The sequence below is a fragment of the Methylophaga sp. UBA3192 genome (assembly GCA_002363955.1).
Lineage (GTDB): Bacteria > Pseudomonadota > Gammaproteobacteria > Nitrosococcales > Methylophagaceae > Methylophaga.
The window spans coordinates 709,061-763,496 of record DEXE01000006.1 but is presented as its reverse complement, the minus strand read 5'-3'; the positions used below and the strand labels follow the sequence as shown (position 1 = coordinate 763,496).

The window sequence follows — 54,436 nt, the reverse complement described above, 5'->3', positions numbered from 1 at the left end:
CCGAAGCCGAAGCCGAAGCCGAAAGTCACTACCAAAGCGAGGAAGAGCGATTGGCTGGCATAATGTCGGCACAACCAATTGATGCAATAGCTGCCGATGAAAATATCGTCAAGGAAGCATCCAAAACGAATGAGCCTGTTAATGAGATTGAGAAGTTACGGGCTAAATTACGTGAACGAACACAACGGCTGAAAGCAGCAAGGAAACAACATCTTGCTGGAGATCATGCAATCGCCACACAACCACCCATTGAAAAAGCTGTTGATAGTGAGCCATCTAGGGAAATGCTTATTGAAGAAGCGGAAGAAAGCCACACTGTAAGCAGCGAAGCTCCCGGTCTTTCTCCAGATTTTCTGGATAAAGAAAGCAGCCTGGAGGAGTCTTTTGAGAATAAAGAAGAAAGCTATCACATTGAAGCAGCACAGTCTGACAATACTTTAAAGACTGAGTTTGATAAAGCTGATGACACCTCCCCGCAGCCAGATGCTAAACAACAAAAATCCCCATCGTCATATCGCTCTGACAGGGATGCAGAAGTGGATTTTGTTTCAACAGCAAAGTCAACTGAGAAAACTTTGGTGTCTCCTGCATCAGATAAGCAACCCTATGCATTTCATGACATGCCTGAGTTTATTGAGGAAGAAATCGAATTATCAACAGCCAATGGATACAGAATGAATTCGACTCAGGAATTAATTTCTGAAGTTAAAAAGGCACCTCTGGTTTCATTGATGGGCTCCAATGAGCATAAAAGTGAGCCACTGAAACCCAAGCTTAACGATGAGAAGACACATACGAACGATGATGAGTGGGTCTCAGATTTACTCGACAATACTTCACCCAGCAAGGTTGATGAAATTCCTGAATCAACCGTTTCCGAAAAAATTGACGTTAAAACATCAGTTCATACAGAGGCAAATCCGGATATGGACAGCCCTGAAAATGAAGCTGGAGAAATCCCCCCCGTTGAAGATATAACTCAGAAGTCAAACCTGAGCCAGGCTGAAGAGGACTTTGCTGCAGCACTTGCGGCAGAACAGGCTCAGGCAGAGTTGGATCGTAAACAGACACAGTCTGAAATTGCCGTTTTTGATATTCCTGAACAGCCCGACTTGCCTGAACCTGAGCGTTTGGAATCATTACTCAAAGATGTTGAAAAGCTACAATCGACACAAACGGATAAAAAGTTATCACTGATCCCACCAACGCAAGAGGAGCCGCTTCCGGATACTGCGCAGTTGGATAGTTTACTGGGTGAAGTGGATAAATTAACTGCTGTCAAAAAAACGGGTAAAAGCAAAAAGAAACGGAGTGAGTTACAGGCGATTCTTTCAACAATACCGTCATTTTCTGGCAATAAGAAGCCAAAATACAAGTGAGTAAGATAGATCTACTATCGCCTTATATAACTTGATGAAGTGATATTTTTAAACGGTCTGAGCAACGTTTTGCTAAAATTTCCGTCGTTTAAGCACGGAAAAATTTATGACAGACCAAATTCATCAGGTAGCCATTGTCGGTGGCGGTGTCTGTGGCACCGCGCTGCTGTATATGCTGGCTGAATATACTGATCTTAATGATATTGTCCTGTTGGAAAAATATGCCGGGGTGGCCAAGGTCAACTCGAATGGCCGTAACAACAGCCAGACAATCCATTGCGGTGATATTGAGACCAATTACACCTTGGAGAAAGCGACCAAGGTAAAAGCGGCTGCTGAGATGCTGGTGAATTTTGCTGCTGATTTACCTAATGTAGATCAGGTCATTTTCAAATATCCCAAAATGGTTTTAGGTGTCGGTGAACAGGAATGCCGTCAGCTTCGCCAGCGCTACCAGACTTTCCGTGAAGTCTTTCCCAATATGAAACTGTTGGAAAAATCGGATATTGCTTCCTATGAACCCGCCGTCGTCATGGTAAATGGTGAAATGCGGGCAGAACCCTGTGTTGCACTTGCTATTTTGGATGATTACAGTGCGGTCGACTATCAACGTTTATCGCAAGCCTTTGTTGATAAGGCCAAAGCCAAAACAGACAAACAAATCCAGCTTTTATTTAACAGCGAAGTCGATGATATTGTCGAAAGTGATGGCGTATTTTCATTGGTTACCGGCGATAAAATCATTAAGGCTCGCAGCGTGGTGGTCTCTGCTGGCGGACATAGTTTACTGCTGGCACAAAAGATGGGCTATGGCTTGGAATTCTCTTGCCTGCCTGTCGCTGGGAGCTTTTATTTCACCCCGCAAGTGCTCCGTGGCAAGGTGTATACCGTGCAGAATGATGCATTGCCATTTGCCGCGGTGCATGGTGATCCGGATGTGCTGGTCGAGGGTAAAACCCGTTTTGGGCCCACGGCATTGTTACTGCCATTGTTAGAGCGTTATAACAATAAAACTTTTTTTGAATTTCTGCGGGTTCTGCGCCTGGACAGCAGGGTGCTTAAAGTTTTCTGGGATTTGTTCCGTATCAAGGATATTCGCAACTACATCTTTAAAAACTTCCTGTTTGAAGTGCCGTTATTACGTCGCTGGCTGTTTTTGAAAGATGCACGCAAAATCGTTCCTGGCCTGCAATTGAAAGATATTGAATTCGCCAAAGGTTTTGGGGGTGTCAGGCCTCAGTTGATTGATAAAAAGAATGCCAAGTTGTTGATGGGTGAGGCCAAGATTAACCCCGGAAACGGTATTGTCTTCAATATGACGCCATCCCCTGGAGGCACCAGTTGTCTGGAAAATGCTGAAACGGATATGCGTTTAATTGCAGGACGTATTGGTGCATCCATCAATGAATCCTTGCTGAACGAAAGACTTCATAAATCAGCATAATGGCATCATCACCCTATATCACTGCTGATGGCATGTTCCGGATGAATCAGGAGCTGAGCGAGCGCTGGCAGCGGCGCAGGCATGTAGTTCAGGCCTTGGCCGCTGCCGCGGCTGAAGGCGATCGTTCTGAAAACGCCGAATATATTTATCGTAAAAAAGAACTCAGGGAAATTGATCGGCGGATCCGCTATCTGCAAAAACGTATTCCGGATTTGATGGCCATTGATCGTATCCCGGATAATCAGGAAGCCGTATTTTTTGCGGCGTATGTGACGCTGTTGAAGGATGATACGGAAGAGGTTCAATACCGGATCGTCGGCCCGGATGAGATTGATCACGCCAAAGGGAATATCAGTGTGGATTCACCTTTGGCGCAAGCGTTGTTGAAAAAACAGATAGATGACGAAGTAACTATCCAGGTTCAGGATGGTGGTCATCGTTATCTGATTCTGGACATCAAATATTAGTTTGCAGCTGGTTGTATCCGATAAATCTCGCCATCATCAGTTGATACATACAACCAGCCTTCAGGACTTTCAATGACGTTACGAATACGTTTATTCATAGTTCGTAAATAGCGTGTTTCATCGACTGCTTCGTTGTTCTGAATTTTGACCTGATTCAGATGTTGTAGCGCCATGGCACCTGAAAATAAGTCACCCTGCCATTCCGGGAAGGCTTCACCCTGATACTGCACCAGACCGCTGGGAGCGATGGATGGAATATAGACTTTTATCGGATTTGCCATACCATCCACTTCTTTGCCTTGACCGACAGAGACAGGAGCATAATATTCCTTACCATGGGAAGCCTCAGGCCAACCGTAGTTTTTGCCTGGTTCAATCAGATTGATTTCATCACCACCACGTGGACCGTGTTCAATACCCCAAAGCTGTTGTGTTTCAGCGTTGTAATGCAGGCCCTGTGGATTACGATGACCGTAACTCCAGATTTCCGGCAAAGCATTGTCCTGTCCGACAAAAGGATTGTCCTGCGGAACACTACCATCAAGATTTAGCCTTAGAACGGTACCGTTGTGATTGTTAAGATCCTGGGCCATATCACGTTCGCCACGATCCCCAATAGAGAAGAACAGATGACCTTGCTGATCAAACACAATCCGACTACCGTAATGCTGGCCTTTACTGGTGCGTGATTGGGTGACTATTAAATCCTTCCAATCAGCTATAGCATTGCCGTCTAATTTTGCACGGGCGAGTGTAGTTGCGCCCTGGCCATCTATATCTTTGCTGTAGGTGAAATAAATCCAGCCACTCTCAGCATAATCCGGTGATAAAGCCACATCCAGAAAGCCACCCTGACCTTGTGCTTTAACTGAAGGTACACCACTGATATCCGTTTTATCCCCAGAATCAAGATTGACCAGGCTTAACTTGCCTTCGCGCTGGGTCACCAGCATCGTACCGTCGGGCAAAATTGCCATTCCCCATGGGATGCCGAGGCCTTCAGCAACTTTGTCAATTTGCAGCTTTTTATCAGTGACGCTGGCAGCATAAGCCGGAACAGCAAAAAACCAAACTGATACTGCAAGCAGCACGCTAATCAATTTCATCTGGTTAACTCCTTAGGTTATGAACTACAAGACAACATTGAACAGCCGGGTTTATCTCTTGCCCAGTCGGGACGTTTAGCTGCGTAATGCTGATACTGAGGTTGTTCATCATAAGGACGGTGCATGACCTCTAAAAGTTCATGAATCAGGCTGTAATCGCCATCATGAGCTTTGTCTATTGCCTGTTGAGACAGATAGTTACGTAACACATATTTCGGATTTACCCGATTCATTCTGGCTTTTCTATCAAGGTCGCTGGTGCCATCCTGCTGCACACGCAGCTGATAGCGTCTCAACCAGTTGCAGATATCTTTTTTATCCTCTTTGGATAGGGCCTCAGGAGCGTAATACGCTTCCATTAACGGTGCCAGTAGGTCTTCATCACTGAGATCGTTTTGTTCACACGACACGTCTGCCAAATTGCGATAGAAAATCGTCATATCGGTTTCAGCCAGTAACAGAATTTTCTGTAACTGCTGATTTAGTTCATGATCGGCGTCACCCTGATAGTCATTCAATCCAAGTTTATCGGCACGCATTTTTTGCCATTTATCCGTGTAAAGCTTGACGTAATCAGTCAGAATTTGTTGCAGTGGCTCGACGTCATCAATTAATGGATAAATAGCATTGCCGAGTTGTAACAGATTCCATTGAGCGATTTGCGGTTGGTGACCAAACCGATAGCGTTTACCCGTTGCATCGGTAGTGTTTGGCGTCCAGTCGGGATCGTAATTATCAATCCAGCCATACGGGCCGTAATCAATAGTCAGTCCTAAAATCGAAGTGTTATCAGTATTCAATACGCCATGCACAAAACCAACACGCATCCAGTGCACCACCAAATCTGCCGTGCGTTCACACACTTCTTTGAACCAGGCGAGATATGTCGCTTTGGAGGGTTCACCTAAATGCGAATAATGATGGCGAATGGTGTAATCGACTAATAATTTAAGGTTGTCGATATCACCATGAGAATTAAATAGCTCGTAATTACCAATTCTAAGGAATGAGGGGGCAACCCGACAAACGATCGCACCTGGTTCAGTTTGCGGGCGGCCATCGTAAAACATATCCCGGATCACACCTTCACCGGTGGTCACCAGACTCAAAGCACGGGTTGTGGGGATGCCCAGATGAAACATGGCTTCACTACAAAGAAACTCGCGAATGGATGAACGTAATACGGCAAGGCCATCAGCAGAGCGTGAATAGGGCGTTTCACCAGCGCCTTTAAGTTGCAGCATTTGCAGCTGGCCGTGAATATCCTGAACTTCACCAAGATTAATGGCACGGCCATCGCCCAGTTGTCCGGCCCAGTTGCCAAACTGATGTCCGCCGTAGCACATAGCATGCGGCTGCATGCCTTCAAGCAGCTCATTACCGGCAAACACATTAGCAAACTGCCGGCTTTCACAATCCACTGGTCTGATGCCTAAGTCGGTGGCTAAATCCATGGAATAAGCGACCAGTTCAGGCTCGGCAACAGGCGTAGGGTTCACAAAGGTATAACAGGCACCCAGCACCTGACGGCGAACGTTTTCAGTATCCGGATCGGCGGGGAGCTCCCTTACAAAACGGTTATCGAACTGCAGCCGCGTCATTGGGGTGGTGGTAGCGTCGTTGGGATTAAATTCTTGTGTAGTCATAGTCTCTATTACAACAGATAGCAGCCGGTGAAAACACCGGCTATTAATGTTGATATTGACCGACTAGGTTATGCGGGAAGTTCCTGAACTTGACGGTTCGTTTTAGCCTAACGCTGTTCGTTGTTGCTGTAACTGACTTAACGACTGTTCCAGTTCTGTCAGTTTTTCACGTTCTTTGGCAACAACATCTGCTGGTGCCTTGGCAACATAGTTTTCATTACTCAGTTTGCCAGCGGATTGTTTGATGATTTTATCCAGTTTGCTGATTTCCTTGTCCAGACGGGCAATTTCAGCATCCTTGTCAATCAGGCCTTCCAGAGGAATCAGGATTTCCATTTTGCCAACCAGTGCGGTAGCAGCTGCAGGCGCTTCACCAGCCAGAAACTCTACAGACTCCAGATTGGCTAATCGGCTGATAAAGTCGTGGTTATCCTGTAAACGTTGTTTATCAATGTCAGCGGCATCCTTGAGCAGCACTGGTAATTGTTTTTTCGGTGCAATATTCATTTGTGAACGAATAGAGCGAATACCGTTAATAAACTGCATCACCCATTCCATATCAGCAACAGCAGTGCTATCAATTTTACTGCTGTCAGCTACCGGATAGGCCTCACGCATAATGGTTGAGCCTGTTTTACCGGCTAACGGGGCGATGGTGTGCCAGATTTCTTCGGTAATAAACGGCATAAACGGATGCGCTAAACGCAGTGTGGCTTCCAACACCCGAACCAGGGTACGGCGGGTACCACGTTTGGCGGCGTCACTGGCTGCATCGTTATTTAAGACCGGTTTGGACAGTTCCAGATACCAGTCACAATAGTTGTTCCAGATAAACTCATAAATTGCCTGCGCCGCCAAATCAAAGCGGTAGCTGTCGATGGCACGGGTAACATCCTGTTCAGTCTGTTGCAATAACGAAATGATCCAGCGATCAGCCAGGCTTAACTCAACGTCAGCGTTATCAATACCCGTATCTTGATCTTTGGTATTCATTAATACGTAACGCGCCGCATTCCATAGTTTGTTACAGAAATTGCGGTAGCCGGCAATACGATTCATATCAAAATTGATATCACGTCCAGTGGTGGCTAATGAGGCAAAAGTGAAACGCAGCGCATCAGTTCCGTGCGGTGCGATACCTTCTGGAAATTCCTTGCGGGTGGCTTTTTCAATTTTGGCAGCCAGTTGGGGCTGCATCATGCCACTGGTACGTTTGGCAACCAGTGATTCCAGATCAATACCATCAATAATGTCGATGGGATCCAAAACATTACCTTTGGATTTCGACATTTTCTGGCCATGCGAATCACGGACCAGACCATGGATATACACTTCCTTGAATGGCACCTCATCCATAAACTTAATACCCATCATCATCATTCTGGCAACCCAGAAGAAGATAATGTCAAAACCGGTGACCAATACACTGGTCGGATACCAGGTTTTCAATGCGGCATCATCAGCCGGCCAACCCAAAGTGGAGAAGGGCCATAAAGCAGAAGAGAACCAGGTATCTAAAACATCTTCATCCTGTCTCAGGCTGATAGTGTCAGCCAGCCGGTGTTTTTTACGGACATCGGCTTCATCCTTTCCAACATAGATATTGCCCTGTTCGTCATACCAGGCCGGGATGCGGTGGCCCCACCAGATTTGCCGTGAAATACACCAGTCCTGAATGCCATCCATCCAGTTATAAAAGGTTTTATCCCAGTTGGCCGGGACAAATTTGATTTTGCCTGACTGTACCGCTTCAACTGCGGGTGCTGCGAGTACATCCGCTTTGACATACCATTGATCGGTCAATAATGGTTCGATGACGGCATTTGAACGATCGCCACGCGGCACCATCAGTTTGTGATCCTGGATGGTTTCCAGTAATCCTAAAGCCTCTAAATCGGCAACGATTTGTTTGCGGGCTGCATAGCGATCCAGACCACGATATTTTTCCGGCGCATTGTCATTAATGGCGGCATCAATCGTCAGAATATTAATTTGTTCCAGATTATGACGGTGACCAACTTCAGCATCGTTGAAATCATGCGCCGGGGTGATTTTAACGCAGCCACTACCAAATTCCGGATCAACATAATCATCACCGATGATTGGAATTTCACGTCCTACCAAAGGTAGCGTGATGGTTTTGCCAATCAGCTGTTTATAACGCTCGTCTTCCGGATGTACCGCAACGGCCGTATCACCCAGCATGGTTTCAGGACGGGTCGTGGCGACCACCAGATGACCACTTCCATCGGTGAGTGGATAACGGAAATGCCATAAATGGCCAGCTTCTTCTTCGGATAATACTTCGAGATCGGATACGGCGGTATGCAGAACCGGATCCCAGTTCACCAGCCGTTTGCCACGGTAAATCAAACCTTCTTCATGCAGTTTGATGAACACATGTTTCACGGCTTCGGACAGATTGTCATCCATGGTGAAACGATCACGAGACCAGTCCAGAGAGGATCCCAGACGGCGTAACTGACGGGTAATATTGCCACCGGATTCGCCTTTCCAATCCCAGACCCGCTCAATAAACGCCTCACGCCCTAAATCATGTCGCGTTTTGCCTTCGGCATTTAACTGACGTTCTACCACCATCTGGGTGGCGATACCGGCGTGATCAGTACCCGGCTGCCACAGTGTGTTATCGCCTTTCATCCGGTGGTAACGGGTGAGCAAATCCATAATGGTGTTATTAAACCCATGACCCATATGCAAACTGCCGGTGACATTGGGCGGTGGCAACATAATGGCATAGGGCATGCCTTCACCAGAAGGTTTGAATTCGCCGTTTTGTTCCCACTGTTGATACCAGCGCTGTTCTATTGCATCGGGGTTATAGGTTTTGTCCATGCGTCTCTGCGTTTATCTGTTCGGAAAAAGAAAAGCGGGCATTATACCCGCTTAATGTGTGCCCGGTCATGAGTGAGCCGGATTGCGTTAATTGTTTATTTGATGCGTATCGAGATGATAGCCACGATCTTTGTAAAACTGATAACGGACGCGGCCCTGTTTTTTGATTTCTTCATCGCCATTAATAATTTCGGCCAGCCGTTCAAACTGACTGAAAAATAGTGGCTGAGTCGGGTTTAGATTGATCAATACATCCATTAATTTAGGTGGTGCAGTATTTTCATGGCTGATTAAAACCGGTGCATTAATTTCGTCATCAGCCGCTAAAATCTGATGCGGCACAAAACTGTCTGGCCGAAAAGCCCATAAAGCCTTATCCATGGCTTGGCTTTGAGCCTGGTCTTCAGTGTGAATAAACACTTGATGGCCTTGCTGATAAGCTTTTTCCGCCAACCGGCAGGCAAATTGCTGCCGGTCAAGCGGATCGGTTGTGCCTAAAATGTAAAAACTGACTTTAGTCATGAATGTGCTATCAGTCTTCCAGACGATTCAGAATATATTGCATCAATAAAGGTACAGGACGTCCTGTGGCACCTTTTTCTTTGCCGCCATTCCATGCCGTACCGGCGATATCCAGATGCGCCCATTTGAATTTTTCAGTAAAGCGAGACAGGAAACATGCGGCTGTGACACTGCCAGCTTCTTTACCACCGACATTAGCGATATCGGCAAAGTTACTATCCAGTTGTTTCTGATAGTCATCCCACAACGGCAATTGCCATGCACGATCAAAACTATCGTTACCGGCTTTGAGCAGGTCATCTGCCAGCTCCTGGTTGTTAGCCATCAAACCGGAAGCGTTACTGCCCAATGCAACAATAATCGCACCGGTCAAGGTAGCGATATCAATGACGGTATCGGGCTCAAAACGTTCGCTATAGGTCAGCGCGTCACATAACAGTAAACGACCTTCGGCATCAGTATTTAATATTTCAATGGTTTGACCGGACATGCTGGTCACCACATCACCGGGCTTGTTGGCATCACCATCCGGTAGATTTTCAGAGCTTGGAATGACCCCGATGACATTGATTGGCAACTGCAATTCGGCAACGGCTTGAATGGTGCCTAATACGCTGGCCGAACCGCACATATCGTATTTCATTTCATCCATGCCGGGAGCGGGTTTAAGCGAAATACCGCCCGCATCAAAAGTTAAACCTTTACCCACCAAAACGATGGGTTTGCTGTTACCGCCACCACCGTAATTCAGGGTGATCAGTTTTGCAGGCTCTCGGCTACCGCGTGAGACAGATAAGAATGAACCCATGCCTAATTCGGCGATATCACTTTCTTCCAGTACATCAACCACCAGATTGTCTAAATCTTTCCCCAGCTTTATTGCTTGTTCTGCGAGATAGGTTGGTGTGCAGATATTGCCCGGCAAGTTACCGAGTTCACGCGCCAGATTCATGCCTTTGCCAATAGCTGCACCGGTTTTACAAGCTTTCTCCAATGCGTCAATATCGGCTTCAGTAGCCATAAATCCCAGTTTGGCCAGCGGTTTATCTACCGGTTTGAACTGACTTTTGGTTTGGCTGTAACGATATAAAGCAGCTTCCGTATTGATAATGGTTTGACGGATTTTCCAGGCAGTACTGCGATCTTTGACTGGCGTTTCAGCCAGACAACTGACGGCTTGTGTGGCAGCACTGTCATTTAACCATTTAGCCATTGTAATGCAGGCTGTGTTGAAGTCATTTTCAGTTGTTTTTTCGAATTTGCCACAGCCCACCAGTAAAACGCGAGGGCTCGAAATACCTTCGATATCTTGTAACAACAATGTTTGACCCGGTTTACCACTGATATCGCCACGTTCGACAACACGTTGCAGGGTTCCATTGCTGGCGGTGTTTAAAGTGGCTGCTGCTGGACTCAGTTGATTGCCTTCAAATACGGCGACGGCAATACAGTCAATCGACTGCGTTGGCAAAACATCTTTGGTCACAAAATACTGCATGGATTTCTCCTGTTGATGTAGATGGTTTAGACTGCGCTTTTTACTGCAGCGAACTGACTGCCTATTCTAACGAAGACCACTGAATAATGCCCGCCCTAAGACGATTATTTGTTGAGCGTTTCAGCCTGATAGACCGATATATGCTGCGAGAGTTTTTACTTTCACTGACAGCGGTTATCGGTGTGCTATGGCTGATATACGTGGCAACCCGCTTTGCCCGTTATCTGGCTCAGGCCGCTGTGGGTAATTTGCCAGCTGAAGTTATCTTTAATTTATTGTGGCTTAATTCGCTGGGCGCGCTATCCATTTTGTTGCCGATAGGCACATTTCTGGCGGTGCTACTCAGTTTGTCACGAATGAGCTCGGATAACGAACTGACGGTGATTGCCGCCTGCGGTATTGATGGTAACCGCATATTGCGAAATGTTGTCATATTCAGTGGCGCAATGGCAATTATCACGGGTGTATTAGCCCTGTTGATTGTTCCTGATGTCTTATCCGGGCGCTATGAAATTGAACAGAAAGCCAAGGTGGCGGCCAATACCACCGGGCTGGTGGCGGGCAGTTTTAAGGAAAGCCAAAGTGGTGACTGGACTTTTTATTCGCAAAAGCTCAGCGAAGATAAAAGCCATATGGAAAATATCTTCATTGAAATTCATCGTGACGAGAAGCCGCTGATCTTCCGAGCCGAGCGTGGACGATTTGAGATTGAAACTGAAAGTGGTGATAAATATCTGATTCTGGAAGATGGTTATCGTTATGAAGGCAATGCCGGTGATCTGGATTTTCGTATTGCCAAATATGCAACACATAGCATGTTAATTGAACGTGGTGAATCAGTACAGGTTCGCGAACGGCATAAGTCTTTACCCACAGCCGAGCTCTGGGAGCGTGGTGAACCGCAGGATCTGGCCGAAATTCAGTGGCGTGTCTCCAGCGCGGTTATGACTGTTATTTTGAGTGTCATTGCCATTACGTTAGCGCATACAGGTCCAAGGCAAGGGCGATATGCCGGCTTTTTCCCCGCAGTATTGGTCTATGTGATTTACAGTAATTTATTAGGTGTCACCCGGGCCTGGGTGGAAAAGGGCGATCTGGCTCCCTGGTTCGGGGCGATTTGGGTACATTTATTAATGATTGGCATTATGCTGATATTACAAAACCGGCAAAATCTCAAACGACTCTGGCATCAACGTAAGCGACCCAAAACAGCATGATTCTGCAACGCTATATCAGTAAAACGATTCTAGGCAGTACCGCTTTAGTTTTAGTGGTTTTGATGTCGCTGTATACCTTTATGGATTTTATCGCTGAGCTGGATGACCTGGGAAAAGGTGATTATCAGCTGAGCAATATTTTGGCTTATCTGGCTTTATCTATGCCAAAACGAATCTATGAATTGCTTCCTGTTGCTGCTCTGTTAGGCAGTGTTATTGGGCTTGGTACATTGGCATCTCAAAGCGAATTAGTGGCGATGCGGGCAGCGGGGGTATCCGTTAAAGATATCAACAAAGCAGTCCTGATGGTTGCTGGTATTTTGATGATCATTGCATTAATCATTGGTGAATTAATCAGACCCATGACCGAACAGAAAGCCATGCAGATTCAGACCGTGGCGCAAACCGGAACAGAAGGCAGCCAAACTCAATATGGCTTCTGGACCCGTGATGGCAACCATTTCAATCATATTCAGCGTATTCATCGCGATGGCCGCTTTGAAGGTGTCAAGGTTTATGAGTTTGACGACAAACATCAATTACGTATCGTTACCCAAGCCAGAGAAGCCCGTTATGAGAATAATGAATGGCTGATGCTTGATGTGGTGCAAAGCACCATAGATGAGGGTGGTATAGAAGTCCGATCGATTGAGCGAGCCAAATGGCGTTCCAAGCTCAATCCTGGCATGTTGAATGTGGTTGTAGTACCACCGGAATTTTTACCGGTATGGAGCTTGATTGAATATGTTTCCTATCTGAAATCCAACCATCAGGCTGTTGGGCAATATCAATTGGCATTCTGGAGCAAAATTATGATGCCGATAAGCTCAGCAGTGATGGTATTTCTAGCCGTACCGTTTATCTTTGGTCCATTACGTTCTGCACCGATTGGTGGACGTATTCTGGTTGGCGTACTGGTGGGAATAGGTTTTCACTTGTTTAACCAGAGCTTTCAGCATATGGGGCTGGTATTTGGAGTATTGCCCTGGCTGGCAGCATCCCTGCCAACCATTATCTTTGCCGGTATAGGCATCTTTATGCTGAGAAGGGTGCGTTAGTTCAACGAGATATCCTGGATTTCTTTATCCAGATTATGTGCTTTGAGCAAGGTAGCAATCTGTTCTTTATGCTCTTTCACTTTTGCCTTCGCCAATTTGAATGCCTGTGGATCGTTATCGCGAAAAGCCACCATCAGATTGACAGAGACATCCCTAAGTTCAGCAAAAATCGTGGTTAATGCTTTTTCAGGCCGCTCCGCCAGAAATTTGTCGTTGGCAGCTGCAATCAGCTGATTCTCAGCATTTATCGCGCTAAAGTTCGGTGTAAAGCCCCTCAGATGCCAGACATTAAATCCCCGAGGATCGTTTTTTTGTTGGTATAGCTGAAAATATTTATTGAGCAATTCCACCTGCTCGTAATAACGCTGACTCATCTGGCTGACATACTGAGAAAGATTATCCTCAGTAAGAATCTCAAATTCAGCAACAAAGGATTCTGTGTTTTCCTCATTTGCTTTCACTGATGGCATTAAAATAAGCATCGAAAACAAACTCAAAATCTGAATGAAAGTGACTCTGGATATAGATGTGCGAAAGAACTTACCTGAAGAAACTTTGAATGTCATGTCAACCACCATTGGAAACGTTGGTTGATTATCTGTGAGCATCATAGCGAAGTAAAGGAAGACAAACATGAAAAACAAAAAAGGCGGTGAGATATCTCACCGCCTTTTTGTAAACACCCAATAAATGTAAATATTGGTTTGCCTTAATATGGCGTCCCCAAGGGGATTCGAACCCCTGTTACCGCCGTGAAAGGGCAGTGTCCTAGGCCTCTAGACGATGGGGACCTAAAACTGTTTTCTTTCGATTCTTGGTGGAGCTAGGCGGGATCGAACCGCCGACCTCTTGCATGCCATGCAAGCGCTCTCCCAGCTGAGCTATAGCCCCCGAAAGGAAGCGCATACTATAGGGATTGAGTTTTTCTCTGTCAACAGAATATTTGAAAATATTTCCATGAACTGCTGATGGTTCCACGGAGAATGTGGTGGCTGTGAAGCGAGCAGGAATGCCATAGTAGAGCTAAGTTATTGATGAATGGTCAATATATTGTTTTTAGCTATCTTAATTAGATAGGGGATTTGATGAAAGCACATTTCTGTGCGATAAATTGGCAGTTGTTTATTGAATGGAGATGGCCGATTTTTCGACCATCAAGGCTGATCGGGGATGTTGATGCGCAAACTGATAATGTTATCTGCAGGTTTTGTTTCCTGTTTTGCTCCTCTTGTTTCCGCAGAGCCATACCATGTACCTAGTCATTGTCCCCGACCGGCTGCTGATTTTTTTCTCCCCGAAGATGCGCTCACTGCAGAAAGTGACGTTGATGTTCAAGCTGACACTGCTCAGCTGGTTGATTTGGGTACTTCGGTATTTACCGGCAAAGTAGATGTTCGTCGCGGTGGGCAACAACTCAATGCCAATCGTGCAACTTATAACCAAACCACAGGTAAGGTCACTGCTCAGGGTGATGTGCGGTTGCGTGATAGCCAGATGTCGATATTCGGTGATCAGGCGGAATGGAATCTTGATGAAGATCGTGGCACGCTGATTGATGCTAAATATCAAATGAAACAGATGAATGCACGCGGTGAAGCGAGCCATGTGAACCGGCAGGGTGTGCAATCAACGCAGTTAAAAAACGCCACCTATACAACTTGTATGGAAAATGACGATTTCTGGAAATTAAAAGCCGGAGAGGTCGATCTGGATCATGAAGAGGGCGTGGGCCGGGCTTATGATGTTGTGCTTCGCATGATGGATGTCCCGGTTTTTTATACACCCTATATCAGCTTTCCATTAAGTGATGAACGTAAATCTGGTTTTTTAATTCCCTCAATTGGGAATTCCAATGAAACCGGTTTTGATGTCAGTACTCCTTATTACTGGAACATTGCACCGGATATGGATGCGACCCTGACACCACGTTATATGTCTGATCGAGGTTTGATGCTCATCGGGGAATATCGTTATTTGACTTCGCAGTCGGAAGGGATAATTGATGCTGGCTTTCTGGGCAGTGACAGCTTGCGACAAAATGGGGATGAAATTAATCCCAACTATAACCAAAACAGAAAACATTTCTCATTTCAGCAGGATGGTCGCTATGCAAATCGCTGGCGCACTCAGGTCGATTATAACTATGTTTCTGACAGGGATTATCTGGAAGATTTCAGCAACAATCTCAGCTTAAGCAGCACCACGCATTTAAATCGCTTACTCAATGTGAATTATTACGGTGATATTTGGAATTTTGGTGCCAGGGTTCAAGGCTATCAAACGCTGTTGCGAGAAGTTGAAGAACCTTATCAACGTTTACCACAATTAACACTTCGAGGTCTGTTACCTGATCAGGCATATGGTCTTAGCTATGAGTTTAATTCCGAATTTACAGCTTTTGATCATGACGAGTTGGTTAAAGGACAACGCTTAAATATTGAGCCCGGAGTTAGTTTGCCAATGGGCACAGCTGGTTTTTTTGTCACACCAAGGGTGGCGTTAAAACAAAGTTACTATTCTCTTGATAATTTAAGTGGGCAATCTCAATTTGAAGAAAGCAGTATTAACCGCACTTTGCCGGTAGTAAGCCTGGACAGTGGTTTGGTTTTCGAAAGACCGCTGAATTTTGCCGGTAACAAAATGATCCAGACACTAGAGCCAAGAGCCTTTTATCTTTACATTCCATACCGTGATCAGGATGATATTCCATTGTTCGATACTAATCTTCGTACTTTTGGTATGGGGAGTATGTTTAGTCATGAACGCTTTACTGGACCTGACAGAATCGGAGATGCCAACCAGGTAACAGTTGGCTTGACCAGTCGTTTTATTGATGAAGAAACCGGTCGTGAGAAGTTAAGTGTGACTCTGGGGCAAATTCAGTATTTTTCTGATCGCCGAGTCAATTTAAGGCCAGATGTGCGAGAGACTTCGTCTGATTCTGATTACATTGCCGAGGCAATAGCAAGCATTAGTGAAGAGTGGGCTTTGGCGGGTCAAATTCAATGGGATCCGGATACTACACAGTCAAGTATGTCATCGTTGCAATTACGTTATCGTAATGAGGATGGTGGCGTATTTAATATTGCTCATCGTTATCGTCGCGATGATGGAGATAACCAGTTTCCGCTAGATCAGATTGATGTATCCGGCAGTGTGCCGATTAATGACCAATGGAGTGTTATTGGACGTTATTATCGATCATTAAGAGACAGTCTCACACTCGAAACATTAGCTGGAGTTGAATATCATAGCTGCTGTTGGGCTACCCGCATTGTTTACAGAGATTATGTTAAAGACACTAATTTTATTGGTATCGATAATGATGAGTTTGGTAATGAAAACCGTACTAAAGCTATCTTCTTCGAAATCGAGCTAAAAGGTTTGGGGCGCTTTGGTAAGAAGTCAGATGGTCTTCTTGAAGACAGTATTCGCGGGTATGAATAATTTTCGTCCACTATATTCAACTTTCTAACGGAATGTTTTGTCTTTAATCCAGAAATCTGCAACGAAGGTTCTTTAGGCTTGAGGCCATTTGAACCGCTATAATACCGACCATCAATTTACGGAGTTTGAATAGTTCATGATTAAATATCTGCTTGTCGGCTTATTGCTTGCTAACAGCGTTTTAGCAGCACCGTTGGATCGCATTGTTGCTGTCGTCAATAACGAAGTCGTATTAGACAGTGAACTGGTTGAAATGGAACAGACCGTCCGTCAACAACTTCGCCAACGTAATGCCACTATTCCATCCTCGGACATTCTCCGTCGTCAGGTGCTTGAAAGAATAATCATGCAGAAATTGCAAATTCAGCGAGCTGAAATGGGTGGGATTCGGGTGGCTGATGATGCATTGAATGCGGCTATCAGACAAATCGCTGAAAATAATAATCTTACATTGCGGCAATTTCGTGATGCTCTGGAGAGCGACGGATATGATTTTGCTGAATTTCGCGAAACTATTCGTGAAGAGATGGTGATAAACCGCCTGCGTAAAAGCGAGATTGAGGATTCGATTGTGGTTTCTGAACGTGAAGTAGATAATTTTCTGGCAACGCAGAACCTGCAGGGTGATTCCGAGCAGGCTTTTCGTTTGCTGCATATTTTAGTCGCTTTACCCGATGCGCCTGCACCGGAACAGGTTCAGGCTGCAGAGCAGAAATTAGCTGAAATTCAGGATTTGCTGGATCAGGGGGGAGATTTCTCGGAGGTTGCAGCTGGTTATTCTGATGGTCAAAATGCCTTGGAAGGTGGTGAGCTGGGTTGGCGCAAACAAGCAGAACTGCCTACCTTATTTGCCGGTGTCGTACCAAACCTGGCTGTTGGTGAAGTAAGTGATGTTATACGCAGTGGCAGTGGTTTTCATCTGGTTAAACTTGCTGAAAAACGCAGTGAGGAAACACACTTGGTCAAACAGACCAAGGCACGTCACATTTTAATTAAAACCAATGAGCTGGTAACCGATGAAGCGGCGGAAAACAGACTTCAGCAATTGCGTGAGCGAATCCAGAATGGTGAAAGTTTTGCTGAGTTGGCCAGAGCGCATTCTGAGGATACCGGCTCTGCAATAGACGGCGGAAGTCTGGGGTGGACCAGTCCTGGCGTGATGGTGCCGGAATTTGAGGAAGTGATGAACTCATTGGCTGAGGGGGAAATAAGCGACGTTTTCCAAAGCCGTTTTGGCTGGCATCTGATTCAGGTGGAAGAACGTCGTGAACAGAATATGGCTGATGAATTCAATCGGAATAAAGCCCGGGAACAACTCAAGCAACGTAAAATTGAAGAAGAAATGGAAAGCTGGTTAAGAGCCATGCGTGATGAGGCTTATATTGAGTACCGTGACCTTTGAGTGACATTCGCCGGATAGCGCTGACAGCGGGGGAACCTGCTGGTATAGGACCAGATCTCTGTATTCAGTTGGCTCAGACTGCTCAGCAGAGTGAAATAGTCGTTATCGCCGATCCCGTTGTTTTGCAGCAGCGTGCCGATACGTTAGGCCTGCCGATAAAATTAATTGAATTTGACGCTAGTCAAACACCTGAGGCCGGTATTGCAGGCAATATTGTCTATCTTCCTTGTGAAGTAACCGGAAAAGTCGTTGCTGGAGAGTTGAATACGGCTAATGCTGTCTACGTTGTAAAATCATTACAAATTGCGTTGGATGGTTGTCTTGATAATACATTTGATGCGGTTGTAACGGCACCAGTTCATAAAGGTGTGATCAATGACGCGCACATACCTTTCAGTGGGCATACCGAGTTTTTTGCCGATGGTGCTGGTGTCAATAAAGTCGTTATGATGCTGGCAACGCCTGAGCTTCGTGTCGCCTTGGCAACCACCCATTTACCTCTACGTGAAGTGAGTGATGCCATTACTCAGGAAAGCCTGCAACAAATTATGCATATTCTGGTTGACAGTTTGCAGCACAGTTTTGGATTAAAACGGCCGCGTATAGCGGTTTGTGGTTTAAATCCGCATGCAGGTGAAGGCGGCCATTTGGGGACTGAGGAGCAAACTGTTATTGAGCCGGCCATAAACTACATGCAGGCAAAAGGATATGATATTACCGGTCCCTGGCCCGCCGATACGATTTTCGTGAAGTCCAGGCTGGCAGACTATGACGCCGTGCTGGCTATGTATCACGACCAGGGATTACCTGTTTTAAAACATCAAGGCTTTGGTGATGCCGTTAATATCACACTGGGTCTTCCATTTATTCGTACCTCGGTTGATCACGGTACAGCTCTGGATCTTGCCGGCACAGGAAAAGCCAGTGCGACAAGTCTGCAGGCAGCAATCTATATGGCTGAAACAATGTCGCAAAATAAAAATATCCCATGAGTGAGCAACGATCTTATCCAAAAGCCCGTAAACGTTTTGGTCAGAACTTCCTGCATGATGAAGCGGTAATAACCGATATTATCGCCGCGATATCCCCGCAAAAAGATCAGCACTTAGTCGAAATAGGGCCGGGACGTGGCGCGTTAACCGCAGCTTTACTGGCCGATTCTGCAAGATTGGATGTGATCGAACTGGATCGTGATTTGGTGCCAATACTTAAAAATCAGTTCAGTGAGTCAACGAATCTGTATATTCATCAGGCTGATGCATTGGAATTTGATTTTAAACAGTTGCAACAGAACGATGAAAAATTGCGAGTGATTGGCAACCTACCTTATAACATCACCACCCCTCTATTGTTCCATTTACTTGATCAGGCAACATTGATTGAAGACATGTGCTTTATGCTGCAAAAAGAGGTTGTAGAGCGCATTTGTGCCGCACCAGGTAATAAAAGCTATGGTCGTCTCAGCATAATGATTCAATATCAGTGCATGGCTGAACAATTATTTATTGTGCCACCTACTGCCTTTGACCCTCCACCTAAAGTGGACTCAGCAATCATTTATTTACAACCAAGGAAGCAATTTGTTGGGGGCGATGTCTGCATCAAAACCTTAGGTACTTTAGTCACTCAGGCATTTCGTCAACGTCGAAAAACCATCGCTAACACTTTGAAAAATAGTGTTTCCCTCTCTGAGTTGGAGAGGCAGGGTATCGATCCCAAACAACGTCCGGAAACCTTGTCTGTTGAGCAATATGTTGCTTTGGCCCAATCGGTTGGTGCTTAAAATAAGCATAGACTATATGAGTAAAGGCTTAAGTACTGATTTAGCATGAGTTTAGAGGTGGTTCACAAAAAATCGTCCATGGCGAATGATGCTAATGTTTTACTGTCTTGACACACTGTTTTTGCTGTAGTTAGATACACACAACCAATGAGACGCGCCGAGGTGTTGTGTGTCCTTTGGGACTTGAACACATAATATATAAACGACACGAGGAATTAAGCTGTGAATAAATCTGAATTAATCGATGCAGTTGCTGCGGCCGCAGACATTTCAAAAGCAAAAGCGGCTCTGGCTGTTGATGGCGTGACTTCTGCAGTCACAAAAGCGTTAAGCAAAGGCGATCAAGTTACTTTGGTAGGCTTTGGTACTTTTTCTGTTCGTGAGCGTGCTGCTCGTACTGGCCGTAACCCACGCACCGGCGAAGAAATCAAAATTGCAGCTGCTAAAATTCCTGCATTTAAAGCTGGCAAAGCGCTTAAGGATGCTGTAAACTAGCTTCTTTTTTCTGGGGTGCTTAGCTCAGCTGGGAGAGCATCGCCCTTACAAGGCGAGGGTCGGGGGTTCGAACCCCTCAGCACCCACCAGGAATATCAGGAGCGGTAGTTCAGCTGGTTAGAATGCTGGCCTGTCACGCCGGAGGTCGCGGGTTCGAGTCCCGTCCGCTCCGCCAATACAAAAGAAGGGCGCATTCTATGCGCCTTTTTTTTTGCTTAAATTAACCCACACTCGTGAAGAAGGTTCACTGCTATGTTGCATTTCATACGTGATCGCGCCCAAGGTTGGATTGCTTGGTTTATTGTTGGTTTAATCAGCATTCCCTTTGCACTTTGGGGGGTGAATTCTTATGTCACCGGACCAAGTGATACGGTAGTAGCGAAGGTAAATGGTGAGGAAATCACCCGCTCTGAATTATTACAGGCAGTTCAGCGTTATCGTGAACAAATGCGGCAAATGATGGGAGATGAATTTAATCCCGATATGTTTGATGGTGCTGAAATACGCTATGCAGTCATAGATGATCTTATTGAGCAACGCTTGATTCGTTCAGCCTCTGATAAGCTGGGGCAACGAATAAGTGACCGTCAAATTGCCCAGTTTATTCAGCAGACCCCGGCTTTTCAACGCGATGGAAGATTTGATACCGAGCAGTATCAAATGGTGTTGGCTCGTGCTGGATTCAGTCCGGCATCCTACGAAGCATCTTTGCGAAATGACCTTCTGGGGCAGCAACTTGTCCAGAATATTGAAGGCAGTACTGTAGTGTCTCAAGTTGAAGTTGAAAGACTGTTGAAACTTGAAAACCAGCAGCGTGAAATCGCTTATGGTGTGATAAAACTTGAAGACTTCCTGAGCGAAGTAGAAGTTGATGAAAGTGATGTGCGTGATTTTTATAACGCCAATCAATCAAGCTATACCACTCCGGAACAGATCTCGGTTGATTATCTTGAATTGTCACTTGATACGGTTTCGTCACAGATTGACGTTAACGATGAACAACTACAGCAATATTTTATTGATAATAAAACCCAGTTTGTCGGCCCGGAACAGCGTCGCGCAAGTCATATTCTGATTGAGGATAATGAACAAGCAGAGCAAATCCTCGCTGAAATTCAAACCAAGTTTGAAGAGGGGCAGAGCTTTGAAGAACTCGCAGAAGCTTATTCTGTAGATGTCGGTTCAGCATCTTCTGGTGGTGATCTGGGAACCATTCAACGTGATGTGATGGAAGCGACGTTCGAAGAAGCGGTATTTGCTTTAGAAAATGTAGGAGATATCTCCGAGCCGATTAAAACAGAGTTCGGTTATCACATCATTAAATTGACTGATATTGATCAATCCAGCAATGTTGATTTTGCTGATGTTAAAAATGAAGTAGCCTTGCAATACAGACGTCAGCAGGCTGAGCGTCAGTTTTATGATAAAGCTGAAGAACTGGCCAATCTTACTTATGAAAATCCTGAGACCCTGGATGTTGCTGCAGAAGCTTTAGCATTGGAGATTAATACCTCTGGTTCATTTACGCGCTCTGGTGGGAGTGGTATTGCTGAAAATCAGGCAGTTATAAAAGCCGCATTTTCTGATGATGTACTGAATGAAGATTTGAACAGTCAGGTTATTGAATTATCTGACACCCGACTGGTTGTGATCCGTAAGAACAGCTATGTGGATGCGACGTTACTGCCATTTGATTCTGTCTCTCCCGCAATTACCGAGCAAATTCGTTATCAACGTGCCAGTGATTTGGCATATATTCAGGGCGAAGCCAGATTACAGGAATTAAAATCAGGGGCCCCGGCAAACGAGGTATTTGTTGATAACTGGCAGCCGGCCGCATTTTATAGTCGTGATAGTCAGAACATCAGTGCCCAAATCCTCAATCAGGCATTTACGTTACCTAACGCGGAGTCAACGCAATATGCGGGCTTTACAGCAGATAATGGTAATTACGTTGTGGTCGCAGTAAGTGATGTGCAACAGGGGGCAATTGACGATATCGAGCCTGAAGTCCGTGATGGTTTGGTTTCAAACTTAACACGCCTGAATGGCAGTGCAGAAATGGCCGCTTTTCTCAGCGCATTACGCAGTGAGGCGAAAATTAAGATTTACGAATCGCGTGTAACCTCTGCCGATGAAGAATAGTTATTACTTCTGGAATGAGTAAAAAAAGGCGCTTATAGCGCCTTTTTTATGACCAGTGTATCAATGACTTTGGCGCCGACACTGTCACCCCATATATTGACGACGGTACGAAAACGATCCAGAAACCAGTCTACTGCCAGTAACAATGCAATACCGTCCAGAGGCAAGCCTACGGCACTGAGTACGATTACCATCGTCACCAGACCCGCTTCCGGTATCCCCGCTGCCCCGATTGCAGCCAGCGTTGCAGTGATAAACACAATCACCTGCTGGGTCATGGTTAAATCAATTCCATAGGCTTGTGCAATAAATAATACGGCTGCTGCCTCATAGAGTGCTGTGCCGTCCATATTTACTGTGCTGCCAAGTGGTAATACAAACTTGATGGCCTTATCGCTGACTTTATTTTCGCGAGCATTCTCCATTGTTAATGGCAGGGTAGCGGTTGAGCTTGCCGTACCAAAACCGGTAAATAAGGCTCGGCTCATGCCAATCAAATAGCTAAAGCCTTTACCGGCAATAAGTTGAAGTAGTAAGAATAGAAAACAAAAATGAATAAATAAGCCAGTCAATACGGTGACGACATGCCAGCCTACGGCTTGAATTTCTTTGTAAAGTTCTTCACCACCACCCGCCAGACCGATGCGCGCAGCAATCAACGCAAAAATCCCGATGGGAGCAAAATACATGATCCATATCACCAGTTTCATCATAGCTTCATTAATGCCATCAAAAACCGCAAATACCGGTTTAGAGCGGTTGCCAATAGTCGTTAGTGCCATGGCAAACAATATGGCAAAAACAATGATTGGTAATAATTGCATTTCGGTAGCTGAGGCAAACAGATTGGGTGAAATCAGTGACATGAAAATATCGGATATGCCGGTCCCCTGTTTTTCAAGAATACGCTCTGGAACTGTGGCATTGCCAAGCTCTATTCCAGCACCAGGTTGGATGATATTGACCACTACCAAGCCAATAAAGACAGCAACAGCCGTTGTAAGACCATAATAAAAAATGGTTGAACCACCTAAACGGCCCAGCTTTCTGACATCTCCAAGTGCCCCAATGCCGCTGATGACCGAGGCCACAATCAGAGGAATAATGATCATTTTAAGTGCATTGAGGAATAAATCGCCCATCCAGCCGATTTGCAATGACAACTCACCAAAAAACCAGCCAAATAAAACACCACTAATGGCACTCAAGATGATTAGAGCTAATAAAATGACGGCATGTGAGTGAGGCATGAGCTGTCCTTAATTTGCAATGGTTAAAACAAAAACAGGGCTTAAAGCCCTGTTTTTATTAACTAAATGTACATCGGTTAGATTACTTGTCGCCAATGCCAACGATGTTGTATCCACCATCAACGTAGGTAATTTCACCAGTCACACCGGATGCAAGGTCTGAGCATAGGAAAGCGGCAACATTACCCACTTCCTCAATGGTCACATTGCGACGCAGCGGTGCATTACGTTCGCCATAAGCCAGCATCTTGCCAAAATCGCCGATCCCCGCTGCAGCTAAAGTTTTGATAGGCCCGGCGGAAACAGCATTGACTCGAATACCATCAGGGCCTAAAGAGTAAGCCATATATCTGACAGTCGCTTCCAAGGCTGCTTTGGCGACGCCCATAACGTTGTAATTATCAATGGCACGTTCGGCACCCAGGTAGCTTAAAGTCAGTAATGATCCATTTCGGCCGGCCATCATATTTTTGCCTGCTTTCGCCAATGCAGCAAAACTATAAGCACTGATGTCGTGTGCAGCAGCAAAGCCTTCGCGAGTCACGCTGTCAACAAAACTGCCCTGTAACTGTTCGCGTGGGGCAAAGGCCACTGAGTGAACAATTGTGTCGAGACCATCCCATTGTTTGGCCAGATCATCGAAAACAGCATTGATCTGTTCATCGCTGCTGACATCGCAAGGGAAAATTAATGCTGGATTGGAGCCACATTCTTCAGCGATTTTTTCAACACGTGATTTGAGTTTGTCATTTTGGTAGGTAAAAGCCAGTTCTGCGCCTTCACGAGCCATCGCATGCGCAATACCGGCAGCGATAGAACGCGAGCTGGCCACGCCAACAATCAATACCCGTTTACCTTGTAGAAAACCCATGAAGTACTCCAGAAATTTAAAACCGATAAACTTACCTGATTTTGGCTGCTACTGGAAGAGGCAGGCAACGTACAATCCCGTTATACTCGCTATTTAACTGGATCCAACCTGGAATGTTATGAGCCGATTTACTGTATTGCTCTACACACTGTTATTTGCATTACTGTCAGGGTGTGACCTATCAGCTATAAACTCTCCATACCCGGCTGCAGAAAGTGAAGCAACTGTCAGTTACAGTTCATTTATGCTGCGTCCAAAGCATCTGGATCCTGCCCGTTCCTACGCAGCGAACGAAAGTCTGATTACTGCACAAATTTATGAGCCACCTTTTCAGTATCATTACCTCAAGCGCCCATATCAGTTAGAGCCTCTGACTGCAGCGATGATGCCTGAAGTTGAGCTGCTTGATAAAAATGGTGAGTTGATACCGGCATCACAACAGACTGCAGAAAATGTCGCTTTTTCACGTTATACCATCACCATTCGCCCGGGAATCGCTTATCAGCCGCATCCGGCATTTGCTCGCGATAAATCTGGACAATTGCTTTACCGGGATTTGGATGAACAAACTGCCCGTAAGATAACCACCATCATGGATTTTCCCATTCAAGCGACGAGGGAATTGAAAGCTTCTGATTATGTTTATCAAATAAAGCGTCTGGCGCATCCTGAAGTACATTCACCTATTTTGGGCTTAATGAGTGAACATATCTTAGGGCTGGGGGATTTTGCTGCAGAACTTGGCAAAATGCATCAAAAAAATCAGCCCATTGATTTACAAGCATTGCAGATTAGTGGCGTACGGGCTATTGACGACTATCGTTACCAAATTACGGTTTATGGCCAGTATCCACAACTGAAATATTGGCTGGCAATGCCATTTTTTGCCCCCATCCCCTGGGAAGCAGATGTGTTTTATCAGCAGACAGTTCTACAAGACAAGAATATTACTTTGGATTGGTATCCGGTTGGCACCGGTGCTTATCACATGATTGAAAATGATCCTAACCGCCGCATGGTGATGATTAAAAACCCTAATTTTCATGGTGAAACTTATCCCAGAGAAGGGAACCCCGGTGATGCTGCGGCCGGTTTGCTGGACGATGCTGGCCTGTCCATGCCGTTTATTGACAAGATTATTTATACCCTGGAAAAAGAAAGCACCTCGTACTGGGGAAAATTCATCCAGGGATATTACGATGTCAGTGGTTTAACCTCGGATAGCTTTGAACAGGCCATTCAGGTTTCTTCAGGCGGGTCCTTTGGACTGAGCGATGACATGATGAAAAAGGGCATAGATTTACAGTCTGCAGTGGGTACTACAACCCATTATATTGGATTCAATATGCTTGATTCGGTAGTGGGCGGTGATAGTGAAAGAGCTCGTAAACTACGACAGGCAATTGCTATTGCTATTGATCAGGAGGAATTCGTTTCTATCTTTTTCAACGGACGGGGGATCCCCGCTCAGGGACCCATTCCACCAGGTATTTTTGGTTATCGTGAGGGCAGGGAAGGCTTGGATCCCTACGTATACGAATGGCGGGATAATGCGGTACGAACCAGATCGGTTGATTATGCCAGAAGCCTGCTTGCCGAAGCCGGATATCCAAGAGGGCGTGATGCTGAAACAGGCCAGCCTTTAGTGCTATATTTTGATGTTGCTGCAGTTGGTCCCGATGCCAAGGCGCAACTGGATTGGATGCGCAAACAATTCCAAAAACTCAATATTCAGTTAGTGATTAGATCAACAGATTACAATCGCTTTCAGGATAAGATGCGCAGGGGACAAACGCAGATATTTAAAATAGGCTGGAGTGCGGATTATCCTGACCCGGAAAATTTTCTGTTTCTATTGTATGGACCAAATGCCAAAGCCATTCATAATGGTGAAAATAGTGCGAATTATCAAAACCCGGAGTTTGATAAGTTATTTGAGCAGATGCGAATAATGCCTGATGGGGAGCAACGTCAGGCGATTATCGACCAAATGGTGAATATTGTCCGGCATGATGCCCCTTGGGTCTGGGGCTTTCATCCCAAACAATTAACCCTTTTTCATGCGTGGAATAAAAATATTAAGCCCAATTTGATGGCCAATAATACGTTAAAGTATCATCGGATCGATCCGCTATTACGGGACCAGTTAAGAGCTAAATGGAACACACCAACCATCTGGCCGATAATTGTCTTGTTATTCATGTTTATTATGGCAATGCTGCCAGCGATTATTATTTATCGCCGGAAAAAACATCAACGGGCTGTGAATACTTGATACTGTTGATTTTGAGTATCATCCGGTACAATTAGTCTCGAATTTATTCTATGACTTCAGGCATGACTTAAATCAGGGAGAAAAGCACGTGGATTTGGCTACTTTACTGGGTTTTTTAATCGCCTGGAGTCTGATTATCGCCACCATTGCTCTCGGTGCTGCGGCAAGTACATTTATCAATACCCCTTCATTCATGATCGTCATTGGCGGCACTTTTGCTGTGGTTATGATGCGCTTTACGCTTAAACAGTTTATCGGCTCAATGAAAACAGCGACCAAAGCGTTTTTGCATAAATCTGAAGACCCTACTGAAATTATTACCAGTGTTGTGCAATTGGCAGGTATCGCCCGTAAAGAAGGCCTGCTGGCACTGGAAAGACAGGAGGTACAAAATCCTGCATTGGCATTGGGTATCCGCATGCTGGTCGATGGACATGAACCTGCTGTGGTCAGAAAAGCGCTGAATACTGAAATGAATGAAACGGTGAATCGCCACAGTATTGGTCAACAGATTTTCCAGCAAATCGGTGATGCTGCGCCGGCAATGGGCATGATAGGTACGTTGGTCGGTCTGGTACAGATGCTGTCAAACATGTCCGATCCAAAGTCAATTGGGCCGGCGATGGCTATTGCGCTACTGACAACGCTTTATGGTGCCATGATTGCCAATATGTTTGCATTACCTCTGGCCGATAAACTGGCGCTTCGTAGTAATGAAGAATTGATGAATAAAAGCATCATCATTGAAAGTGTGATGGGGATTCAGGAAGGACAAAATCCGAAAGTACTGGAAGAGTTACTGAAAAATTACCTTCCGGCCTCCAAGCGGGATGCTGAAGCTCCGGCTCCGGCTGAAGCCTAAATCACTCCCTGAAGCCGACTTAAATTATGAGCGAATCTGAAACGCAAAGTTTCAAAAAGCAGCAAAAAAGGGGATTGCCAGCCTATATGGCGACATTTGCCGATTTAATGTCGTTATTAATGTGTTTCTTTGTCTTGCTGTTATCTTTTGCCGAAATTGATGCTATCAAATATAAAATGGTGGTGTTGTCATTGGAAAAAGCGTTTGGTGTGCAACGTGACGTGGTGGCCGAAGCGATACCGAAAGGTACCAGCATCATCGCGCAGGAATTCAGTCCGGGTGAACCGAAACCCACTCCATTGAATATCGTCAGACAGGAAACCACGGATGAAACTCGCGATGTATTAAAAGTTACAATGGATGCTGAGGCAGTCGCAGAAGCTCAGGCAAAGCAGGTGGCTGAAGAGGTCGAGGAGTTCAAACAAGCGCTGGAATCTGAAATTGAACGTGGATTGATTGTTGTTGAAAATCAGCTGAACCGCATTGTCATTCGTATACGTGAGCGAGGCTCATTCCCTTCCGGTGATGCCACATTGAATCAGGACTTTGTGCCAATACTGAAAAAAATCAATGAAGTACTCACCCAGACGGATGGATTGATTGCTGTGGCCGGGCATACAGACAATATTCCGATTAGCACATCTCGATATCGTTCCAACTGGGAATTATCAACGTCCAGGGCAACGTCGGTGGTTCATGAGTTGCTCAGGTACAATACCATTCCGCCTGAACGGTTTGTGCTGGAAGGTTACGCCGATACCCGACCATTGGCACCCAATGATTCTGCTGAAAACAGGGCGACTAACCGTCGTGTCGAAATTGTTGTGTTAAAAGGCTCAATTGACGCGGACTTCACCCAATCTATTGATGATCTTATTCAACAGCATGATGTGATTGAAAGTGAAATTCAACCTGTCCGATAGAGCCATTTTGTCTCCCATAACAGAGACGGTTGTGAACGATAAAAAGTCTCAAACAGAATGTCATCAACCAAATATACCGATGCAAACAATGGTATTATTTGCAGGTTTTAATGACCAAATATATCACGTGCCATAACATCGCCACATGCGTCATAGAAGATTGAAAAGCCTTAATTTGAAAAATAAAACGGATGCCAAGGCAAGACCTGACCATCAAAAGGCACTGCGATAAGAAAGTAAGAGGTGAACATGCAAAAAATTTCCGTGGAAACCGGATTAGTGATTCCTTTGGATCGGCCCAATGTCGATACAGATGCCATTATCCCCAAACAGTTTTTGAAATCGATTAAACGCAGTGGCTTTGGCCCTAATCTGTTTGATGAATGGCGTTATCTGGACCATGGCGAACCTGGACAGGATTGCAGTAATCGCCCCTTAAATCCGGATTTTGAATTGAATCAACCACGTTATCAAGGCGGTACCATATTACTGGCACGTGAAAACTTTGGTTGTGGTTCAAGCCGTGAACACGCGGTTTGGGCATTGGAAGATTTTGGTATACGGGTGATTATCGCCCCGAGTTTTGCTGATATCTTTTTCAGCAACAGCAGTAAAAATGGCATTCTCGCTATAAAACTTGATGAAAAACAGGTTGATAAATTATTCCATCAGGTTGAGGCTTCACCGGGCTATAAGTTGACGGTTGATTTACCCGAGCAAACTATTCTGTTACCTGATGGTGAAAAATTTCATTTTGAAATTGATAGCTTTAAAAAACACTGTTTGCTTGAAGGCCTGGATGATATCGGTCTGACTCTCAAACATACTGATGATATTAAAGCTTACGAAGCACGCCGCCGTGAACAGGCGCCGTGGTTATTTTCCTAATAATAAATTTTAAAAGTAATAACATTCATGACAAAAAAAATTGCAGTATTGGCCGGCGATGGTATCGGCCCGGAAATCGTTGCTGAAGCCGTCAAAGTTTTAAATGCTTTCAAGCAGGATGGTTTAGATATTGAACTGGAATATGGTTTGATCGGTGGTGCCGCCTATGATGAAACCGGCAGCCCACTGCCAGATGAAACCCTGCAGATGGCCAAACATGCTGATGCCATCTTATTAGGCGCCGTTGGCGGTTATAAATGGGAATCATTGGATATCAGTGTACGTCCCGAAAAAGGTTTATTGGGTATTCGTTCACAATTAAACCTTTTTGCCAATTTACGTCCGGCCCTGTTATATCCACAATTAGCTGATGCTTCCACTTTGAAGCCCGAAGTCGTTGCTGGTCTGGATTTAATGATTGTGCGGGAGTTGACTGGTGGTATTTATTTCGGCCAGCCAAGAGGGATTCGTACCCTGGAAAATGGTGAAAAAGAAGGCTACAACACCCTGGTTTATCGCGAAAGCGAAATTAATCGTATCGGTCGCGTGGCATTTGATATTGCACGCAAACGCCAAAGCCGCGTGTGCTCGGTAGATAAAGCCAATGTACTGGAATGCACGGAATTATGGCGTGAGACCATGACAACCTTGTCTAAAGACTATGCTGATGTCGAATTAAGTCATATGTATGTTGATAATGCGGCAATGCAGCTGGTACGTGCACCGAAACAGTTTGACGTTATGGTGACCACCAATATGTTTGGCGATATTCTGTCTGATTGCGCGTCGATGCTGACGGGCTCGATTGGCATGTTGCCGTCTGCTTCACTGGATGAAAACGGTAAAGGCATGTATGAACCAATTCACGGATCAGCGCCTGATATTGCTGGACAAAACATTGCTAATCCGCTGGCAACCATTCTGTCAGCTGCTATGATGTTACGTTACACTCTTGATCAACCGGCTTTTGCAGATCGTATTGAAAAAGCGGTCAGTAAAGTTCTGGATCAAGGTTTGAGAACAGCAGATATTTTTTCCGCGGGCACGACTCGTGTGACCACTGCTGAAATGGGCGATGCCGTTGTGGCAGCGCTGTAACAAAAGAATTTAGGTGAATTGTGACTAAACAAGTTGATATTGCTGTTGTAGGGGCGACTGGTGCGGTAGGTGAAGCCATGCTTGAGATCCTGCATCAGCGTAAGTTTCCTGTAGGTAAAGTTTATGCCTTGGCCAGCGAACGCTCGGCTGGCTCAACCGTACAGTTTGGTAACAAATCGTTAATAGTTGAAGATCTGGCGCAGTTTGATTTTTCCAAAGTGCAGATCGGTTTGTTTTCGCCAGGTGCCAGTGTTTCTGAAATTTATGCACCCAAAGCGGCCGCCGCAGGCTGTATCGTTATTGATAATACTTCACAGTTTCGATATGACGATGATGTACCCTTGATTGTGCCGGAAGTGAATCCAGAGGCTGTGGTGGGGTACAAAAAGAAGGGTATTATTGCCAATCCCAATTGCTCAACTATTCAAATGCTGGTGGCATTAAAACCCATATATGATGCGGTTGGCATCAAACGTATTAATGTCTGTACTTATCAGGCAGTATCCGGAAGTGGTAAACCGGCTATGGACGAATTGGCTAAGCAAACAGCGGCGTTGTTAAATGGTCGACCTGTTGAAGCTGAAGTTTATCCTAAACAAATCGCTTTTAATGTGATTCCGCAAATTGACGTCTTCATGGATAACGGCTACACCAAAGAAGAAATGAAAATGGTGTGGGAAACCAGGAAAATCATGGGGGATAATGATATTCAGGTGAATCCTACCGCGGTTCGTGTGCCAGTGTTTTTCGGTCACTCAGAAGCAATTCATATTGAAACCAGAGATAAAATTACGGCTGAAAAAGCCAAGGAATTGCTCTCAGCATTTGAAGGCATCGTAGTGGTTGACGAGCATAAAGATGGTGGTTATCCAACCGCTGTCACAGAATCTTCGGGGCAGGATCCTGTATACGTAGGGCGTATCCGGGAAGATATTTCACATCCAAACGGTTTGAATTTATGGGTCGTCTCAGACAATGTCCGTAAAGGGGCTGCACTGAACAGTGTACAAATCGCCGAACTTCTGGTCGATAAATACCTCTAGGCATTGCTGAATTGTCAAGGAAGGGGAGTTAAATGAAACAGAAAACGTTGGCCAGTTTGTCGGTAGCTACGGCACTTGGTTTATTAACTCCCTTAACCGGGTACGCTTTTGGACTTGGACAGATAACCCTGCATTCAGCTCTGAATGAACCTTTCAGAGCTGAAATATCTGTCAATGCGCTCAGAGAGGATGAGCGTGGTAACTTACAAGTCAGGTTGGCTTCCACTCAGGATTTTGAACGAGCCGGGCTGGATAGAAGTTTTCTGCTAACACAACTGAATTTTGAAGTGGTTGAAGAGGCCAATTCGACGCGAATAATGATCACTTCTGATGTGCCAATTAAAGAACCGTTTCTGGGTTTTTTATTGGCAGCAACGACCGGCCAGGGAAAATTACTACGCGAATACACAGTTCTTTTGGATCCGCCTAAAGAGTTGTATCGTAATCAGGCAAGTCGTGCGCCATCAGGTTCATCTATTTCCCAGCGAAGCCAACCAACACCTGTAGCGTCACGCCAGGAACCAACGGCATGGACAGCAAGCCGTGATAACGTGTCTGAGTATAAGGTACACTCGCGTGACACCTTGTGGAGCATTGCAGAGAGAACCAGGCCTTCAGCAAATATTACAATGCAGCAGATGATGTTAGCTCTGCTTAACGCAAATCCCCGGGCATTTCAGCAAAATAATGTTAACAGTCTCTATGCGGGCAGTACGCTTAGAATTCCTTCAACAGACGAAATTACTCGCATTTCTGCCAGCGAAGCAAAACAGACGGTTGATCAGCAAAATGCTACATGGCGAAACCGTTCACAGGCCGTTACGCCAGTACCAACCGCAAATGAAGTAGCACCATCAATATCAGTAAATGAGGAGGCTTCTCCGGAAATTGATGCGGAAGCTGATGATAATGCTGTAGCGAATCCTGATGACGAATCAGCTTCATTGCAAGCCGATGAGGAAGATGCCGCTGCAGAGAGTGCCCGTTTGAAATTAATTGCAGCTACAGAAAACAGCCTGCTTGATGCTGATCCAGAGATTAATGGTGACCCTGATTTACAAAAAATAAGTGAGCAACTGACTCTGGCCCAGGAAACAATAGAGGCCCAATCTCAGGAAAATATTGATTTTAAAAATCGTATGGATGCGATGGAACGCCAGCTGGATACCATGCGGCGTCTTATTTCTCTGAAAGATGCAGATATGGCAAGACTGCAGAGCTTGCTAGAGCAGGATGAATCGCAGATGGATTTAGCCACGCTCGTCGATGAAGCTAATGCCATTCTGGAAGGCAGTGAAGCTGACAATATCGCAAATCTGAATACTTTATCCGAAGATGCCACTCCTAAGAGTGATGACGATAATGATTGGCAACCTGTTGAGATTAACAATGGCGAATCTGTCTCAGGCATCTCAGGTGAGGGTGAAGCATTACCAGAGTTGAATGAAGACTCTTTTGGCGTTATAGCTGAAACTGATGAAGATAATGCTGCGGAACAAATGGATACGCAGCTGGATGAAAGTACCGCTGATTCAACAGAATTGGAAACAGCCTCAGCAGAGGTTGATGTTGCCATTGATGAAGCTGCCCAGATGCTGGATCTTGACCAGCAGCAGATGGATTCTCTTTACCAAAGGGTCCAGGCTTTTGTCATAGCCCATAAGGTTGAATCCTTGCTTGCGGTATTACTGTTACTGTTAATTTTGTGGATGATCTTACGTCGCAGCCAGCGTGAAGTCAGCTGGGATGATGCCGTCAGTAAAATCCAAAAAAATAAACCTGTCAAAGCAGACCCCGAAGCGGGCACTGTCAATATTGTCGCGCCATCAGTAGATGAGATAAACACCTCGGCAGAAAGCAAAACCAAAACAGTTGAAGAATTGGTCGAACAGGCAGAAATGTTTGTCGGTTATGCGGACTATGTGCAGGCAGGGACCGCACTTGAACAGGCTCATCATCAAGCTCCCGACGATAACGATATTGCTGCAAAATTGATGTTTGTGTACTACAAACAGCAAAAATCTGCAGATTTCATTGCCTTGTTGAATACCACTGGGATTGATGAAACCCATCCTCAGTGGCCAGAGATCAGAAGCTGGGGCAATCAGTTACTGCCACATAATCCACTATTTGCTGAGCAATCAGAAGCAATGGATGAAGAAACTCATCATGCTGAAGAAAGTACAGTGCAAGAGGAAGCCAGAGTCAATATTGAAGAAGACAGCGCTACCGAACAACCACAACCACTGGATTCCTCTGCTGAGACGGAAGAATCCGATCATATAGACTTCAATCTGGATGATTATACAACCGATTCGGCTCCATCTTCACAGGGTGATGAAGTGTATCAGCGTGATGAGGAAGACTTGTTGCCATTTGATCTCAATGAAGTGGCAGAAAAAGATAGAGAAATTGAAACCGAGGAGCCGGATGTTCAGTTTGCTGAAGATGACAACGATTTACGAATAGATTTAGATCAGGATAATGTCTTGCAGCCTGATTCATCTGCCCCCGACATTCTGGATTTGGCTATTGATGAATCTGAAGAAGATGCAGAGCAAGTTGCCTCAGATGAGTCTGAGGAAGTTATATCACTTGATTCTGACGAGTTGGATTTATCTGCTTTTGAAATTGAAGATGAGCCTGCAACAGAGACTGATGATGTTATCGAAGATTATTTGAATCTGGATAGCAGTTTAGACGATGAAGAGCTGGACTTTGATCTCAGCGACTTTGATTCAATAGATGAAGCCGAAACTAAATTAGATCTGGCAGAGGCATACAAGGATATGGGCGATCCTGAGGGTGCAAGAGGTATCCTTGAGGAAGTCCTTGAGCAGGGCACTGATGAACAGAAAAAACGAGCGCAAGAACTGCTCGATTCTTTGATATAACGGTTCATCTGTGAGGATAGCCCTAGGTGTCGAATATGACGGCAGCCAGTTTCATGGCTGGCAGTTTCAGCCAGGACAGCGCACCGTTCAGAGTGAGTTGCAAAAAGCAGTTTCATTGATCGCTGATGCACAGACGGAAGTTTTTGCTGCAGGCCGGACTGATACTGGTGTCCACGCATTAAATCAGGTTGTTCATTTTGACACCGAGGCGATGCGCGAAGACCGTAACTGGTTGTTGGGACTGAATTCCAACCTTCCACATGATATCTGTATTAAGTGGGTCAAGCCTGTTCCTGAAAAATTCAATGCCCGTTTCAGTGCAAGCAAACGCCGCTATCGTTATTTAATCCTCAATCGTGACAGTCGTTCCAGCGTACATCATCAGCGGATGTGGTGGGTTTACAAATCTCTTGATGAACATAAAATGCAGCTGGCTGCTGATTTGTTGCTTGGACAACATGATTTTTCTGCCTTCAGAGCACAGGAGTGTCAGGCGAAAAGTCCGGTTAAAACCTTGGATAAATTAATTGTTACTCGACGTGATGACTGCATTGCTGTGGATGTTGAAGCAAAATCATTTCTTCATCATATGGTACGTAACTTATTAGGTGTACTGGTTCCGGTAGGTGAAGGAAAAAGACAGGCAGAATGGGCTTTGGAAGTGTTACAAAGCCGGGATCGGAAAATGGCCGGTGTCACCGCACCACCTCAAGGTCTTTATCTGACAGATGTGGTTTATCCCGACGAATATTTATTGCCGACAGTGTCAGGTTTTCCAGTGCTCTGGTAAAGTATCAGGCTAACATTTGGAAAGCTGATAACCTCAGATGAGAACCCGCGTTAAAATATGTGGCATTACGCGTCGCCAAGATGCTGAATTTGCTGTGAAAAGCGGGGCGGATGCTATCGGATTGGTTTTTTATGGGCCGAGTCCCAGAGCCGTGACAATCGAGCAGGCCGCCGCAATTACAGCGCAGTTACCACCTTTTATCAGCAATGTGGGTTTATTTGTTAATGCAACTGCTGAGACAGTCTGGCAAACGCTTGAACAGGTACCGCTAGGTTTATTGCAATTTCATGGTGATGAATCTGCAGAGTTTTGTGCGCAGTTCAAAATGCCGTATATCAAAGCAATACGTATGCAGTCAATAGCAGACTTGCAACAGGCGGATAAAAGATTCCCGGAAGCATCCGCCTTATTGCTGGATAGTTATCAACATGGTGTGCCCGGGGGAACCGGTCAGACGTTTGATTGGTCAATGATTACGGCTGTTAGCAAGCCATTGATATTGGCGGGTGGCCTGACAGCTGAAAATGTTGCACAAGCTATTCGGCAGGTTTCGCCTTATGCAGTGGATGTGAGTGGCGGAGTAGAAGAGTCGAAAGGACTTAAAAGTAATAATAAAATAAGCGCATTCATGCGAGAGGTGGCAAATGCCTGAGACACAGATTGATGATTACTTTAAACATTACCCGGATGAGTTAGGTCATTTTGGGCCCTATGGTGGTCGCTTTGTAGGCGAAACCTTGATGGGCGCTATTTATGAGCTTGAAGAAGCCTACAAACAATATAAAAACGATGCAGCTTTTCAAGCTGAAATGGATAAAGATCTGGCCGACTTTGTTGGTCGGCCTTCACCAATTTATCATGCCGAAAACTGGACACGAAAGTTAGGCGGCGCGCAGATTTATTTAAAACGCGAAGACCTCAATCATACCGGTGCGCACAAAGTAAACAACACAATCGGCCAGGCGTTGATGGCGAAACGGATGGGCAAAACCCGTATTATTGCTGAAACCGGTGCCGGTCAGCACGGTGTTGCTACGGCAACGGTTGCTGCGCGACTGGGAATGGAATGTGTCGTTTACATGGGCGCTGAAGATGTTGAACGTCAGGCACAGAATGTCTATCGCATGAAGCTGCTGGGGGCAGAAGTTGTGCCTGTTCAGTCAGGATCTAAAACACTGAAAGATGCTTTGAATGAAGCCTTGCGAGATTGGGTCACGAATGTTGATGATACTTTCTATATTATTGGCACGGTTGCCGGGCCGCATCCATATCCGGCCATGGTACGTGATTTTCAATCTGTTATCGGGCGTGAAGCGCGTCAGCAAATGATCAATACTACCGGTAAGTTACCGGATGCATTGGTTGCCTGTATCGGTGGCGGTTCAAATGCTATTGGTCTGTTTTATCCCTTTATTGAAGATAAATCAGTTGCAATGATTGGTGTCGAAGGCGCTGGTCATGGTCTGCAAACCGGCCAGCATTCGGCTCCCTTATCCGCCGGTACACCGGGTGTTTTACACGGCAACCGTACCTACCTGATTCAGGATGCTGCCGGACAAATAACTGAAACACACTCGATCTCTGCTGGACTTGATTATCCTGGTGTGGGGCCTGAACATGCGTGGTTAAAAGATATTGGTCGTGCGCAGTATGTCACCGTGACGGATAACGAAGCTTTGGATGCATTCCATGAACTAACGCGTACCGAAGGGATTATTCCCGCTTTGGAGACCAGTCACGCATTAGCATATGTTTCCAAGATAGCCCCAACGATGTCGGCAGATCAAAGTATCCTTATAAATGTTTCAGGACGTGGTGATAAAGACATGCATACGGTTGCAGCCATGGCTGGTCTGAATTTCTGAGGAATATAAAATGAGTCGTATTAAAGAATGTTTTGAAAATCTTCAGGCAGATGGGCAAACGGCACTTATTCCCTATGTCACGGCGGGTGATCCAGAACCATGGGTAACGGTACCATTGCTACATGCTCTGGTTGAAGCTGGCGCTGATATTATCGAGTTGGGTGTACCCTTTTCAGACCCGATGTCAGATGGTCCGGTGATCCAAAAAGCCTGTGAGCGGGCATTGAAGAATGATGTTACGCTGAATTCAATTCTGGATATGGTGAAACAATTCAGAGAAAAAAATAACCATACTCCGCTGGTATTGATGGGATATGCCAATCCACTTGAGGCGATGGGCTACGAAGCGTTCGCCAAAAAAGCACAGGCGGTCGGTGTGGATGGTGTCCTGACAGTGGATATGCCGCCAGAAGAGTCGGACGAGTTCAAACGTTTGATGGATGCACACGATATCGACACTATCTTCCTGGTTGCACCGACGACCTCTGCTGAGCGAATGCAGAAAATTGCTCAATATGCCAAAGGCTTTATTTATTATGTATCCATTAAAGGTGTGACCGGTACGGCTGCGCTGGAAATTAATGAAGTAACTGCCAAACTCGAAGAAATTCGTAAATACACGTCGTTACCTGTTGGCGTTGGCTTTGGTATCAGAGATGGTCGTTCGGCAGCGGCAGTAGCCCAGGTCGCTGACGCTGTAGTCGTTGGGAGTACTTTGGTACGCTGTATTGAAGAACATGCCAATCGTCCACAGGAACTGCCTGCTGCAGTTGCAAGTATATTAGCCGAAATGCGTCATGCAATTAATGCGCGTGATTTAGCAAGCGTCACGGCTTAATGAGAGATAAGGTGACAAAATGAGTTGGTTTGAAAGATTACTTCCGTCTAAAATCCGCACCAGTGGTCGCAGTCGTTCTGTGCCGGAAGGTGTCTGGTGCAAATGCCCGGCATGTGACAATGTGCTTTACCGGGCAGAACTTGAGCGAAATCAGATGGTGTGTCCAAAATGCGACCATCATCAGCGGATTAATGCCCGCGTTCGACTGGAAAGTTTTCTTGATGAAGCCAACCGTCAGGAAATTGGTACTGAAGTAAAACCCGTTGACACGCTTAAATTTAAAGATAGCAAACGGTATCGCGACCGTATCACCCAGGCACAAAAAACAACGGGTGAAAATGATGCTCTGTTAGCCATGCAAGGTACCTTAAAGGGGTTACCTGTAGTCGTTGTTGCATTTGATTTTGGCTTTATGGGGGGGTCAATGGGGTCAGTCGTCGGCGAAAAGTTTGTCCGTGCGGCAAAGGTTGCACTGGCCAAAAAATTGCCGTTAATCTGTTTCGCTGCCAGTGGCGGTGCACGCATGCAGGAAGGTCTGTTTTCGTTGATGCAAATGGCCAAAACCAGTGCGGTTTTATCACAACTTGAAGATGCCGGTATTCCTTATATTTCTGTAATGACTGATCCGACAATGGGGGGCGTGTCAGCCAGTCTGGCAATGCTTGGCGACATCAATGTGGCTGAGCCGAAAGCATTGATAGGTTTTGCCGGGCCGCGTGTTATTGAACAAACTGTCCGTGAAAAACTACCTGAAGGTTTCCAGCGCAGTGAGTTTTTGTTGGAACATGGTGCCATCGATATGATTATAGATCGTCGCGAAATGCGGGATCGTCTGAATAATCTGTTGACCATGATGCAAAACCGAATAGCTGTATAAATACGGTTTATGCGATTCAATAGCTTGCCAGAGTGGCTGGCATGGCAGGAACAGCTCCATTTCACTGAAATAGATCCCGGCCTGGATCGCATCCGTGCGGTCTGGCTGCGTATGTATGCCGATAATAAACTGCCTTTCCGAATTGTGACGGTTGCTGGTACTAATGGCAAAGGATCCTCGGTTGCTTTATTAGCCTCTATTCTCTCAGCTGCTGGCTATCGTACAGCTTGTTACACCTCACCACATCTGTTGCGTTATAACGAACGTATTGTCGTGGATGGTCAAACAGCTACTGATACACAGATTTGTGAAGCATTTGAGCGCATTGACAAGGCGCGTGCTGAAATTTCACTGAGTTATTTTGAGTTTGCCACCTTGGCCGCCGCTGATATTTTCTGTCGACAGAATATTGATATCGCAATACTTGAAGTTGGCATGGGCGGACGGCTTGACGCAGTGAATCTGTTTGATGCCGATATTGCGTTGATTACACCGATAGGGCTCGACCATACTGTGTGGTTGGGCGATACTCGCGAGCAGATTGGTGTTGAAAAAGCCGGCATTATGCGGGCCGGGCATCCAGTTGTCTGTAGTGAATCTTCTCCACCCAGCACCGTTGTTGAGATCGCGCATAAATTAGGTGCGTCAGCCTATATTGCGGACAAAGATTTCAGTGCTGAATCGCATGACAAAGCCTGGCATTGGCACAATACCCGCCACAATCTTCAGAACTTACCACTTCCCGCGTTGCTGGGGTGTTATCAAATTCAAAACAGTGCGGCGGTATTACAAGTTATCAGTCTGCTGAAAGATGCCGGAATGGAAAAAATTAACGAAACGGCAATTCGTGACGGTTTAGTTCAAGTCAGACTTGCCGGCCGCTTTCAGATGATTGATGGACCCATTATTCATATCTTTGATGTAACACATAATCAGCAAGGTGCTGAGAACCTGGCAAAACTGTTACAGGAAATTCCATGCCGCGGCAAAACCCATGCAGTTATCGCCATGTTGCGGGATAAAGATAGTCGGGCGGTTTTTGATGCACTGATTCCAGTGATAGACGATTGGTTCATCGGCGGACTTAACGGAAGCCGGGGGCAATCGGCAGAGGATTTGGCAGCGGGCCTGCAGGGTAAAATCACCGATGACAGGGTGCATGTAGCTGAATTGGTAGAAGAGGCCTATAACCTTGCGCTGGAAGACGCTGTAAACGGTGACCGAATATTGATTTTTGGTTCATTTCATACCGTTGAAGCTGTTATGCGGCATATCCCTGAATTTATCAATGAACCTTTATCTGCATCAGCTTGATGCTGCTTTATACATAGTTTCAATTTCGTTTTTAAATTGTTCCAGCACCATAGCGCGTTTTACTTTTAAGGTGGGGGTTAACAGGCCGTTTTCGATAGTCCATGGCTGCAAGGTCAGATGCACCCGTCGAATTCGAGCATAAGCCGGAAACTCGAATAACCATTGTCTGAGTAACCGGACAAAATGCTGTTGTAGCACTTTACTGTTCAGACTATCGTTAGATAGCGGATCCAAACCCAGCTGCTGAGCAATTTGTGGCCACTTCTCTCCATTTATGACCAGTAAAGCTGCTAAATAAGGCTGGCCTTCACCAACAATTAAAGCCTGTTCAATCAGTCCGTTACTGATGATGGTGGCTTCAATATCGGCAGGTGGTACTTTCTCGCCATTATTGAGTACCAGAATATCTTTGATTCGACCGACAATGTGGATGTGTCCACTTTCACTGATATGGGCTTTATCCCCAGTGTGAAGCCAACCATCAGCATCAATGGTTTGTGCTGTGGCTTTATGATTATTCCAGTATCCCAGCATATTCCCCGGACCTTTAACTTGCAGTTCATCATCCTTGCCGATACGGACTTCAACGCCTCTTATTGGTCTGCCAACGCTTGACGGATCATTGCTTGAAGGTTCATTGACACTGATAACCGGACTGGTCTCTGTGAGCCCATACCCCTGGAGCAATGTTAAATCCAGACCAATGAACATTTTAGCGGCATAGTTGGGAAGCGCTGCGCCACCGCTGACCGCTAAACGCAAACGACCACCGAGCCTCTGGTGAAATTTATGAGCTACCAGCTTATTCAATAATGGCGATAACAGAAACAATGGAGACCAGGAGTTTCGGCCCTGGTGGTAGTGAAATTTTTTCCAGCCAACGTTCACCGCCAATTTGAATATAAACCTACGCAGCACATTACTATCAGAAAGTTGCTTTTGAACACGGTCATAAATACGTTCAAAAATTCTGGGCACTGCGATCATAATGGTGGGCTGAACCTGTCGCATATCATCGGCAAGCAGGGGAATACTGCGTGAAAAAACGACTTTGGAGCCAGCCATCATCGGTAGATAATAACCACCAGTGCGTTCCAAGGTGTGTGACAAAGGTAAAAAGGATAAGAATATATCTTCAGGCAGAATTTCAAAGAACTGTAATGAGCCGTATGCAACTGACAACATATTCCGGTGACTGAGCATTACGCCTTTTGAACGGCCGGTAGTACCTGAAGTATAAATAATCGATGCCACCTGATCCGGTGCGGACGGGGAGATAACAACTTCGGTATCAGCCACATCCAGCCATTCGTGCAGCTGGGTATATGGCAGATCCGTTTCCGGGGATTCCTCATTGAAAATAATGATTCGTCTGAGGCTATGCTCTTCAGGTAATACGGCCCTGATTGCCGACCATTGCCTGGCGCTATTGACTAACAATAAACGCACATCGGCATCTTGCAGAATGTAGGCAACATTGTCAGGCCGATCATCAGGATAAAGCGGCACCACAACCAAGCCCAGACTTAACGCTGCCAGATCGAAAAATATCCACTCCTTGCTATTACGCAGATTGAGTGCAACCCGATCACCTTTGCGCAGATTTTCCTGTTGCAAGGCTTGTTGCCAGAGATGGACTGAATCTGCAACCTGCTGCCAACTGAGGCTTAACCAGCTTTGATTCTCGTTATCAAAATAGCCATAGGCCTCTTTATCAGCGCTGCGTTTTACCCGTTCGGAAAACAAGCCATAAAGCGTTTGCGCCTCATCAGGTGAAATGTAATCGCTACTGCTCATGATTAATCAAAATACCAACGTAACTGAACACCTACAATATCAACAGAATTTTTATATTTGCCCAGCAGCTGATTGCCGTTTGAATCGGTATCGTCTATGTTGGTGTCTTTCATAAATATATGACTATAAGCCGCATCAAGGACAATGTTGTCGCTGTATTGATAACTTGCCCCAACGGCGATCCATGTCCGGTCACTATCCGGGATTCGGGGCGTTCGGCGTTGTGCGTTAGGAATTGGGGTTTCATCATAGGCAACACCTGCACGCCATGACCAGCGGTCATTCGCCTGATACTCCAGACCAAGACCATAACGCATTGAATTATCCCAGTCTTCTGCTTTGACTGAATTAAGACGATCAACATCCGAATTAATTCGTAACTCTTCAAACCGGCTCCAGCGTGTCCATGTCGCGTCGGCCATCAACGCTAATTTTGGGGTTAACTGATGAAGTAACGCGACAGAGAGGGTTTCGGGTAAAGTGACGCCACCATCAATTTTGCCATCTTCAAAACCAAGTGCTGAAGCAGTGGCCTGGGCATTGTCAGGAATACGAAACTCACCATCGCCTTTTAAATCATGAGTGATTTTAGAGCGATAACTCACTCCCATGCGCGTGGCTTCTGTAAATTGATATGTCATACCAAGATTGTAACCCCAACTCCAGTCATCCGCCGTTAACCGTACTCGACCATCATTCTGTTGTGGTGTGCCTGTTAAAACACCAAAATTGGCTGCCTGACTTAATTCCAAATCAATGTATTGCAGATTGACGCCAAATCCGAGTGACAGCTTTTCGGTGGCTTTAAAGGCAATACTGGGATTGATATTAATGGTTAACAGATCTGAGCGAATAGCATGGTATCGACCCTGCCAGCTATCGCCATAGTCGGTCACCAATCCAAATGGTGCACCCACACCAATACCCACTACCGTCTTGTCATTTAAGGGATGGGCATAATAAAAATTTGGGACTGCTGCCAGTTCACCGGCATTATTGCCATCACCGCCAATTAATGGCGTGCCATTGACATTCGAACCACGATCAGAAAACTCTGCACGGGGACCAATCAGGTTTAACCCCATATTCATTTCTTTACGGGATAAATTGGTCAGACCGGCCGGATTGAAAAAGATGGTACTGGCATCATCCGCCACAGCAGCACTGCCTGAAAAAGCTCGTCCCAGGCCGGTAATACTTTGTTCAATTAAGGCATAACCTGCTGCACCAGCAGAGCTGCTGGCCGCCCCGAACAAAACATAAAAACTTAACTGCGTTGAACGGGACATAGTCATGGCGGCTTTACCTGTAAGAAAATTGAATAGTTAAATGGCGAAACTAGCTCAAGCACACAAATGAAGCAAGTTTGTCATAATTAACGGCGTTGAAAAAGTAAATCCCAGACACCATGGCCCAGGCGATGGCCACGTTGTTCAAATTTGGTCAGTGGACGAAACTCCGGGCGTGGAATGTAATCACCGGTAATACTGGTATTGATGAAATCCGAACTTGCTGACAGATCCTGAAGCATCTGCTCTGCATAATCCTGCCAGTCGGTGGCCATATGTAAAAAACCACCCGGATGAATTTTGTGTGCCAGTACGTCAACAAAAGCTGGCTGAATAATACGGCGTTTATGATGACGTTTTTTATGCCAGGGATCGGGGAAATAGAGCTGTACCCGTTCCAGAGCATTATCAGCAATCTGGTTTTTAAGTAATTCCACCGCATCGGTACAGGCTACCCGCAGATTGGTCAGATGGTTTTCTTCAATGGCTTTTAACAGTTGACCGACACCCGGACGATGTACCTCAACACCAATAAAGTTATTATCTGGCTGCTGCAAGGCCATTTCGACCAGTGAAGCACCATTTCCAAAACCGATTTCGAATATTACCGGCGCATCACGGCCAAACAGGTTTGTCATATCGATTTGCTGACCATCAGCTTCTATGCCAAATTTCGGCCATAAAAAATCTAATGCCTTTTGTTGGCCGGGTGTTAATCGACCTTCGCGTTTTACAAAGCTTTTCACCTGACGGAGGCGTTTACCTTCAGTCATTTTCTTTACCTGACTAATTTGAGCGATACATCATCAATAAGACGACGAAAAATAGCGTCACATGATACCGAAGCCCCGCTGGAAAATCCTCCTGTTGTCATGTTTTGCTATCGCATTCTGTAAATTTGTTTGTTTCGGAGTATGAATCAGATCGTGATAATGACCCATGGTCATCTGGGTTATCTTCCTGCCAAATTGGCGTAAATCTGCGATTTGCGAAGTAATACACGCAGATATTGGAATGCAGAGAATTGATTAATAAGATGACAAAAGCCCGTAAACAGTGCGAAAAAGAGTGATAAGGACTATAATGTTTTGTCTGAATAAAAAATTTCTGATGGATTAACGCTGCTGCAACCACGCAGCCTCGAATCCCGCTACTTCGACATTACAAGTAAACGAAAGAGAGACTCATTTTATGGTTCATCCGGTTTTAGACTCGCTCACTAACGAAGTGATCGAACGAAGTAAAAAAACACGTACGGCCTATCTTGCCCGTGTTGACGAAGCTGCAGGTCAAGGACCTCATCGTCTGACATTAGGCTGCGGCAATCTGGCGCATGGCTTTGCTGCCTGCGCTGCCACAGAAAAAAGTGATTTGGCAGGCAACAAAAAAGCCAATATCGGCATTATTTCTGCTTATAACGATATGCTCTCAGCGCATCAACCTTACAAAGACTTTCCACCGCTAATTAAAGAAGCTGCCCATGAAGCCGGTGGTGTTGCACAATTTGCCGGTGGTGTTCCGGCCATGTGTGACGGTATTACTCAGGGCTACCCGGGTATGGATCTGTCATTGTTCAGCCGTGATGTTATTGCGATGTCCACTGCAGTTGGCCTTAGTCACAATATGTTTGACGCGGCAATGATGCTGGGTGTCTGCGATAAGATCGTACCGGGCTTATTGATTGGTGCTTTGAGCTTTGGTCATTTACCGACGATTTTTGTACCGGCTGGCCCGATGCCAAGCGGTTTGCCGAATAAAGAAAAAGTTCGCATTCGTCAGCTGTTTGCTGAAGGCAAAGTCGGTCGTGAAGAACTGCTTAAAGCAGAATCAGAGTCTTATCACAGCCCAGGTACCTGTACTTTCTATGGTACAGCGAACAGTAACCAGATGATGGTTGAAATCATGGGGCTGCACTTACCCGGCGGAACATTTATCAATCCCAATACGCCGCTACGGGATGAACTGACCAAAGAAGCAGCACGTCAGGTACTGAAATTTACTGCGCTGGGTGATGATTATCGTCCAATCGGTCATATGATTGATGAAAAAGCGATTCTGAATGCCATTATCGGGCTACTGGCCACCGGTGGCTCAACCAATCACACCATGCACATTGTGGCTATTGCCCGTGCCGCCGGTATTCTGATCAACTGGGACGACTTCGATCGTCTGTCGCATATCATTCCTTTATTAAGCCGTGTCTATCCAAATGGCAGCGCTGATGTAAATCACTTCCAGGCTGCTGGTGGTATGGGCGTGTTGATTCAGGAGTTGTTATCCCAGGGCTTATTACACGAAGATATTATTACTGTCGGTAATGAAAAAGGCCTGAAGCAATACAGTCAGGAGCCAAAAATAATCGATGGCAAATTGATTTGGCAGGAAGGTCCGAAAGAATCATTGGATAAAGACGTTATTGGCACCGTTGAGCAGCCTTTTGCCAAATCCGGTGGTGTACATCTTATTCAAGGTAATCTTGGACGTGGCGTATCCAAAGTATCAGCCGTCGATATCGAACATCGTGTTGTAGAAGCTCCGGCATTGGTATTTGACGATCAGGATGATGCGGTTGCAGCCTTCAAGAATGGTGAACTGGAGAGAGATGTTATTGTGGTTTTACGCTTCCAGGGACCAAAGTCCAATGGCATGCCGGAGCTGCATAAACTCAGTTCACCGCTTGGTGTCTTGCAGGATCGTGGCTTCAAAGTCGCTTTGGTTACTGATGGTCGGATGTCCGGCGCTTCCGGTAAAGTCCCATCCGCGATTCAAATGTGTCCTGAGTCGGCTGATGGTGGCCCACTGACCCGAATCAAAGACGGCGATATTATTCATCTCGATACTGAAAATGGCATTATGAATGTGTTGGTTGATGAAGCAGAGTTTAATTCCCGCTTATCCTGCATGATGGCCAATACTGAACATCATTACGGTAGCGGCCGTGAATTGTTCGACAGCTTCCGTGCCGGTGTTTCTTCAGCTGAAGAAGGCGCCATTAATATGTTCAACGTTGAATAATCTATCCAACAGAATTAGGGATATCTTTTTTTATGAGCAAAACGATTCACGAAATTATGCAAGTTTCACCGATTGTCCCGGTGATGGTTATCAACAATGTTGAACATGCGGTGCCGTTAGCCAATGCGTTGGTGAAAGGTGGTCTGAAAGTACTCGAAATTACCCTGCGTACTGATGCAGCACTGGAATCCATTCGTCGTATTAAAGCGGAAGTGCCTGATGCGATTGTCGGTGCCGGTACTATTATCAATATTGAAACCTTAAATGCAGCAATTGATGCCGGTGCGGAATTTATTGTCAGTCCGGGCACAACAGATACGCTGATCGAAGCCGCTTTAAAAACGGGCGTGCCATTATTACCGGGTGTTGCTAATCCAAGTGAAGCCATGCGTTTATTGGAACGTGGTATCACGGCGATGAAATTTTTCCCGGCCGAAGCTGCTGGTGGTGTGCCGATGTTGAAATCAATTGGGGCACCGATTCCACAAATCCTGTTTTGCCCAACCGGTGGTGTCAGCCAGAAAAACGTTAAAAACTATTACAGCTTGCCAAATGTCGGCTGTGTAGGTGGTTCATGGATGTGTGCTGCGAATCTGGTTGAAGCAGAAAACTGGGATGAAATTACCCGTTTGGCTGCGGAAGCGATTGAGCTTGCTACCAACTAGACACTGAACTTGTTTCATTGACAAAAAAACCGGGCTTGTCCCGGTTTTTTTGTGTTCAAATTTACATTGATTTTGTTAAATGACAATCCCGCGTTCCAGCCAGTCCTCAATCAACTGTTTTGCCCCTTGTAAAACAGTTTCGGGCTGAGGATGCTGCAATACGTCAGCAATGGCTTCAGCAGCTTGCTGGCCAGTCTGACCACTATCAAGTAGATCAAGTAACCGTGCACTGACGGGGTTAAGCTCAATAAATTTCACTTGATCATCTGCATTTCGATATAACAGCAGAAAAAACGGCATCTCAGCTGGTTTGTCCGGCAGATTTTCCGGCGAGATTTGATGCACAGGATAATCGTAGGCAAATGTCCAGCTAAGGGGAGAACGCTGCAGAGAAAGTTGCAGCGCATTTTCCTGATCATTGAGCTCGCGTTTTGCAAAATCCGGACTGGCAATACTCAACGCCAGTTCAGCCCATTCATAATGAGCCAGTTCTGCGATAAATGGCATGGTTTGATATTGCTGAGGATGCGCTTCCAGATAACTGACAAACTCACGCGCAATATCATTAAATAGTGGTGATTTGCAGCGATGCTGACGAATAAAATCAGCTGCCAGGTTGTGCCAAGCCGTATCTCCAAGGATTTGTTTTAAGACCGGACAGGCACTGCTTAGAAAACTTTCGATATTGTTATAAATCAGACGTCGATAGATTGCCATCCGTCGAGATTCAACATCAGCCGGTTCGGCAACCGACTCCGGATTCCGAATGTGGGCGGTAAATTGTTGCTGAGTTACTTTGAAATCAGGCGCTTGCGACATGATCAGACTGATATTGTGATTGCATGTTGCGAATGAGAGCGACTTCGTCAAATAAGGTGCTGAGCGAAGGAATATTAAAATCGCGTTCCAGCAGGGTGGGGATAACACCATGTTGCTGATAAGTATGATCCAGTAATTGCCAGACCGGATCGATCACATCCGCGCCGTGGGTATCAATGATCAAATCTTCCGCTTCATTGTAATGCCCGGCAATATGCAGATAGGCGATACGGTCAGTGTTAATGGCTTCGATATACGCTCTGGCATCATAACTATGATTAATGCTGTTCACATAAACGTTATTCACATCCAGCAACAGCTCACAATCCGCTTGTTCAAGAATCGCATTGATAAATTCAATTTCGTCGATCTGCCGCCCCGGTGCGGCATAATATGAAACATTCTCGATAACCAGTCGGCGCTGCAGAATATCCTGCACCCGGCTGATCCGGTCAGCAACATGCTTCACTGCCTCCTCAGTAAACGGTATTGGCATTAAATCATACAGATGACCATCATCACTGCAGTAGCTCAAATGCTCGCTGTAGAGACGAACCTGATGTTGATCGAGAAATTGTCTGATACGTTTTACAAACGCTTCATCCAATGGCGCAGGGCTACCAAGGGATAACGATAGTCCATGGCATAACATTGGAAAGCGTTCACTGAAGGCACGCAGTTTTTTGCCCAGTCGTCCACCCATTTCCATCCAGTTTTCCGGTGCGACTTCAATAAAGTCGATAGGCGGGTGATTCAGCTGCATGATTTCGTCGACAAAGCTTCGCCTTAACCCCAGACCAGCCCCATCAACGGCGTAACCTTGTGTTCTCATGCTGTTACTCTTTTTAGATTGCGATAATAAACAGACGTTTTAAAACGCAATTTGTTACAGATAAACATCGATCAAACTCAAGGTTATTCCGGAATTTCGAACATCGATCTATCCACCCCGACATTACCCGTTTTAGCATCGTATAAATACACAACGGCTTTGTAATGACCTGGTTCAGTAATCCTGGTTTTGCCGCTGAACATGCCAGTTGGGCCAGTAAAATCCAGTGTAACTTCATCTATGTTTTCATCATCACGCATGATGATAGCCTTCGCTTCATAATTATCGGCTTGCCATAGTCCGTCTTTGGTAATTGGACAGCCACATAACAAAGAGGCTTTGGTATAAATATCCACTTGGCCGTCTTCCAGTACCCGAGTCCAGGCATCCACAATAAAGCCGGTCATAGTAATAACAATGCCATCACCTAAAATATCCTTACCGGGAACCACCCAACTGGTGACGCTGGCTTCCTGATAGGCTTGTTGATAACCATAAGGACCTATCAGTTTGAAACGTAATAATCTTGGTGCATCAATCTTCACATTGGCTAAAAAGCCAGCTGTTTTATCATTTGTCAGTGGTTCGCCGCGTTTTATCGGGTTTTCCATTAACACTGCGGTATCGCCTGTACCACCATTTATCCATCCCTGATCGAGAGTTTCAGCCGTTTCGGCATCTTCTACAATGACTCGAATACCACCAACACTGGTGCCAATAAATTTCGAATCCACGGCTTTAGCACGAACCATGATCTGCGTATCAGCTGCAATGGCTGACAAGCTGACCATCATTAAAGTGATAATTACCCAAAAGCGTGTGTACATGTTTTCCCCCTCCAAACAATATTCTCTAATTTCTATTCATCATCATACGATGCGGCACTCCAGGCATCATAACCTCCAATCATTGAGTACACATTGGTATAACCAAGCTGTTGCAATGTTGCGGTTGCCAATGCACTCCGTCCACCAGACTTGCAATATACGATGATGGGGCGCGTTTTGTCCTGAAAGTCAGGGTGGCTGGCAATTGAAAACTCCAGCATACCGCGTGGAATATGTCTGGCATCAGCAATATGGCCCATCGCAAATTCATCCGGTTCCCGAACATCCAGTGCAATACTGTCATCGTCCAGCATTTGTTGCGACTGAGAAACGCTGATTTGTTGTATAGCAGCTTTAGCTGCCTGAACGAGATCCATTGCTGTTTTTGCCATGCCACTCTCCTAAATTACTTAACGTTGTGACCATAGTAATCATTAATAGTTGTCAAAGAAACCAATTGCTTCATAACCCAGTTGAGGGTTGCGCTGTTACAATGTTTTTCCTTTAATTTGTAACCTGACTGAACCAACATCTGTTAAAGCCATAGTCCGTTATGACCTAATCCAGAATGTTTTATCAGTGTCTGAGGCAATTATGCTGGCCTATATTATCCGTCGTATTTTGTATGCTTTTCCCATTTTACTGGGCGTTAATGCACTGACATTTGCGTTGTTTTTTATGGTCAATACACCCGACGATATGGCACGAATGCAGTTGGGGGAACGCTATATTACCGAGCAGGCCATTACTACCTGGAAACAGGAGCGCGGCTATGATCGGGATCTGTTATGGAATGACTCGGCTGAAGGTATTGAAAAATTTACGGATACCATCTTCTTTGATAAATCATTGGCTTTGTTCAGCTTTCAGTTTGGTCAGGCTGATGATGGACGTGATATCGGGCAGGATATCAAAACACGCATGTGGCCAAGCCTGGCGATTGCTATTCCGGTATTTATTGTCGGCTTGCTGGTGAATATCACTTTCGCGCTGATGATGGTGTTCTTTCGTGCCACTTATGTGGATTTGGGTGGGGTAGTGCTGTGTGTGGTGCTTATGTCGATTTCCAGTCTGTTTTATATCATCGCCGGGCAATTCTTAATTGGTAAAGTTATGCAACTGGTGCCAATATCCGGTTTTGGTGAAGGGCTTAATACCCTCAAGTTTCTGCTGTTACCTGTCGCCATTGGCATTATTTCCGGTATAGGTTCGGGGTCACGCTGGTATCGCACACTGTTCCTTGAGGAAATCTCCAAGGATTATGTACGAACCGCCAGAGCCAAAGGCTTGTCGGAAATTCGTGTGTTATTTCAGCATGTACTGAAAAACGCGATGATCCCGATTTTAACCGGCGCTGTGGTGGTGATACCGACCTTGTTTATGGGCAGCCTGATCCTGGAATCTTTCTTCGGCATACCGGGGCTTGGCAGCTATACGATTGATGCCATTCATGCCCAGGATTTTGCCATTGTGAGAGCCATGGTTTTTCTAGGTTCAGTCTTGTATATCTTAGGGCTACTGTTGACCGATATTTCTTACACCTTTGTTGATCCAAGAGTACGAATGGATGGCTGATTCAAAAATTGATTTACGTGCACGGGCTTTGGAATGCCTGTTAATTTGTGATGCAACGGAAAAAGCTCGTCAAACCAGACAATTGGCTGAGGATTGTCGTCAGCAGGAATATATTATTCATCATACCTCTCTGGATGTTCCTGCTATTCCAGGCAGACCTGAAACACCGCAACTGGTTTCACCACGTGCTTTACCGCGGCGACGTAATAATCAGCAAACCGGCCACACCACGCTGATTCATGCCATTTGTCATATCGAGTTTAATGCGATCAATCTGGGGCTGGATGCCATCGCCCGATTTAAGGATATGCCGGAGGATTATTATCGAGACTGGTTGCAGGTTGCGGATGAAGAGGCCAAGCACTTTTCCATGTTGTCAGCACATTTACAACAGGCCGGGTATGCCTATGGTGATTTTCCAGCCCACGATGGCTTATGGGAAATGGCACAGAAAACACATCATGACCCGTTAACTCGTATGGCTTTGGTACCCCGGGTTCTGGAAGCACGGGGGCTGGATGTGACGCCAGGTATGATGAACAAACTGCGCGCCAGTGGCGATCTGGCTGCGGTGGAAATTCTCGAAGTGATTTTGCGAGAAGAAATAGGGCATGTAGCGATAGGCACCCGTTGGTTTAATTATCTCTGTGAACAACGTGATTTAGAACCGACATCAACTTTCACGACATTATTAAAAACTTATTTTAATGGTGAGATACGCGGGCCATTTCATATTGAAGCCCGCAAACAGGCGGGCTTTAGTGATGCTGAATTGGAATGGTTAGAGCAGAATTAATCATTGGCAGCTTCAGCGGCTTTGTTTTTCTTTTGCATCTCCGCTTTTTGACGGCGTGATTCTTTCGGGTCGGCAATCAAGGGGCGATAAATTTCTATTCGATCTTTGTTACTGAGCTTGGCATCCAGCTTGCAGATTTTGCCAAAAATACCGACTTTATCGCTATCCATATTTATTTGTGGATAACGTTCCAGAATCCCAGACCGTTTAATAGCCTGTTCGACCGAAGTATTATCCGGTACTTCAAGCGACAAAATCACTTGCTCATCGGGCAGTGCATAAGCCACTTCGACGGTAATCAATTCAGCGTTAGCGTGTTCCATAAATTTCCCTGGCGCGTACACAAAAAGCTTCGACCAATGAACCGGATATCTGTGTGAATACCGGGCCCAAAGCCAGATCCAATAGACGGGTGGAAAATTCAAAATCCATATCCAGCTGCACACGGCAACCTTCATTATCCCCAATCGGGCTGAACTGCCAGAATCCTTCTAAATGACGAAAAGGACCATCAATCAGCTCAATACGAATGGACTCACCATGTTGCAGGGTATTGCGGGTAGAAAACTCATGGTGAATACCCCCTTTAGCTATATCCAGCGTGGCACAAATCACTTTATCGTTTTTACTAATAATTTTACTGCCACGACACCAAGGCAGAAAACTCGGATAAGCCTCTACATCGTTGACCAGATCAAACATCTGATCCGGCGTATACATTACCAGCGAACTGCGCGTAATAGTCGTCATTTAGTGTTTCTGTTGACCTCTAATGAAAATAATCAAAAGATGAAATCCAATACACCTGTCAAACTCACGAACACGATAAAAATCGCTATTGGCGTAACATAGCGAACCAAAAAGCGCCATTCGTGATAAATCAGGTTGGATTTAATCCCCAGCTCTTCCTGAGTACTGCGTTGCGACATGATCCATCCGGCAAAGATAGCAATCAGCATCCCGCCCAAAGGCAACATAATATTGGCAGTCAGATAATCCAGCAACTCAAATGCGGTCATATCCAGCCAGGTCCAGTCTTTTAATACGTTGAAAGAGAACAGACTCAACAGTCCGAGTAACCATACCAATATACCCACCCAAATGCAGGCGTTAAGCCGTTTTATCTCAAAGTTTTCCACTAACCAGGTGACCACTGGCTCGACTAATGCAATTGCTGAACTCAACGCAGCAAAAACCAGTAATAAAAAAAACAAAGCACCAAAATATGCGCCGTTATCCATATGTCCAAAAGCAATGGGTAACGTTTCAAAGATTAAACTTGGCCCGGCACCGGGAGACATTTCATTGGCAAACACCAGTGGAAAAATGGCCAATCCAGCCAGAATGGCCACGGCTGTATCCATAAAGGAAATCGCCAGTGAGACTTTAAAAATCGAGGCTTTTTTCGGCAAGTAGGAACCATACACCATAATGGCGCCCATCCCCAGACTGAGGGTAAAAAAGGCATGGCCCATGGCGGTTAATATGCCTTCGGTGGTGAGTCTGGAAAAGTCTGGTTTGAATAGAAAGTTTACTGCCTGGTCAAAATACACACCGGTCTGATAGGCATAACCCACTAACACCAACAAAATCAGAAATAAAGCCGGCATTAAAAACCGCACTGATTTTTCCAGGCCGCGTTGTACACCACGACTGACAATCAGCATAGTCAGCATCATAAAAATGGTATGCCAGGCCAACAGTTTTTCCGGATCCTTAACCAGTGCCAGGTGCAGATTGCGCGCCCCATCGGGTGTGACACCCTCAAAAACGCCAAATAATAAACGGGGAACATAAGCTATTGCCTGACCGGCAATCACACTGTAATAGGAAAGGATTAAAAAGCCAGCTAATACACCGCCAAAACCAAGATATTTCCAGAGGGGAGAGGCTTTTTCTTCTTCGGCCAGACTGGCCAGACTGTTAAATGGATTTTGTCGACCCCGTCGACCAATGAGAATTTCCGCCATCATAATCGGAACACCGATGGCAAAAATACAGGCAAGATAAACCAGAACAAATGCACCGCCGCCATATTCACCGGCGATATAAGGAAATTTCCAGATATTTCCCAGGCCAACCGCTGCGCCGGTAGCTGCAAGAATAAAGGCCCAGCGTGATGTCCACTCTCCGTGAATTGATTTTAACGGTCTATCCATATCACACTCATAAGAGATAAATAGTCTCGATTCTGGGCGAAATTACAAAAATGCTCAAGCCAAGTAGCAATATGCACATGTATAATGCCGCGATGGCCACAAAGAATAAACCTCAACAAAACGACAATACTATCGCTCGTAACCGGAAAGCGCGTCATGAATTTTTTATTGAAGAAAAATTCGAGGCGGGTTTGGTGCTCGAAGGATGGGAAGTCAAAAGCTTACGTGAAGGCAAAGCACAGCTCAGTGACAGCTATGTGCTGATTCGACATGGCGAAGCCTGGTTAGCGAATGCCTTAATCACCGCATTAAAAACGGCTTCGACTCATGTTGTTCCAGAACCGCAACGCGATCGAAAACTGCTGCTCAATCGTAATGAGTTAAATAAGCTGATTGGCGCAGTTGAGCG

The 54,436-nt window shown here is 45.6% G+C and carries 47 protein-coding genes and 4 tRNA genes; 31 read left to right on the top strand and 20 right to left on the bottom strand.

Annotation, left to right across the window (positions count from 1 at the left end; genetic code table 11):
• The 3 genes from B2337_RS10660 to greB all read left to right on the top strand — a co-directional run.
• The coding region (locus tag B2337_RS10660) for a hypothetical protein (RefSeq protein ID WP_292742582.1) at window positions 1-1,379 on the top strand (1,379 nt) is incomplete at its 5' end.
• A gap of 106 nt (window positions 1,380-1,485) precedes the next feature.
• A complete protein-coding gene (locus B2337_RS10655) occupies window positions 1,486-2,823 on the top strand; it encodes an FAD-dependent oxidoreductase (RefSeq protein ID WP_292415294.1) in 1,338 nt (445 codons plus the stop codon).
• Complete coding sequence (gene greB, locus B2337_RS10650) at window positions 2,823-3,290, top strand: transcription elongation factor GreB (RefSeq protein ID WP_292415292.1); 468 nt, start codon at window positions 2,823-2,825, stop codon at window positions 3,288-3,290. The genes B2337_RS10655 and greB overlap by 1 nt, the downstream gene beginning before the upstream one ends.
• On the opposite strand, the gene B2337_RS10645 is transcribed toward greB, so the two are convergent.
• From B2337_RS10645 to B2337_RS10625, 5 genes are all read right to left on the bottom strand, one after another.
• Window positions 3,287-4,396: a PQQ-dependent sugar dehydrogenase gene (locus B2337_RS10645; protein ID WP_292415291.1), complete on the bottom strand. Its 1,110-nt coding sequence runs from the start codon at window positions 4,394-4,396 to the stop codon at window positions 3,287-3,289. The two genes, greB and B2337_RS10645, sit on opposite strands and share 4 nt — an antisense overlap.
• Before the next feature lie 17 nt (window positions 4,397-4,413).
• Entirely contained in the window at window positions 4,414-6,042 is a 1,629-nt protein-coding gene (locus tag B2337_RS10640; RefSeq protein ID WP_292415290.1) for a protein adenylyltransferase SelO, read from the bottom strand.
• A gap of 102 nt (window positions 6,043-6,144) precedes the next feature.
• The gene (locus tag B2337_RS10635; RefSeq protein ID WP_292415289.1) at window positions 6,145-8,898 is read right to left on the bottom strand and encodes a valine--tRNA ligase; all 2,754 of its coding nucleotides are present in this window, start codon (window positions 8,896-8,898) and stop codon (window positions 6,145-6,147) included.
• Between the two features lie 87 nt (window positions 8,899-8,985).
• On the bottom strand, window positions 8,986-9,420 hold the full coding sequence (locus B2337_RS10630; RefSeq protein ID WP_292415288.1) for a DNA polymerase III subunit chi: 435 nt from the start codon (window positions 9,418-9,420) through the stop codon (window positions 8,986-8,988).
• A gap of 10 nt (window positions 9,421-9,430) precedes the next feature.
• Window positions 9,431-10,918: a leucyl aminopeptidase gene (locus B2337_RS10625; protein WP_292358916.1), complete on the bottom strand. Its 1,488-nt coding sequence runs from the start codon at window positions 10,916-10,918 to the stop codon at window positions 9,431-9,433.
• A gap of 86 nt (window positions 10,919-11,004) precedes the next feature.
• On the opposite strand from B2337_RS10625, the gene lptF reads away from it, so the two are divergent.
• Complete coding sequence (gene lptF, locus B2337_RS10620) at window positions 11,005-12,135, top strand: LPS export ABC transporter permease LptF (protein ID WP_292358918.1); 1,131 nt, start codon at window positions 11,005-11,007, stop codon at window positions 12,133-12,135.
• Entirely contained in the window at window positions 12,132-13,193 is a 1,062-nt protein-coding gene (lptG, locus tag B2337_RS10615) for an LPS export ABC transporter permease LptG (RefSeq protein WP_292358920.1), read from the top strand. The genes lptF and lptG overlap by 4 nt, the downstream gene beginning before the upstream one ends.
• Here lptG and B2337_RS10610 read toward each other — a convergent pair.
• From B2337_RS10610 to B2337_RS10600, 3 genes are all read right to left on the bottom strand, one after another.
• On the bottom strand, window positions 13,190-13,759 hold the full coding sequence (locus B2337_RS10610; RefSeq protein WP_292415286.1) for a hypothetical protein: 570 nt from the start codon (window positions 13,757-13,759) through the stop codon (window positions 13,190-13,192). The two genes, lptG and B2337_RS10610, sit on opposite strands and share 4 nt — an antisense overlap.
• Before the next feature lie 149 nt (window positions 13,760-13,908).
• Window positions 13,909-13,984, bottom strand: a tRNA-Glu gene (locus B2337_RS10605).
• A gap of 24 nt (window positions 13,985-14,008) precedes the next feature.
• Window positions 14,009-14,084 (bottom strand) — tRNA-Ala (locus B2337_RS10600).
• A gap of 285 nt (window positions 14,085-14,369) precedes the next feature.
• Between B2337_RS10600 and B2337_RS10595 the strand changes: the two genes are divergently transcribed.
• The 8 genes from B2337_RS10595 (at window position 14,370) to B2337_RS10560 (ending at window position 22,465) form a co-directional block, all read left to right on the top strand.
• A complete protein-coding gene (locus B2337_RS10595; protein ID WP_292359013.1) occupies window positions 14,370-16,640 on the top strand; it encodes an LPS-assembly protein LptD in 2,271 nt (756 codons plus the stop codon).
• Between the two features lie 136 nt (window positions 16,641-16,776).
• On the top strand, window positions 16,777-18,042 hold the full coding sequence (locus B2337_RS10590; RefSeq protein ID WP_292359015.1) for a peptidylprolyl isomerase: 1,266 nt from the start codon (window positions 16,777-16,779) through the stop codon (window positions 18,040-18,042).
• Entirely contained in the window at window positions 18,039-19,034 is a 996-nt protein-coding gene (gene pdxA, locus B2337_RS10585; RefSeq protein ID WP_292359017.1) for a 4-hydroxythreonine-4-phosphate dehydrogenase PdxA, read from the top strand. The genes B2337_RS10590 and pdxA overlap by 4 nt, the downstream gene beginning before the upstream one ends.
• Window positions 19,031-19,825 carry a 16S rRNA (adenine(1518)-N(6)/adenine(1519)-N(6))-dimethyltransferase RsmA gene (gene rsmA / locus B2337_RS10580; protein ID WP_292415285.1) on the top strand — a complete coding sequence of 265 codons (795 nt, stop codon included), beginning with the start codon at window positions 19,031-19,033 and terminating at the stop codon, window positions 19,823-19,825. Before pdxA ends, rsmA begins: the two co-directional genes overlap by 4 nt.
• Before the next feature lie 222 nt (window positions 19,826-20,047).
• On the top strand, window positions 20,048-20,320 hold the full coding sequence (locus tag B2337_RS10575) for an HU family DNA-binding protein (RefSeq protein WP_014707392.1): 273 nt from the start codon (window positions 20,048-20,050) through the stop codon (window positions 20,318-20,320).
• Window positions 20,321-20,333: 13 nt separating this feature from the next.
• Window positions 20,334-20,409, top strand: a tRNA-Val gene (locus B2337_RS10570).
• A gap of 9 nt (window positions 20,410-20,418) precedes the next feature.
• Window positions 20,419-20,495 (top strand) — tRNA-Asp (locus B2337_RS10565).
• A 77-nt stretch (window positions 20,496-20,572) separates the two neighbouring features.
• The gene (locus B2337_RS10560) at window positions 20,573-22,465 is read left to right on the top strand and encodes a SurA N-terminal domain-containing protein (RefSeq protein WP_292415284.1); all 1,893 of its coding nucleotides are present in this window, start codon (window positions 20,573-20,575) and stop codon (window positions 22,463-22,465) included.
• Window positions 22,466-22,497: 32 nt separating this feature from the next.
• Here the strand turns inward: B2337_RS10560 and B2337_RS10555 are convergent, their stop codons facing one another.
• Both B2337_RS10555 and B2337_RS10550 read right to left on the bottom strand, forming a co-directional pair.
• Entirely contained in the window at window positions 22,498-23,715 is a 1,218-nt protein-coding gene (locus B2337_RS10555) for a dicarboxylate/amino acid:cation symporter (protein WP_292359023.1), read from the bottom strand.
• 82 nt (window positions 23,716-23,797) lie between these two features.
• A complete protein-coding gene (locus B2337_RS10550) occupies window positions 23,798-24,586 on the bottom strand; it encodes an enoyl-ACP reductase FabI (protein WP_292359025.1) in 789 nt (262 codons plus the stop codon).
• A 118-nt stretch (window positions 24,587-24,704) separates the two neighbouring features.
• Here B2337_RS10550 and B2337_RS10545 point away from each other — a divergent pair, with 118 nt between their 5' ends.
• From B2337_RS10545 to folC, 13 genes are all read left to right on the top strand, one after another.
• Window positions 24,705-26,861, top strand: a complete 2,157-nt coding sequence (locus B2337_RS10545; protein ID WP_292415283.1) for an ABC transporter substrate-binding protein — start codon at window positions 24,705-24,707, stop codon at window positions 26,859-26,861.
• Window positions 26,862-26,949: 88 nt separating this feature from the next.
• A complete protein-coding gene (pomA, locus tag B2337_RS10540) occupies window positions 26,950-27,723 on the top strand; it encodes a flagellar motor protein PomA (RefSeq protein WP_292359029.1) in 774 nt (257 codons plus the stop codon).
• Window positions 27,724-27,749: 26 nt separating this feature from the next.
• Entirely contained in the window at window positions 27,750-28,646 is an 897-nt protein-coding gene (locus B2337_RS10535; RefSeq protein WP_292415282.1) for a flagellar motor protein MotB, read from the top strand.
• 249 nt (window positions 28,647-28,895) lie between these two features.
• The gene (gene leuD / locus B2337_RS10530) at window positions 28,896-29,534 is read left to right on the top strand and encodes a 3-isopropylmalate dehydratase small subunit (protein ID WP_292359032.1); all 639 of its coding nucleotides are present in this window, start codon (window positions 28,896-28,898) and stop codon (window positions 29,532-29,534) included.
• A 27-nt stretch (window positions 29,535-29,561) separates the two neighbouring features.
• Window positions 29,562-30,632: a 3-isopropylmalate dehydrogenase gene (gene leuB / locus B2337_RS10525; RefSeq protein WP_292415281.1), complete on the top strand. Its 1,071-nt coding sequence runs from the start codon at window positions 29,562-29,564 to the stop codon at window positions 30,630-30,632.
• A gap of 20 nt (window positions 30,633-30,652) precedes the next feature.
• Window positions 30,653-31,675, top strand: a complete 1,023-nt coding sequence (locus B2337_RS10520; protein ID WP_292359036.1) for an aspartate-semialdehyde dehydrogenase — start codon at window positions 30,653-30,655, stop codon at window positions 31,673-31,675.
• A 32-nt stretch (window positions 31,676-31,707) separates the two neighbouring features.
• The gene (locus tag B2337_RS10515; RefSeq protein WP_292415279.1) at window positions 31,708-34,569 is read left to right on the top strand and encodes a FimV/HubP family polar landmark protein; all 2,862 of its coding nucleotides are present in this window, start codon (window positions 31,708-31,710) and stop codon (window positions 34,567-34,569) included.
• 10 nt (window positions 34,570-34,579) lie between these two features.
• Window positions 34,580-35,359, top strand: a complete 780-nt coding sequence (gene truA, locus B2337_RS10510; RefSeq protein ID WP_292359040.1) for a tRNA pseudouridine(38-40) synthase TruA — start codon at window positions 34,580-34,582, stop codon at window positions 35,357-35,359.
• 37 nt (window positions 35,360-35,396) lie between these two features.
• Entirely contained in the window at window positions 35,397-36,011 is a 615-nt protein-coding gene (locus tag B2337_RS10505; protein ID WP_292415278.1) for a phosphoribosylanthranilate isomerase, read from the top strand.
• Window positions 36,004-37,224 (top strand): tryptophan synthase subunit beta, encoded by a 1,221-nt coding sequence (trpB, locus tag B2337_RS10500; RefSeq protein ID WP_292415277.1) that lies wholly within the window; start codon window positions 36,004-36,006, stop codon window positions 37,222-37,224. The genes B2337_RS10505 and trpB overlap by 8 nt, the downstream gene beginning before the upstream one ends.
• 10 nt (window positions 37,225-37,234) lie before the next feature.
• Entirely contained in the window at window positions 37,235-38,062 is an 828-nt protein-coding gene (gene trpA, locus B2337_RS10495) for a tryptophan synthase subunit alpha (RefSeq protein ID WP_292415276.1), read from the top strand.
• A gap of 19 nt (window positions 38,063-38,081) precedes the next feature.
• A complete protein-coding gene (gene accD / locus B2337_RS10490; protein WP_292359048.1) occupies window positions 38,082-38,939 on the top strand; it encodes an acetyl-CoA carboxylase, carboxyltransferase subunit beta in 858 nt (285 codons plus the stop codon).
• 9 nt (window positions 38,940-38,948) lie between these two features.
• On the top strand, window positions 38,949-40,253 hold the full coding sequence (folC, locus tag B2337_RS10485; protein WP_292359050.1) for a bifunctional tetrahydrofolate synthase/dihydrofolate synthase: 1,305 nt from the start codon (window positions 38,949-38,951) through the stop codon (window positions 40,251-40,253).
• Here folC and B2337_RS10480 read toward each other — a convergent pair.
• The 3 genes from B2337_RS10480 to trmB all read right to left on the bottom strand — a co-directional run bounded on the left by B2337_RS10480 (window position 40,245) and on the right by trmB (window position 44,112).
• Window positions 40,245-42,050: an AMP-dependent synthetase/ligase gene (locus tag B2337_RS10480; RefSeq protein ID WP_292359051.1), complete on the bottom strand. Its 1,806-nt coding sequence runs from the start codon at window positions 42,048-42,050 to the stop codon at window positions 40,245-40,247. The two genes, folC and B2337_RS10480, sit on opposite strands and share 9 nt — an antisense overlap.
• Window positions 42,051-42,052: 2 nt before the next feature.
• Window positions 42,053-43,345 (bottom strand): OmpP1/FadL family transporter, encoded by a 1,293-nt coding sequence (locus B2337_RS10475; RefSeq protein ID WP_292415275.1) that lies wholly within the window; start codon window positions 43,343-43,345, stop codon window positions 42,053-42,055.
• An 80-nt stretch (window positions 43,346-43,425) separates the two neighbouring features.
• A complete protein-coding gene (gene trmB / locus B2337_RS10470) occupies window positions 43,426-44,112 on the bottom strand; it encodes a tRNA (guanosine(46)-N7)-methyltransferase TrmB (protein WP_292415274.1) in 687 nt (228 codons plus the stop codon).
• Between the two features lie 418 nt (window positions 44,113-44,530).
• Between trmB and edd the strand changes: the two genes are divergently transcribed.
• Both edd and B2337_RS10460 read left to right on the top strand, forming a co-directional pair.
• On the top strand, window positions 44,531-46,354 hold the full coding sequence (gene edd, locus B2337_RS10465; RefSeq protein ID WP_292359056.1) for a phosphogluconate dehydratase: 1,824 nt from the start codon (window positions 44,531-44,533) through the stop codon (window positions 46,352-46,354).
• 32 nt (window positions 46,355-46,386) lie between these two features.
• Entirely contained in the window at window positions 46,387-47,019 is a 633-nt protein-coding gene (locus B2337_RS10460) for a bifunctional 4-hydroxy-2-oxoglutarate aldolase/2-dehydro-3-deoxy-phosphogluconate aldolase (protein ID WP_014707368.1), read from the top strand.
• Window positions 47,020-47,094: 75 nt separating this feature from the next.
• Here the strand turns inward: B2337_RS10460 and B2337_RS10455 are convergent, their stop codons facing one another.
• The 4 genes from B2337_RS10455 to B2337_RS10440 form a co-directional block, all read right to left on the bottom strand.
• A complete protein-coding gene (locus B2337_RS10455; RefSeq protein WP_292415272.1) occupies window positions 47,095-47,838 on the bottom strand; it encodes a DNA-binding domain-containing protein in 744 nt (247 codons plus the stop codon).
• Complete coding sequence (locus B2337_RS10450) at window positions 47,822-48,670, bottom strand: DUF692 domain-containing protein (protein WP_292415271.1); 849 nt, start codon at window positions 48,668-48,670, stop codon at window positions 47,822-47,824. The genes B2337_RS10455 and B2337_RS10450 overlap by 17 nt, the downstream gene beginning before the upstream one ends.
• An 83-nt stretch (window positions 48,671-48,753) precedes the next feature.
• Entirely contained in the window at window positions 48,754-49,497 is a 744-nt protein-coding gene (locus B2337_RS10445) for a hypothetical protein (RefSeq protein ID WP_292415270.1), read from the bottom strand.
• Between the two features lie 32 nt (window positions 49,498-49,529).
• A complete protein-coding gene (locus B2337_RS10440; protein WP_292359064.1) occupies window positions 49,530-49,889 on the bottom strand; it encodes a rhodanese-like domain-containing protein in 360 nt (119 codons plus the stop codon).
• 202 nt (window positions 49,890-50,091) lie between these two features.
• On the opposite strand from B2337_RS10440, the gene B2337_RS10435 reads away from it, so the two are divergent.
• Window positions 50,092-51,072 (top strand): ABC transporter permease, encoded by a 981-nt coding sequence (locus B2337_RS10435; protein WP_292359286.1) that lies wholly within the window; start codon window positions 50,092-50,094, stop codon window positions 51,070-51,072.
• Window positions 51,065-51,868, top strand: coding sequence for a ferritin-like domain-containing protein (locus tag B2337_RS10430; protein ID WP_292415269.1), 804 nt, complete (start codon window positions 51,065-51,067; stop codon window positions 51,866-51,868). The genes B2337_RS10435 and B2337_RS10430 overlap by 8 nt, the downstream gene beginning before the upstream one ends.
• Here B2337_RS10430 and B2337_RS10425 read toward each other — a convergent pair.
• Genes B2337_RS10425 through B2337_RS10415 form a run of 3 tightly spaced genes read right to left on the bottom strand, consistent with a single transcriptional unit; the run spans window position 51,865 to window position 54,027 of the window.
• Window positions 51,865-52,191 carry an RnfH family protein gene (locus tag B2337_RS10425; RefSeq protein ID WP_292359067.1) on the bottom strand — a complete coding sequence of 109 codons (327 nt, stop codon included), beginning with the start codon at window positions 52,189-52,191 and terminating at the stop codon, window positions 51,865-51,867. The two genes, B2337_RS10430 and B2337_RS10425, sit on opposite strands and share 4 nt — an antisense overlap.
• Window positions 52,178-52,618, bottom strand: coding sequence for a type II toxin-antitoxin system RatA family toxin (locus tag B2337_RS10420; protein WP_292359068.1), 441 nt, complete (start codon window positions 52,616-52,618; stop codon window positions 52,178-52,180). Before B2337_RS10420 ends, B2337_RS10425 begins: the two co-directional genes overlap by 14 nt.
• A 32-nt stretch (window positions 52,619-52,650) precedes the next feature.
• Window positions 52,651-54,027 (bottom strand): sodium-dependent transporter, encoded by a 1,377-nt coding sequence (locus B2337_RS10415; RefSeq protein WP_292415268.1) that lies wholly within the window; start codon window positions 54,025-54,027, stop codon window positions 52,651-52,653.
• A gap of 92 nt (window positions 54,028-54,119) precedes the next feature.
• On the opposite strand from B2337_RS10415, the gene smpB reads away from it, so the two are divergent.
• Window positions 54,120-54,436, top strand: a 317-nt coding sequence (smpB, locus tag B2337_RS10410) for an SsrA-binding protein SmpB (RefSeq protein ID WP_349677082.1), incomplete at its 3' end; no start/stop codon positions are given.

Bases quoted from the DNA above. Each gene is read 5' to 3' on its own strand.
- leuD (WP_292359032.1), top strand. From the start codon at position 28,896: ATGCAAAAAATTTCCGTGGAAACCGGATTAGTGATTCCTTTGGATCGG.
- B2337_RS10590 (WP_292359015.1), top strand. From the start codon at position 16,777: ATGATTAAATATCTGCTTGTCGGCTTATTGCTTGCTAACAGCGTTTTA.
- accD (WP_292359048.1), top strand. From the start codon at position 38,082: ATGAGTTGGTTTGAAAGATTACTTCCGTCTAAAATCCGCACCAGTGGT.
- B2337_RS10415 (WP_292415268.1), bottom strand. From the start codon at position 54,027: ATGGATAGACCGTTAAAATCAATTCACGGAGAGTGGACATCACGCTGG.
- greB (WP_292415292.1), top strand. From the start codon at position 2,823: ATGGCATCATCACCCTATATCACTGCTGATGGCATGTTCCGGATGAAT.
- trmB (WP_292415274.1), bottom strand. From the start codon at position 44,112: ATGACTGAAGGTAAACGCCTCCGTCAGGTGAAAAGCTTTGTAAAACGC.
- B2337_RS10640 (WP_292415290.1), bottom strand. From the start codon at position 6,042: ATGACTACACAAGAATTTAATCCCAACGACGCTACCACCACCCCAATG.
- B2337_RS10595 (WP_292359013.1), top strand. From the start codon at position 14,370: ATGCGCAAACTGATAATGTTATCTGCAGGTTTTGTTTCCTGTTTTGCT.
- B2337_RS10655 (WP_292415294.1), top strand. From the start codon at position 1,486: ATGACAGACCAAATTCATCAGGTAGCCATTGTCGGTGGCGGTGTCTGT.
- B2337_RS10560 (WP_292415284.1), top strand. From the start codon at position 20,573: ATGTTGCATTTCATACGTGATCGCGCCCAAGGTTGGATTGCTTGGTTT.
- B2337_RS10505 (WP_292415278.1), top strand. From the start codon at position 35,397: ATGAGAACCCGCGTTAAAATATGTGGCATTACGCGTCGCCAAGATGCT.
- trpA (WP_292415276.1), top strand. From the start codon at position 37,235: ATGAGTCGTATTAAAGAATGTTTTGAAAATCTTCAGGCAGATGGGCAA.
- B2337_RS10610 (WP_292415286.1), bottom strand. From the start codon at position 13,759: ATGACATTCAAAGTTTCTTCAGGTAAGTTCTTTCGCACATCTATATCC.
- B2337_RS10440 (WP_292359064.1), bottom strand. From the start codon at position 49,889: ATGGCAAAAACAGCAATGGATCTCGTTCAGGCAGCTAAAGCTGCTATA.
- lptG (WP_292358920.1), top strand. From the start codon at position 12,132: ATGATTCTGCAACGCTATATCAGTAAAACGATTCTAGGCAGTACCGCT.
- rsmA (WP_292415285.1), top strand. From the start codon at position 19,031: ATGAGTGAGCAACGATCTTATCCAAAAGCCCGTAAACGTTTTGGTCAG.
- B2337_RS10455 (WP_292415272.1), bottom strand. From the start codon at position 47,838: ATGTCGCAAGCGCCTGATTTCAAAGTAACTCAGCAACAATTTACCGCC.
- B2337_RS10630 (WP_292415288.1), bottom strand. From the start codon at position 9,420: ATGACTAAAGTCAGTTTTTACATTTTAGGCACAACCGATCCGCTTGAC.
- edd (WP_292359056.1), top strand. From the start codon at position 44,531: ATGGTTCATCCGGTTTTAGACTCGCTCACTAACGAAGTGATCGAACGA.
- B2337_RS10555 (WP_292359023.1), bottom strand. From the start codon at position 23,715: ATGCCTCACTCACATGCCGTCATTTTATTAGCTCTAATCATCTTGAGT.
- B2337_RS10480 (WP_292359051.1), bottom strand. From the start codon at position 42,050: ATGAGCAGTAGCGATTACATTTCACCTGATGAGGCGCAAACGCTTTAT.
- B2337_RS10645 (WP_292415291.1), bottom strand. From the start codon at position 4,396: ATGAAATTGATTAGCGTGCTGCTTGCAGTATCAGTTTGGTTTTTTGCT.
- B2337_RS10425 (WP_292359067.1), bottom strand. From the start codon at position 52,191: ATGGAACACGCTAACGCTGAATTGATTACCGTCGAAGTGGCTTATGCA.
- B2337_RS10420 (WP_292359068.1), bottom strand. From the start codon at position 52,618: ATGACGACTATTACGCGCAGTTCGCTGGTAATGTATACGCCGGATCAG.
- lptF (WP_292358918.1), top strand. From the start codon at position 11,005: ATGCCCGCCCTAAGACGATTATTTGTTGAGCGTTTCAGCCTGATAGAC.
- B2337_RS10475 (WP_292415275.1), bottom strand. From the start codon at position 43,345: ATGACTATGTCCCGTTCAACGCAGTTAAGTTTTTATGTTTTGTTCGGG.
- B2337_RS10635 (WP_292415289.1), bottom strand. From the start codon at position 8,898: ATGGACAAAACCTATAACCCCGATGCAATAGAACAGCGCTGGTATCAA.
- B2337_RS10545 (WP_292415283.1), top strand. From the start codon at position 24,705: ATGAGCCGATTTACTGTATTGCTCTACACACTGTTATTTGCATTACTG.
- B2337_RS10450 (WP_292415271.1), bottom strand. From the start codon at position 48,670: ATGAGAACACAAGGTTACGCCGTTGATGGGGCTGGTCTGGGGTTAAGG.
- leuB (WP_292415281.1), top strand. From the start codon at position 29,562: ATGACAAAAAAAATTGCAGTATTGGCCGGCGATGGTATCGGCCCGGAA.
- B2337_RS10550 (WP_292359025.1), bottom strand. From the start codon at position 24,586: ATGGGTTTTCTACAAGGTAAACGGGTATTGATTGTTGGCGTGGCCAGC.
- trpB (WP_292415277.1), top strand. From the start codon at position 36,004: ATGCCTGAGACACAGATTGATGATTACTTTAAACATTACCCGGATGAG.
- B2337_RS10460 (WP_014707368.1), top strand. From the start codon at position 46,387: ATGAGCAAAACGATTCACGAAATTATGCAAGTTTCACCGATTGTCCCG.
- B2337_RS10430 (WP_292415269.1), top strand. From the start codon at position 51,065: ATGGCTGATTCAAAAATTGATTTACGTGCACGGGCTTTGGAATGCCTG.
- B2337_RS10435 (WP_292359286.1), top strand. From the start codon at position 50,092: ATGCTGGCCTATATTATCCGTCGTATTTTGTATGCTTTTCCCATTTTA.
- B2337_RS10625 (WP_292358916.1), bottom strand. From the start codon at position 10,918: ATGCAGTATTTTGTGACCAAAGATGTTTTGCCAACGCAGTCGATTGAC.
- B2337_RS10515 (WP_292415279.1), top strand. From the start codon at position 31,708: ATGAAACAGAAAACGTTGGCCAGTTTGTCGGTAGCTACGGCACTTGGT.
- B2337_RS10445 (WP_292415270.1), bottom strand. From the start codon at position 49,497: ATGTACACACGCTTTTGGGTAATTATCACTTTAATGATGGTCAGCTTG.
- B2337_RS10535 (WP_292415282.1), top strand. From the start codon at position 27,750: ATGAGCGAATCTGAAACGCAAAGTTTCAAAAAGCAGCAAAAAAGGGGA.
- folC (WP_292359050.1), top strand. From the start codon at position 38,949: ATGCGATTCAATAGCTTGCCAGAGTGGCTGGCATGGCAGGAACAGCTC.